The organism is Pseudomonas stagnisoli, from assembly GCF_048595745.1.
In the GTDB taxonomy this organism is placed as follows: Bacteria; Pseudomonadota; Gammaproteobacteria; order Pseudomonadales; family Pseudomonadaceae; genus Aquipseudomonas; species Aquipseudomonas alcaligenes_A.
Window position 1 is genome coordinate 1,836,825 of sequence record NZ_CP184361.1, and the last position, 56,061, is coordinate 1,892,885.

Below are 56,061 nucleotides of genomic sequence, written 5' to 3' on the forward strand. Positions count from 1 at the left end.
GAAGTTGCTGCTGGGGCGTAGCGACTATGTGCTCCACGAACGTTACCCAGGCATGGCGCTGGCCGGCACCCAGGGCATGCTGGAGAGCCTGGAGACACTGGAACCGCCGATTTCCAGCGAGGGTCTGTACCTGACCCTGGCGCACGATTCGGCCTGCAACGACCCCTGGCTGCGCGGACAGCTGGCGAAAAAAATGACAGAATTGACCGCCGCCGGCCTGCCGGAAACCCTTCTACAGCGCAACCTGGAGCGCTGGAAGGCCCAGCAGCTGCAGGCCGCCGACGTACCCCCGCAACCGCAGGAACAGTCCCAGTGAACCGACTTCTACCCCTTGGCTTGGCTGTGCTGGCCCTGGCCGGCTGTGCCAACGACCCGGCGCCGCGCGAGCAGATGCGCCTGACAGCCCAGGCCGTCGAGCAGGCCCGTGCCGTCGGCGCGGATACGCAGATCGAGGAAATGCAGCTGGCCGAGCAGAAGCTCGCCCGTGCCGAGAAAAACATGGGCGAGGAAGACTACAAGCGCGCCCGGGTCTTCGCCGAGCAGGCCGAACTCGACGCACGCCTGGCCGAGGCCAGAGTGCTCAATCAGAAGAGCCAGAAGCAGCTCGACGAACTGAATGCGCGCATTACCCGCCTGCGCAAGCAACTGGGGGAGTTGCCGTAATGTCCAACAACGTTCTGACAATGGGCCTGCTGTTGCCTCTGGCATTGCTCGCCGGTTGTGCCGGTCAGCAGAGCCAGCAAGTGCTGGCCGAGGCAGAGGCCAGTTTCCAGCAGGTCAAGGAGGATCCGGATGTGCTGCGCAGCGCGCCCAAGGACGTGATCCGTGCCGGCGAATCGCTGGCTCGCGCCGAGCGCCTCTCCAGCTACTGGGGCAGCGCCGATGATGTGGCGCACTACGCCTATCTGAGTCAGCGCTACAGCCAGATTGCCCGCCAGCACGCTGATCTCGTGCTCAATCAGGAGCGTCTGGCCAGGCTTGAGCTGGAGCGTGAGCGCCTGCAGCTTGCATTGCGCGAGGCCAAGCTGCTTGGTGCTCAGCAGCAGGGCCAGTGGCTGGAGGAGCAGGTGGTCTATCTGGCCGCCAGCGAGACCGATCGCGGTCTGGTCATGACGCTGGGGGACGTGCTGTTCGATGCTGGCCGTACCGAGCTCAAGGCGTCGGCCAACCGCACCATCCTCAAGCTGGTGCAATTCCTTCAGATCAATCCGCGGCGCAATATCCGCATCGAGGGTTACACCGACAATCGTGGTATCGCGGAGGAGAATCTCGAGCTATCGCGTGCCCGTGCCCAGGCCGTGGCCGACGTGCTGGTCGACCTCGGTATCGATGCCCGGCGCATGCAGGTCAAAGGTTACGGCGAGGCCCACCCGCTGGCGGAGAATGCTTCGGCCAAGGGCCGTGCGCAGAACCGTCGGGTTGAGATCCTCATCTCCGACGAACAGGGCAAGCTCGGCGACTACCGCTGAGAGCCTTCGTGTCCGCACAAACCCCGGTGCCCTAGCCCGGGTTTTTTTGTTCGACCAACGTCTAATGAGGTCTGTGCAGCGCTTCACCTAAGCTGTAACAGCTGCAACTGTACTGCTGGCATAAAATCCGACTGTACCGCCAAGTTTCAGCTGTATTTGGCTACTGTTGCGGTTCAGTAGTGAAAGGAGCCTCCTCATGACCAGTTTGTTGCTTTACCAGCGCATCGCCCAGCAGCTGGCCGAGGATATCCGTCGCGGTGTCTACCAGCCGGGCGAGCGCGTGCCCTCGGTGCGCAAGATGAGCTCGCAGCTCAGTGTCAGCCACGCCACCGTGCTGCAGGCCTATGCCAACCTCGAGGATATGGGCCTGATCCGCGCCCGCCCGCAGTCCGGCTTCTACGTGCACCAGACCGCCGGTCTGACCGCGCCGACCCCGGACATCGCGCGGGTCGAGCGGCCGTCCATGGTTACCCGCAGCAGCATCATCAGCCAGGTCCTCACCGAGTCGCGCCAGGAAGGGGTGTTTCCCCTCGGCGCCGCCGTGCCGCATGTCGACTACCTGCCGGTGCGCTCGCTGCACCAGCAGCTGGCCAAGGTCACCCGCTTCCAGAGCCCGCGCGCCTTCAGCTACATGTTCAGCCCCGGCTACGAGCCGCTGCGGCGCCAGGTGGCGATCCGCATGCGCGATGCCGGCGTGGTGGTCGATCCATCCGAGGTGGTGATCACCCACGGCTGCGTGGACGCCATCCACATGGCCCTGCGGGTCATGACCCAGCCGGGAGACCTGATCGCCGCCGAGTCGCCTACCTACTACGGCCTGCTGCAACTGGCCGAGGTACTCGGGTTGAAAGTCATCGAGATCCCCAGTGACCCGACCACAGGTCTGAGTCTGGAGGCCCTGCAGCTGGCCGCCAACCAGTGGCCGATCCGCGCCCTGGTGCTCACTGCGCGGCTGTCCAACCCGCTCGGCGGCAGCATTCCCGAGGAGCGCCAGAAGCAACTGCTGCGCCTGACTGCCGATCACGGCATCCGGGTGATCGAGGACGACATTTACGGCGAACTGCTGTTCGAGCCGGGGCGCAGCAAGGCGCTCAAGGCTTATGACCGCGACGACCAGGTGGTGTACTGCTCGAGCTTTTCCAAGACCCTGTCGCCGGGCGTGCGTATCGGCTGGATCATCGCCGGACGCTACCAGGAAGAGGTGGAGCGGTTGCAGACCTTCAGCACCCATTCGGCCTGCAGCGTGACCCAGATGGGCGTGGCCGCCTACCTGGAGAATGGTGGCTACGACCGCCACCTGCGCCACATCCGCCAGGAGTACCGCAAGAACATGACCGCCTATCAGCTGGCGGTGCAGCAGCACTTCCCGGAAGGCACGCAGATGACCCGGCCCAATGGCGGCTTCATCCTCTGGGTCAGCCTGCCAGGCAAGGTCAGCGCCCAGGAGCTGCATGTGCGTGCGCTGCAGCAGGGCATCAGCATCGCTCCGGGCTTGATCTTCAGTAACACCGAGCAGTTCAACCACTGCCTGCGGCTGACCTGTGGCGTGCCGTGGAACCGAGAGTCCGAGCGCGCGATCATGACGCTAGGTGCCCTGGCCAAGCAGCTCTGCCAGGAGAGCGCCGGCCAGCAGTAGCGCGGCCGATCAGTTGCCGGTGAGCGCCACCGAGAAGCGCTCGTTGCGCAGCGCCTTCCAGGTCCAGGCCGCGCCGAGCAGGTCGGGCAGACCGAGTACCAACAGCATGGGCGAGACCATGCCGCTGGCGACGAATGCGACGAAGAACGCCAGCACCGAGGCGCGCACCGGCACGGTGGCGGCGATGAAGGGGCGCAGGTCGCGGCGCCCGGCCAGGCTGTAGTAGATGCCCAGGTAGATCACCAGCAGCCCGAGTATGCGTATCCAGACTTCCTCGGTCTGCGGGAAGCCGAACAGCCCCAGCAGCAGGTTCGGCACCAGCAGCAACGTGGCGCCCAGCGCCAGTAGGTAGCAGCCGAAAACGAACACCGTTTTTCCTGACGGGCTCATGACAGTCTCCTTCTGTTGAGGGTAATCACTCGGTGGTCTCGGTCAGCCGATAGGACTCGGCGTCGAAGCGCCGGGTTGCGCGGCGGAACGTCCAGCTGAAGCCCGGCCAGATCACCACATTGCGCCCGGTTTCGGCATGCCGGTACCAGCTGCGGCAGTTACCGACGGTCCACACTGCGCCCTGCATGCGCTCGCGCAGGCCGACGTTGAACTGCTCCTGGACCTGCGGTCGGATGTCCAGGCTGCTGGCCCCGCTGGCTTCCAGGGTGTCGAGCGCGCCGAGGATGTAGGTGATCTGCGACTCGATCATGTAGACGATGGAGTTGTGGCCGAGACCGGTGTTGGGTCCCATCAGCAGGAACAGGTTGGGGAAGCCTGCCACGGTGGTGCCCTTGTAGGCTTCCGGACCTTGGCTCCAGGCGTCGAGGATGTCTCGGTCGGCGACGCCGAAGATCATTCCGCGCGGGAAGGGGGCGCTGGCCTTGAAGCCGGTACCGAGGATCAGCAGGTCCAGCGCGTGACTCTGGCCGTCCTCGGTGATCACTGCGTCTTCCGTGATCTCGCGGATTCCGCTGGTCACCAGGCGCACGTTGGCCTGGGTGATGGCCGGGTAGTAGTTATTGGAAATCAGGATGCGCTTGCAGCCAATGGCATAGCGTGGCGTCAGGCGCCGGCGCAGCTCCCGGTCGCGGACCTGGCGGCGCAGCAGATTGAGTGCCAGGAAACGGTGGAAAGCCATCAGTTTCGGATTGAAGGCGAAGCCCAGAGCGCGGGTCTCGTGGATTGCGTAGGTGAGGCTGCGGACCAGTTTCTGCAGGCGCGGGAAACGCCGCAGTAGGCCGCGCTCGAGGTGCGAGAAACCGCGGTCAGGCTTGGGGATGATCCACGGCGGTGTGCGCTGAAATACCGTGAGCGCGCCGGCTACCGGTTGTATCTCGGGAACGAACTGGATCGCCGAGGCACCGGTGCCGATCACACCGATGCGCTTGCCCGTCAGGTCGTAGTCATGGTCCCAGTGCTGCGAGTGGAAGATGCGTCCGCGGAAGCGCTGCAGGCCGGCGATGTCCGGGTAGTCGGGGGTGGACAGGGCGCCGGTGCCGGCAACCACTGTGCGGGCGAAGACTACTCTTCCCTCGCCATCGGTGACCTGCCATAGCGCCCGGTCCGCCAGCCAGCGCAGCGAGGTCACCTCGCGGTTGAAGCGGATATGTGGCATCAGCTCGTAGCGCTCTGCACAGCGTGCCAGATAGTCGCGGATCTCCGGCTGCGGCGAGAAGCGCCGCGACCAGTCCGGATTGGGGGCGAAGGAGAACGAATAGAGGTGCGAGGGGATATCGCAGGCGCAGCCCGGGTACTGGTTGACCCACCAGGTGCCGCCGACGCCGGCCTCCTTCTCGTACACCACGAAGTCGCATTCGCCGCGTTGTCTGAGGCGCACTGCCATGCCGATGCCTGAGAAACCAGCGCCGATGATCAGGACCCGGTAGACCTTCTCTGCCGTCAGCGGCGCATTGAGCTGTGCAGTCATGTTCTTCTCTTGTGACTTAGAATCGGGTGACTCAGGGCACCTGCTCCAGTGCGGCTTCGGCGCTTGGCTGACGGGCGGCGGGGCGCTCTATTCGCGCGGCGATGGCCTCGGCCTGCACCTGCAGAACAGGCTGGGCGGTGCGCGGACCGAACAGCCCGGTGAAGTGCAGGAACATGCGCCAGCCGAAGCCCAGGCCATCGCCGCGCTTGCGCGGAATCAGGTGCAGGTGTGCATGGGGTATGTGCTGATTGCTGGCCTTGCCATCATTGACGATCAGGTGCGAGCCCTCGATGCCGAAACCGGCACGGCGTTGGGCCGCAAGCAGCTCGTCGAACACCTGGTAGAGGTGGCGGCGAGTGGCGGCCGGTAGCTGATCGAGCTTCTCCACGTGCTGGCGCGGGATCAGCAGTACGTGACCCTGGCCCAGCGGGTGGATGTCCATGAAGGCGAAGCAGTGTTCGTCCTCGTAGACCCGGGCAGAGGACTCGGCGCCGGCGACGATCCTGCAGAACAGACAGTCCATGCCTGTCTCCTCAGTGCGCATCGGCGGCCGGAGCAGCGCCGTGGCGGGGCTCTTGCGGGTGACGTGCGAAGAGGCGGGCGAGCAACCAGCGGTCGCGCAGAAATGACTTGTTGTCCAGCAAAGCGTGGACCTTGTGCAGGTTGAAGAACGGCACGCCGGGGTACACGTGATGCTCGACGTGGTAGTTGATGTTGGCCCAGATCAGACTGAGCACGCGGCTGGGTATGGTGATGGTGTTCTTTGCCAGGTCCAGTCGCTGCTCGTCCTCGCTGTCGAGGGTGGCCATCGGGAAGTGCTCGTAACCGCGCGAGATCGGGTTGATCAGCAGCGCCAGCAACAGAACCGGCGCGATGAAGATCAGCACGAACTGCAGGAGCATGCCCATGCTGGCGAACCAGATGCCGAGCGCCACCATCGTCAGCAGGTTGAACAGCAGCTCGCGCAGTACCAGATTGCGTACCTGGCTGCCGTAGCGCACCAGCGAGAAGTAGGTGAAGCGCGGCACGAAGAAAGCAATGCGCAGGAACATCCACTTGACCCCGCCGGCGTAGTTCCACTCGTCCGGGTCTCGGTCTGCGTCGCCCAGATAGCGGTGATGGTATTTGTGGCACTCGGTGAAGGAGGAGTAGGGGAAGACGATGAACCAGGCGAAGAAGCGGCCCACCCAGAGGTTCCAGGTGGCGGAACGGAAGGCGTTCTGGTGGCCGCAGTCGTGCTGCAGTATGGTGAAGGCGTGCATCTGATTGCCTAGCACCAGCACGGCGAGCAGTTGCGCCAGCCAGTGCTCGGCGAACAGGATGACGGCGGCGCCGGCTACCCATACCGCCACGTGCAGCGCCGACCACAGCAGAAAACGCACCGGGTCTGGCTGCTGCAGGGCCTGCAACTGCGCCTGCTGCTCACGATCTACCTTCAGTTCCGCGCGCTTGGCCAGGCGGATCTCGTCTTGTGCCGCCAGAATCGAATCTCTATCCACTAGGTCACCTTCCTGGATTGTTAGTTACTCGACCTGCAGGCGCACGTCGTCGGTTACCGGATAGCCGATGCACATCAGTGCATGGCCCATCTTCAGTTCGGCTGAGGACAGGCCGTGGTCCTCGCGCATCTCCACCTCGCCGGCGAGCTTGGTGCAGATGCACGCGGTGCAGAAACCGCTGCGGCAGGAAAAGGGCGGCTGCACGCCGCTGGCCAGGGCAGCCTCGAGAATGGTCTGGCCGGCGGGCACGACGAAGCTGAACTCCTGACCCTGCATCAGCAGCTGTACGCGCTTCGGCGTGCCGGTCTGCAATGGTTGCTGGCTGGCTTTGGCCGGCGTGAAGCTCTCCATGTGCACCGCTTCCGGCGCTACGCCCATGGTCTGCAGGGCGTCGGTGACCTCATCCATCATCCCGCTGGGGCCGCAAGCGTAGTATTCGAGGGCATAGCCCGGCGGATTGGCCAGCGCGCCGAGGATCTCGATGACCCGCTCGCGAGTCAGGCGACCGCTGTGCTGGCAGGGCACGTCCGGTTGAGACAGCACGTGGACCAGCTGCAGGCGCTCGCGGAACAGGCGCTGCAGCTGCTCGAGCTTGTCGCGGAAAATCACCGAGTCGTGGTTGCGGTTGCCGTAGATCAGCGTCACTCGAGAGTCCGCTTCGAAGTGCAGGGCCGACTTGAGGATCGAGAAGACCGGCGTGATGCCGCTGCCGGCGGCGAACAGCACGAGGTGTCGGCGCTTGCCCGGCTGCGGGGCGAAGGTGAAGCGGCCATGTGCGCCCAGGGTATGCACTGCGTCGCCAGCGGCGAGCTGCTGCACCAGGCGGTTGGAGACCTTGCCGCCGGCGATGCGCTTGACCGTGATCGACAGGGTTTTGTCCAGGCCCGGCGTGCTGCTGATCGAATAGGCCCGGCAGCCCTTGGCACCGTCGCCATCGACATCCACTTCCAGCGTCAGGTACTGCCCGGCGGTATAGCGGATCTTGCGCAGCAGCGGCTGCTTGAGGTGGATGGTGACCGCGTCCTCGGTTTCCCGTTCGATGTAGGCCACTTTGAGGATCAGTGCTTTGTTCATGGCGCGCTCACGTCCACTGCGGTTGCGGTAGGGAAGTGCAGGGGGCGCCCGACGCTGCTCTGCTGGTAGGCCAGCTCGTGCTCGGCGATCGGGGCGGGAGCGACCCGGCGCTTGAGCAGGGCAATCTTCTCTTCCCGCGACAGCGGCTCCCACCAGTCCAGCTTGTCGGCCATGGCGCCGAAGCGGCGCAGCATCAGCATGAGGAACAGGTCGAGCACGCTGAGATCGCGGAACACCATGGACTGGGCCGCCCGCATCTCCGGCTTGATGCGTTCGAACAGGGCCGGGCTCTCGGACCAGTGCACGTTCTCCCAGTGGTGGTGGCAGACGTGGTAGCCCTCGTTGAGCATGTTCACCGGCTTCTCCAGCAGGGTCACAGTGTTGTACATGAAGTCCTTCGGGTCCTGCTGGCCGCCGTAGAAGGCATGCTGGCTCCAGTGGATGACGCCCATCAGGAAGTTGCTCGCGCACCAGGGCACCAGCATGTACAGCACGGCGATCGGCAGGCTGTAGGTCGCCAACAAAGCGAACAGCGCCAGGTGCAGCAGGTTGCCGATGATCATGCTGTTCATCTGTGCCGTTCTGCGCTTGCTGCGGAAGTACAGGTAGGGCGAGACCAGGAACTGCTGGTACATCACTTCGCGCACCATGTAGACGATGAAGTGCCAGGCGTTGGCATGGTCGTAGCGGGCGGTGGCGTAGATGTCCAGCGGACCGGCATTTTCCCGATGGTGCTGCTGCAGGTGCGCTGCCGCATGCGGGGTCAGGCCCATGGGTATGGCGAAGAACATGTAGAGGAAGGAGTTGCCGGTCCATTTCTCCAGCACACTGGAGCGCTTGAACACGCCGCCGACCTTGTGCCCCTCCTGGTGCATACAGCTGAAGGAGCGTACGAAAGCGCGGATGTTCGGGCCGTAGACGAAGGCGTAGAAGCCCAGTACCAGCGGCCAGTAGATCTCCACCAGTATCAGCTGGGCGATGAAGATCGGCAGGGCGGTCAGGGCCAGGGTGATGGCGCCGGCCAGTATGGGTTCGTCGCGTGGATCCTTCAGCACCCGGTTCGCCAAGCGTTGCACCTGGCGGTGGTAGGCGGCGGTGATGGCGCCGCCGAGGGCGGACATGCCGGGAATCAGCCCGAGGCCCACGCGGCACAGCTGCAGCGTCAGCGCCAGCGCCAGGATTACGCTGATGGCGGCGGTGTTGAACACCAGCAGCAAGGCGAACAACGGAATGGCGAAGAAGTGGAGCAGTGGATGGATGTTCCCCGGCCGTACCGGATAGAGCGTCTCTGTCGTCGTGGTCATGAAGTCAGGCTTCCTGCTGAGTCATGCTGATCGTTGCGCCGCGTCCGTCCGTGCGCCCTAGCCTTGGGCCGCCGGGGCCGCGGTCGATTCCCGCAGGTAGCTCGCCAGCAGTGGCGTGGCGGCGGCACGGGAAATCGGGTGGAAGCAGATCGCGCGGGAGGCGGCGAGCAGGTAGGCAACCTCGTCAGAGGCGATGAAGGCCATGCCGCCCAGCAGCTCCACCGCCAGATTGGTGGAGCGCTCAATCGCGCCCTGGACCAGGAAGCGAGTGCACAGCGCCTTGCTGTAGCTGTCCTCGTCAGCGGCGCGCTGCTCCTCCAGCTCGCGGGCAGCGCCGACCAGAGCCTGCTGCGCGCCCTCCAGCTCGATGGCCAGTTGGGCTAGCTGGGCGTCGTCGGTATGGCGCTTCTTCAGTAGCAGCTCGACCAGCGCCGACGCCACGCCCAGGTAGGTGCCACCGACCATCAGCTGGAACCAACACAAGCCGGACAGCGAGGTTTCCTGGGCCGAGGCGGCCACCGCCTCATCATCCACCGCCTCGGCCAGCAGCATGCGCTCGGCGGGCACGAATACGTCATTGAACACCAGGGTGTTGCTGTCGGCGGCCTGCAGCACCGGTGTCTTCCAGAAGTGCTCGCGGGAGACCTCGCTGCCGTCGTTGAACACCACGGCGAAGCCCTGAGTGAAGCTGCCGTCACTGTTCTCGCGGGCTACGCCGACGACTATCACGTCCATGTTGTGGCTCATGGTGCAGGGCTTCTTGCTGCCACGCAGCAGGTAGCCACCCTCGACCGGAGTGACCTTGACGCTGGTGTTGAAGATCTCCGCGCCGACCTTGCCCTCGGCAAAGGCCGAAGCGATCAGCAGCTGGTTATGGGCGATGCCGTAGAGCAGTTCGTCGGCGGCCGGGATCAGGCCGCCGAGCTGCACGATGGTGGCAATGGTGTGGTGGTGCATGGTCATCATCACCGCCAGCGACGGGCATAGCGCGCCGACGGCTCGGAGAATTTCCACCGTCTCGCGCGGAGAGGCGCCGAGGCCACCGTAGGACTCGGGGATGATCAGGGCGGCTGCCTTGTAGCTGCGGAACAGATCGCACAGCTCACTCGGGTCTGCTTTCTCCAGCGCCATGCGGCCACGAGCCTCGAGGGCGCCGATCAGGCCCGGCAGGCGGGCTTCGGTGACGATTCTTGCGTGTTTCATCGACATGGTAGGTATCTCGTTGTTGTTCGGGGGATTAGCCGGCCATCTCGACCAGCTGCTCGACGGCGGGCGCGAAGCCAAAGTGCAGGGCCAGCTCGAAGATGGCTTCGGCCTCTTCCAGCGGTGGGCGCTTGCCGATGCTGTAATCACGCGTCTTGCCAGCCATGGTGAGCACCATGGTTTCGGCCAGGCAGCTGAAGGTCACGCCGGTGGGGAGGTCAGTGAGGTTCTGGTTGCCGAATCGGTAGTCGCGTTCGGGCAGGTGGATCAGGCCACCCTCGATGACGGTTACGTCCGGGCGCTGAGGCAGCGAGGTGCGGCCGATGTCCGGTGGCTGCGCGCAATCGCAGATGATCGCGTTGTGGTGCAGGGTGGCGGGGTCGATGAAAGCCGAGCCGTTGGAGGTGGCCGAGAGCACGGCTTCCAGCTTCGGCAGCCAGTGGCCGAGGTCGGAGGCGACCACCACCGGTGGCTGCACGGTGTGCTCACGGACCCGCGCATCGACGGCATCGAACAGTTCGCGCAGCTGGGCGTCGTCGCCCAGGTCGCGGTCGAGCAGTTGCTCCACCTGCTGCGCGGTCAACACTGCGGTGAGGGACTTGCCGATGCCACTCGGGTGGCCGCCATGGATACCGCGCAGGGCCGCTGCATACAGTTCGCCGCCGACCAACCGCAGTTCTTGCATGGCGCCCTGGTTGGCGGAGTTGCCGAGCAGCACCAGATGCTCGGAGAACTTGCCCAGACGCAGGCTGGCCAGGCGCCCTACCGAGCCGTAGGCACCGATCACCCCGGTCAGCCGCTTGGCCAATGGCGCGCCCCGGTTGGCGCAGGTGCTGAGCAGTGCGTCGACGCCGACCATGGCGGTCAGACTGTTGCCGGTGGTGGTATGGAAGCTGTCGTTGACTACGTCCAGGCCGGCATTGGAGATCACCGAGGTATAGGCACCCAGGCCGACGAAGTCGACGCCCAGCGGGCGCACCGCATCCAGATAGTTGTCGAGCAGCTTGCGCCGCTTGCTCAGGCTCAGGCGCATCAGGTCGCGCGGCTGCAGCAGGCTGCCGACCAGCCAGCCCTCCACGTAGTCGCCCTGGTCGTTGTAGACCTGACGGGCGTGGAAGGAAATGCCGGCGTCGAGGTCTGGCTTGGCCCAGTCGGAGAACTCTGCCAGCCAGTCCTGCATGAAGGCCTTCTCCTCTCCAGCGACGAGAAGAGCATCGACGACGTTGTCGCCGTTGACGCTCTCCTGGGTGGTGGGATGCAACAGGAAGGCGAAACGGCCCAGGCAGCGGCCGCTGCGCTCTTGGCCGCGGGCCCTGCTCTCCATGGGCGTCCGGGGGACCAGCGGCCAGCGCTGGGCGGGGAAGCCCTGGGCCTCGAGGATCAGACGGTGCTGCTGGTTGTGGGCGATCAGTTCGGCGGCGGCGGTCAGTCCGTCCACCAGCACGTCGATGTCGGTTTCCTCGATGGTCAGTGGCGGCTGGATGCGCAGCACGTTGCCTTCGTTCAGGGTCGGCAGGCAGTACACGCCGTGACGGCTCTTCAGGTAACCGCAGACGATTGGTACGAGGGCGCCGAAGGCGCTGGCCAGCGACAAGGTGTAGAGGCGCTCGCCGGTCCAGCGGCGGAACTTCAGACCGAGCATCAGGCCGCGCCCGTCAAGGCTCTCGAACACCTGTGGGTAGTGTTCCACCAGGCGCTGCAGGTGGCTGCGCAGATAGTTGCCGCGTTCGGCCGCCTGCCGCACCATGGCCTGTTCGTTGGCGGTCAGGTGCTCCAGCGCCGCCAGGCCGATGGCTGCGGTGAAGCCGTTCACGCCGAAGGTGGAACTGTGGTGGCGGTCGAAGTCGCGGCTCCAGCACTGCTCACCGTAGATGCAGGCGCCGATCGGCACCAGGCCGCCGCCCAGTGCCTTGGCCAGCAGTAGCATGTCCGGCTCGAGGCCATCGGCCTCGGCGGCGAACAGCCGGCCGGTGCGGCCCAGGCCGGTCTGGATCTCATCCAGCACGAACAGCGTGCCGTAACGTTTGCACAACTGCTGGGCGGTCAGCAGGTAACCGGCGGGCGCAGTGATCATGCCAGCTTCGCCTTGCACCGCCTCGACGAAGAAGGCGGCGGCCTTGTGCTCGCGCAGCACCGTCTCGAGGGCGGCCAGGTCGCCATAGGCGACGTGGGCGAAGCCGCTGGAGCGGATATGGAAGGGCTCGCGGTAGATCGGCTTGCCGGTCACGCCTACTGCGCCCTGGGTCTTGCCGTGGAAGCCCGTGTTGGTGCCGACGATCAGCTCGCGGTTGGTGGCGGCACGGGCCAGTTTGATGGCGGCCTCCACCGTCTCGGCTCCGCTGGTGGCAAAGCTGACCCTGGCCATCCGGCCGGGAGCAAGTTCGATCAGGCGCGCCGCCAGCCGCTCGGCCACAGGGTTGCCCAGGGGCTGGATGAATGAGGGGAGGCCGGAGTCGAGGAAAGCCACGGCTGCCTCGCGGATCTGCGGGGCACCATAGCCGAAGGGCACAGCACCGAACTGGCCGACGAAATCGATCAGCGTGTGGCCGCTTTCGGTGGTGATACGGGTGCCGCTGGCGCTGACCACCGTCTCGTCGAGCCCCGCGAAGTCGAGCAGTTCCTGGCGCGTTCTGTTGATTAGGGAAAGAGTCATGGCGGCTTACCTCGCACTCGCGGTGATGACGGAATGCAGGTGCTCGCTGATCTTGCGCACACTGTCGTGCTGATAGGCGAACTCAGGGTCCAGCGAGATGCCGAAGAGGTCTTCGAACTCGGCGGAAAGGCCGACGATGAGCACCGAGTCGACGCCCATCTCATGGAACGATCGTTCCAGGTCGAGAGCATTCAAGTCGACTTCCAGCAGGCCGGCCACGGTCGCCGTGACGGAGGCGGTTATTTCGTCGATGTGCACGTGTCCTCCACAAATTCCCTGTCCATATAAAGATCCATATCGCCACGATGTGGAATAAGGTTTCAGGCTTGTTAAGCGCGGCGGAGTAAAAGCCGCGGGGCGATGAATTGTTCTTATGCTGTTGTGCGGACTTACTCTCGAGGACAAGTGCTTCCTTGTGGGATATCACTTGGAGTTGCGATGTTCGGTGGAGGGTGCTTTGCGCTCAATACTCCAGTCGGAGTAATGGCGCTCGGTTAGCGGTGTAGCATTCATCAATTTATAACTACCCTGAAATATCCCGGGCGCACGGCAACATGGGACGGCAGTGCAAAACGGTCGTCCCACTAATTATGAGAAGGAGATATCTGTTAATCGTCGCAGAATAAGGCGGCGATCTGCGCGCGACTTGAGGCGTGCAGTTTGCTGAGGATGTTCTGCATGTGGGTCTTCACCGTCTTGTCGCTGATGCCGAGGATCTGGCCGATCTCCCAGTTGGTCTTGCCGCGTGCCACCCAGCGGGCGATCTCGGTTTCCCGGCTCGACAGCAGGGCGGATGGCTGCGGCGTGACCTTGTCGCTCTGCTTGGCGCCCCGCACCCGGTTCAGGGCAATGTGCAGGTAGGGCGCCAGTACGGTCATGCGTAGCTTGTTCTCGTGGCTGATGTCAGTCGAGGTATTGACGAAGAAGTAGCCGGTGTAGGTGTTGCGTTGCGGTCCGGGCAGCACCATCCAGGCCACATTGGCGATGCCGTGGCGATGGAAGATGTCGGCCCAGACGCATTCGGTCGGGGTTTTCAGCCCGCTGGTGGTGGTGAACTTGGGGCGTCCGTAGTGTTCGGCCAGGTCAATGTCCAGGGGCGGCACCATGCCGTCGTTGCCGACGATCTCGCGCAGGCAGTCCTCCGGCATGGCTTGCGTGTGGATCAGGTTGTGTACGAAAGCCCTGTGCGCCCTGAGCTTGCCACTGGCGAAAACGAAGTGCTGGCACGGCAGGTACTGGGCCAGCGCCTGCTGGGCGCGCAGCTTGAGGTCATCGACCGTGCGCGCCGAGGCGATGGCGGTCAGCATCCGCACTAGGCTCAGGCGTTCCTGGTCGGCTTCCGGCAGCATTGGTAGTAACGGCAGCGCGCGGCGCTCGCCGCCAAACAGTGCCGCCAGAGGCGCCCCCAGCGTGGGTGGGAGCCGGCTGGTAGCTGGGGCTCTTTGCAGGGCGCTGCCCGACAGGAAGCTCATGCTTCCAGGGTCTGGTTGCTGAGGGTGGCGTCGAGCAGCACGCGACCGCCGAGTTCGGCGACCACCACTTTCCTGCTCACCTCGATGTCGTCCGCCGGCAGCTCCTCATGCAGCGTGCGGATCAGTGGTTCGAACAGGCGCCGGCACTCCTGCCGCCTGACCTTGCCGCTGGAGGTGCGCGGCAGGGTGCCGCCGAACACCAGCAGTATCACGGGTTGCGCCACCCGATGTTGATGCCACAGCTCGGCCTTGATGTCGGCCAGGACGCGTGCCACGTCGAGCTGCCTGACAGAGCGCCGCTCCACTTCCTGGGCGACCACCAGTTGCTCGCTGTCGGCCAGCTCGACGCTGAATGCTGCGGAGCCGTCCGGGCGGAAACTCTCGTCGGCGCGGAACACCGAGCTCTCGATGTCGCCGGGATGGTGGTTGACGCCGTTGAGGATGATCAGGTCCTTCAGTCGGCCCGTCACGTACAGCTCGCCGTCGAGTAGGAAACCGAGGTCGCCGCTGTGGAAGAAACTGGCGTGTTGGGTTTGTTCCGGGCGTGCCGGGCAGAAGGCCTCGGCAGTGATGTCCGGGCGCCGCCAGTAGCCGTTGGCGACGCTGTCGCCGACCACGCAGATCTCGCCGACCCTGCCCTCGGGCAGACGTTCACCGGTCCGCGGGTCGCTGATGAAGGGCTCGTGGCCGGGAATACCACGGCCGCTGCTGACCAGGGTGCGTACCCGCACCTCCGGTGACTCCAGGACGAAGGCGCTGGGTACTGGTTCGGCGCGGTTGTCCTCCAGCAGTGGCGCGTGGAAGTGGCGGATCACCGGCTCGCGGGCGGCGCGGTCGCAGGTCACCAGCAGGGTGCCCTCGGCCAGTCCGTAGCAGGGGAACGCGGCACCACTCCTGAAACCGCAGCGGGAGAACTTGTTGTGGAACGACTCCAGTGTCTGCGCGCGCACATGCTCGGCGCCGTTGAAGGCGATTTCCCAGCCGCTCAGGTCGAGATTTTCCAGCTCCTCTTCCTTGATCTTCTTGATGCACAGCTCGTAGGCGAAGTTGGGGCCGCCGCTGATGGTGCCGCGGTACTTGCTGATAGCTTGCAGCCAGCGCAGCGGTCGCTGCAGGAAGTGGATCGGCGCCATCAGTGTGCAGGGATAGCCGACGTAGACCGACTGCAGGATGCCGCCAATCAGGCCCATGTCGTGATAGGGCGGTAGCCAGCTGATGTTGTGGCTGCCCTGATGGGTCGAGAAGTTCTCGTGAATGCTCTGCGAGTTATGGATCAGGTTGCCGTGGGTCACCACCACGCCCTTGGGCGTGCCGGTGGAGCCTGAGGTGTACTGCAGGAAGGCCGCGTCGGCGCGGGCGACCGCGACGGGGCGCCAGTCGCCAGCCGTCGTCTCAAGCTGGGTGATGTCCAGTACCTGCGTCGCCGGTGCCGTCTCGGCAAGCCTTGTGCGGATGGCCTCGGTGTCTTCACGGGTGGTCAGCGCTGCTGCCGGGTTGCAGTCGCCGAGGATGCCGTCCAGGCGATCGAGGGTTTTGGTGGCCCCAGGAGGATAGGCCGGCACCGCGATCAGGCCGGCATAGAGGCAGCTGAGAAAGCCGGTGACGTAGTCCAGGCCCGGCTTGAGCAGGATCAGCACGCGGTCGCCGGGGATGCAGTAGCGCTGCAGCGTGGCCGCTGCGGCACGGGCGGCGAGATCCAGTTCGGCGAAGGTGATGGTGACTTCGCTGTCACGCCCGTCCTGTAGAAAACGGTAGGCGATTCGGTCGGGGATTGTCCGCGCGTGGCGTTGAAGGCTCTCGGCAAAGTTGGCGTAAGAACCTTCCTGTTGATGCTCTTTCTGGATCATTTGCTAACTTTCCTGATCATTTATATCGATCTTCTCTGACCATTATTACGATCTTCCCCAGGCCGTCTGAATAGATGGCTTTGTACATTCATCCTGTTGAAGCGGCTATCCGAAGGGAATACTCCAAACGGCGTATATCTGCCATCTCTCTGCCTGCCGCATATTCGACAGGCGGGCTGATATGTCGACGAGTTCAATTTCCGCAGGACCTTAGCACTTTTAGTGCTCTTATTCTTGAACTGTCAGGTTTTGTATTTCGCGATGTTGCGTCGCAGGTAGCGCTATTTCATTGCGTCGCTTCGCTTAAGCACTGCGCATCAAGTTGTGCGGCTGTGCGATATTTTTAAGTTTCTGTTTAATTTAATTAACAGAAGTCAGGAGAGTGATATGTCCTTTGCCGAATATTCGGAATTCGATGCCCTCGGTCTTGCCGAACTGGTCAGGAAGCGTGAGGTGCAGCCCTCCGAACTGGTAGAGGAATCGATACGCCGCATCGAAGCTTTCAATCCCGCAGTCAACGCGGTGGTCTACAAGGCTTACGACAGCGCCCGGGCGGTGGCGGCCCAGCAGGACAAGAGCGCGCTGAGCGGCCCGCTGCATGGCGTGCCGTTCCTGCTCAAGGACATCCTCGGTGACTGCCAGGGCATGCCCTCGGCACTGTCGTCGCGCATGCTGCGCGGGCGTGTAATGGCGCAGGACTGCGAATTGGTCAGCCGTTGGCGCCAGGCAGGGCTCAACTTCATCGGCAAGTCGAACACCCCGGAGTTCGGCATCCTGCCGACCACCGAAGGTGCGTTCTACGGCCCGGCGCGTAACCCCTGGAACCTCGACCACTCGACCGGAGGCTCCAGCGGTGGCGCCGCGGCCGCGGTGGCCTGCGGTATGGTGCCGGCGGCTCATGGCAATGATGGTGGCGGCTCAATCCGTATTCCTGCCTCCTGCTGCGGCCTGGTAGGACTCAAGCCGACTCGGGCGCGCAACTCGCTGGCCCCGGATTTCGGCGAGCTGCTCAGCGGCCTGCTCGATGAGCATGTGCTGACCCGCACCGTGCGTGACAGCGCGGCTCTGCTGGACGCAACCCATGGCGCAGTGCCGGGCGATCCCTACCGTGCGCCGCCGATGAACGGTGCCTTTCTCGACGAGTTAGGCCGCGCGCCAGGGCGTCTGCGCATCGCTTTCTCCCGCATTGATCCGGCCGGCCGGCCGCTGCACCCTGACTGCATCGAGGCGGTGGAGAGCACTGCCAGGCTGCTCGAGTCGCTCGGTCATACGGTCGAAGAGGCACAGCCGCAGATCGAGGCCGAGAGCTTCGTCGGTGCCTTCACTACTCTGTGGTATTCCGGCATCGCCTTCGCCGTGGAGCTGATGACCCTGCAGCTCGGCCGGCCGCCGCAGGAGGGCGAGCTGGAGGGCCTGACCCGTGCCGTGCAGCAGCGTGGCCGCGCCGTCAGCGCTGTCGAATACCAGCTGTCCGAGTTGGTGCTGCAGCAGATCGGTCGTGAGATGGCGCGCTTCCATCAGACATACGACTGCTGGCTGACCCCGACCCTGGCGACGCCGCCGCTGCGTAACGGCGTGGTCGACGTTCAGGAGGGTGACCTGGACAAGGCCTACGCGCCGCTGCTGGATTACAGCCCCTTCACCGCCATCCACAACGCCTCCGGGCAGCCGGCCATTTCCCTGCCGCTGCACTGGAATGCCGCGGGCCTGCCAATCGGCCTGATGCTCAGCGCCGAGTTCGGTGGCGAGGCGCTGCTGCTGCGTCTGGCCGGCCAGCTCGAACAGGCGCAACCGTGGAAGCAGCGGCGCCCCGAACTGTTCCTGCAGCTGCAGGCCGCCGCGCCGACGCTGGCCTGAGCGAGGAGGGCGCGATGACGGTCCACGAGCCCCTGCGGCAACGCGATTCCGCGGCGGCCGCCGCCGTTCCCTGGCCCACCGACGCGCTGAGCCGCGAGGAGCTGGCGCGCTTCGGCAAGGAGCTGATCCGCCAGACGCTGCCCTTCACGGTCGAGGACCGGCGCCGCAGCTGGTGGCACTTCTGGACCAGCTTCGCGGCGCTCGCTCTGTTCGGCATTGGCGCCGCCACGCCGCTGTGGTGGCCGCTGCGCCTGGTGTTCAGCGTGCTGCTGGGCCTGGCGCTGGTGCGCATGTTCGTGCTGTTCCATGACTACATGCACGGCGCGATCCTGCGCGGCTCGCGCTTCGCCGACCTGTTCTTCAAGGCCTACGGCCTGATGCTGCTGGCGCCGCCCACCCTGTGGAAGCAGTCCCACGAATACCACCACGGCCACAGCTGCCAATACGTCGGCGCTGAGCAGGGGCGCCTGCCGCTGCTGTCCACCCACACCGATCTGGGCACTTTTCCGCTGATCTCCACCGAAGAATATGCCCGCGCCAGCACCTGGAAGCGCCTGCGCTACCGCATCGCGCGTCACCCGTTGATGATCCTGCTCGGCTCGCAGACCATCTTCGTGTTCAGCATCTGCCTGGTTTCGCTGGTCACCCAGCCCCGCCACCGCGGTTGGTCGTTGCTGGCGTTGTCGCTGAACCTGACGACAGTACTGCTGTTGTCCTACTTCGCCCCCGACCTGCTGCTATATCTGCTGCTGATACCCATCCTGGTTGGTTCGGCGCTGGGTGTGTACATGTTCTACTGCCAGCACAACTTCCCCGGCGCGCGTTACCCGCAGGGTGAGGACTGGGACTACGTGGAGACCGCGATCTACTCATCCAGCTACATGCGTACCGGGCCGGTCATGGCCTGGTTCACCGCCAACATCGGCTACCACCACGTGCACCATGCCAACTCGTCGATTCCCTTCTATCGCCTGCCCGAGGCGATGGCGGCGATCCCGGCGTTGCGCGAGCCGACAGTCACCACCTTAAACCCGCGTGATATCTGGCGTTGCCTCAGCCTCAAGCTCTGGGACCCGGTGGCCGGGCGTATGATCAGCTTCCGCGAGTTTCACCGACGCGCCGCAGAAGAAGTTTCGCAAACCGCTTAACCCGTATCGGCATGGCGCAGCGTCTACCCGGGCGAATGGATTTTTCGCCCGAGGAGACCCCAGCATGTCCAGCATCGTCCCCCAACCCCTACTCGCCAGTTTCGGCGCTACCCTGGTGCTGGGCCTGGCGGCCTGCAGCGCCTCCAACGATGAGTCTGCCGGGCCCAAGGTGGCCGAGCAGCCTGCCCGGCAGGAAGTGCTCCGCGAGGAGCTGGATGCCAACGCATCCTACGCTCAACCCTCGGTCGCGGCGGGATCGATGGAAGCCCGCAAGGCTGTGCCACAGCTTATGCCGATGATCGCCCCGGCGGCGCCGCTGGCCGACAATGCTGCCTTCGGCTACCAGGACGTCTACCGCGAGCAGTACCAGAAGATCGAGAGCAGCCCGGTGCAGGCCGTGGCCCAGCAGCCGGTATCGACCTTCAGCATCGACGTCGACACCGGCGCCTACGCCAACGTGCGGCGCTTCCTCAATGACGGCAGCCTGCCGCCCAAGGATGCCGTGCGCCTGGAGGAGCTGGTCAACTACTTCCCCTACGCCTATCCCAAGCCCGAGGGCGACGTGCCGTTCAGCGTCGCCACCGAGCTGGCGACCACGCCGTGGAACCCCGAGACCCGCCTGCTGCGGGTGGCGATCAAGGCCACTGAGCTGAGTGCTGGCGCGCTGCCGCCGGCCAACCTGGTGTTCCTGGTCGATGTATCGGGCTCCATGGACCGCCGCGAGGGCCTGCCGATGGTGCAGAGCACGCTCAAGCTACTGGTCGACCAGTTGCGCCCGCAGGACCGCGTAGCCCTGGTTACCTATGCCGGCAACGCCAGCGTGGTGCTGGAGTCCACCGCCGGTAGCGAGAAGGCCAAGATTCGCACTGCCATCGACCAGCTCAGCGCGGGCGGCTCCACCGCCGGCGAGTCGGGTATCCAACTGGCCTATCAGGAAGCGCAGAAGGGCCTGCTCAAGGGCGGCATCAACCGTATCCTGCTGGCCACCGATGGCGACTTCAATGTCGGCATCAGCGACTTCGAGACGCTCAAGCAGCTGGCGGCCGACAAGCGCAAGACCGGTGTGTCGCTGACCACTCTCGGCTTCGGTACCGACAACTACAACGAGCAGCTGATGGAGCAATTGGCCGACGCCGGCGACGGCAACTACGCCTACATCGACAACCTGCGTGAGGCGCGCAAGGTGCTGGTCGACCAGCTCAGCTCGACCCTGGCCGTGGTGGCCAAGGACGTGAAGATCCAGGTCGAGTTCAACCCGGCCGAGGTCAGCGAATACCGCCTGCTGGGCTACGAGAATCGTGCGCTGAAGCGCGAGGACTTCAGCAACGACAAGGTCGACGCCGGCGAGATCGGTGCCGGGCATACGGTCACGGCCCTCTACGAAGTGGTGCCGGTGGGCGCCAAGGGCTGGCTGGAGCCGCTGCGCTATGCCCAGGCCAATGAAAAACCGGGCAAGGCCGGCGAGATCGCCTGGCTGCGCCTGCGCTACAAGGCGCCAGAGGGCGGCGCCAGCCAGCTGGTCGAGCGGCCGATTGCCAGGGGCGAAGCGACGCCGATCAACCAGGCCAGCGAGGACCTGCGCTTCGCCGCGGCGGTGGCCGCCTTCGCCCAGCAACTCAGGGATGCCAAGTACACCGGCGACTTCTCCCTGGCCGACAGCGCCAGGCTGGCGCGCGGCGCCAAGGGCGAAGACCCGTTCGGCCTGCGTGGCGAATTCGTGCAGCTGGTCGAATTGGCGCAGAGCCTGCAAACTCCGCAAAACGTTCAAGTCAGGGCCGACTAATTGAACTCACCACTGATGGACGATGACGCCGCGCTGCTGCGGCGTTATCGCAACGGCGAGGCGGCCGCGTTCACGCAACTCTATGAGCGCCACCGCCTTGGCTTGTTCCGTTTCCTCCTCGGTTTGTGTGGCGACCATGCGCTGGCCGAGGAGGTGTTCCAGGACACCTGGATGAGCCTGATCCGCAGCGCCAGCGAGCAGCGCGAGGCGGTGCTGTTCAAGACCTGGCTGTACCAGATTGCGCGCAATCGCCTGATCGACCACTGGCGCAAGAGCGGTCGCCACCAGGGAAAGCTCGCTGAATACGATGAGGCGCAGCACGCCAGCGCCGACCCGGGCCCTGGCCCCGAGCAGCAGTTGCTGCTCAGCCGCGACCAGGAGCGTCTGCAGGCGGCGCTGGCCGACCTGCCCGAGGAGCAGCGCGAGGTGTTCCTCCTGCGCGCCCATGGCGACCTGGAGCTGGCGGAGATCGCCGAACTGACCCGAACCCCGGCGGAAACCGTGAAGAGCCGCCTGCGTTATGCGTTGAATAAGTTGCGTCGGCTGCTGGCCGATCCGGCTTCGGCCGAGGAGGTATCCGCATGAGCCAACAACCCCACGATCTGCAGCAGGAGCGCGAGCTGCTGGAGCATTTCCGCCAGCACAGCCAGGGCGAGCCTTCCGCCGCCGTGGATGCGCTGATCCTCGATGCCGCGCGCCAGGCCGTGAGCCCGCCGGCACCCCGGCCGAATCCTGTCCAGCGCCTGCATGCCTGGTTGTTCGGCGTCGGTAGCCGTACCCGCTGGTCGGTGGCCGTGGCGGGTCTGGCCGTCGTCGGTATCGGTCTCAACCTGGCGCTGCATACCCGCGATCAGTTGCCGCAAACCTACGACGCGCCGGCGCCGGCACTGCAGGAAATGGCTCCGGTCATGGAAGCGCGCAAGCAGAGCGCCGAGCCTGAGTATAAGAAGGCCGAGCAGGCGCAGCGCTCGAGCGCAGGCTCGACTTCTTTTGCCGTCTCGCCGGCGGCCAACGCCGCGCCAAGACCGATAGCACCGCCCACGCCGCAGGTCGCAGCGCCTGCTGGGGCGCTGGCTGATTCCGTAGCGCCGGTCGAGACCGATGTGGCTCGTGATCAGGCCCAGCCGACTGCCATGCTCAAGCAGAAGGCCCAGGCCGCAGCCAGAAGCAGTGAGGCTCTAGAAAAGCCCCTGGCAGATGCATCGCCCAAGGTGCTGCAAGAGACACTTAACGAGGACCAGCTGGCCGAAACCCTGGGGCATTCCGCCGTGCCTGAGGCGCCGCCACTGGAGCAGCGCCTACGCACTGTGCTGCAGCTGCGGCGCGAGGGTAAACAGGCCGAGGCGGACAGGCTGCTGGCCGCGCTGAAGCAGGAATTCCCGCAGCTTGACCTGGACTCAGAGCTGACGCGCCTGCAACGCGAAGCAGAAAAGCCGGCGAGTTCCCGCTAGGCATCGGGCAGAGCGGTAGAATGCTGCCCTCAACCGCGCAGGGAGCCGCGCCATGGCCAATATGGAAACCCCGGAAGAAGCCGCAGAGTCGCTGGGCAAGCTTGTGATCAAGCTGCTCTGGGAGCTGGTCAAGCTGGTGCTGCCCATTGTCGCCGTGGCCATGCTCGCGCCCTGGGCGGCGCTGGCTCTGGTGGCCACGTTCGCGCTGCTCACAGGGCTGTGCGCTCGACTGGGCTGGCGCCGCGTGGCTGCGGTCCTGAGCTGGCTGCTGACCGCTGCGGTGATCGGTCTGAGCTTCTCTCTGTTCGCCTGGCTGTCGGCCTGGTGGGCGGTGCCGCTTTGCGCGCTGCTGCTGTTGGTCGGCCTGGCGCTGGTGGCCGGCTACGAGAAGCGTCTCGGCCTGGCCAAGGCCAAGCCGCAAATAGCCGAAATCGCCACCTCGAACGGCTCCAGCGCCTGGGGCGGTGGTGATCTGCAGACGCCGGAAGGCGAGACCATCCGCACCTTCGCCTGGGGCGAGATCGCCATGGGCGGGCCGACCTACGGCAGCTACCTGTTCCCCGATGGCGTGCTGCTGGAGGGCCTCGGTGCCTCGGTACGCTTTTCCGCCAGCGGCCGCTACTTCGCCGCACCGCTGCCAAGCCGCGGGCGCTGGGGCCTGTTGATTCTCGACCGCCAGCAGCGGCGTGTTTATCGCAATGCCGAGATCGACGAATTCTGGGAGATCGACGAGTTCAGCGACGAGGCTATCGGCGGTCGGTACAGCCCGCTGGTGGGTAACCAGGGTTATCGCATGCCGCTGGCCGAGCTGCTGGCGCAGAGCGAGGGCGTCGACCTGGTGGCCGTGCGTGACCTGTGGCTGGAGCCGGGCTGGTTGGTGGAGCTGGGCGGGCGCGATTTCCCCGCGCCGGCCGCTGCGCATCGCCTGCGTGGTGTGCCGTACCTGCCGGAAACCCTGCGCGAGCTGGAGGACCCGCTGCAGCCGCTGCGCTACCCGGCGCTGCGTCTGGAGATCGATGGCGAACCCAGCGACCTGCTGCTGGCGGCTGACGAGCTGCCGCTGTGGCGCGACGACGGCCAGGCCCTGGTCTGCCGTATCGGCCGCGCCTGGCCGAAGACACTCTGGCTCTGGCAGGCCGGGCAGGGTTGGCGCGAGTTGCCCGAGCCCTGGGTGGCCGCCGAGGCGGAACCGGGGCTGCTCTGGGATGAACCCTGCGCGCTGCGCCAGACGGAGCTGCATCTGCAGGGGCGCCTGGCGACGGCGCAGCTCGACCACCTGGGCTTCGGTTACCAGCTGCAGCATTACTATGGTGAAGTAGAAACCCTCATTGGTCATGACCCAGAAGGACGCCTCCTGCTCGGTGAACAGCAGGGCGCCGGGTTGACCCGCGTCCTGCCGCTGGAGGCCAAGGGCGTGCGTGGCGAGGGCGCTGTGCTCGGCGAGGCGATGACGGGCGGCGAGTCGCCGCGCTTCGAGTGGCGCCGCGACAGCCGCGAGGGTCGCCTGGGCGCCTATGTCTGTCGGATCGGCGACTGGCAGCTGGAGGGTGAATGGCTGCTCGATCATCGGGTGTCCGACTGCGGCCGCTACCTGGCCTTGATCGCGTTTGCCGAGGCGCCGGCGGTGCCGCACAGGCTCTGCGTCGCGGATCTGCAGCGGCGTACCCTGCTGGAGTTCGCGCAGCGCCCGCTGATCGCCGGATTGCTGGGTTTCCGTGCGGGCGTGTTGAGCCTGGCCTGCATTGTGGGGCGGCTGGGGCGTGAGGAGCGGGACACGGCCCTGCATCGTTACGACCAGGCAGCGCCGGCAGCCGAACAGGCGGCAGGCTTCGTCGAGCGAGACGAACACTCGCGGCTGTATCTGCGCAGCCTCGCGCTGCGCGTCGCTGCGGACGGTCTGCAGGCGCTACCGGGCTGGCGCCTGGTGGAGTGTCCGCAGGTGGCCAATGCCGACGGCGACTTCATCCTGCCGGCCCCGGGAGGGCGGGATGCCGCCTGGCTGTTCGGGGCGCAGAGCGAGTATCGCGACGGCTATCCGCGTGAGCGCCACCCGCGCGGTGACGGCTGTCTGCTCACTGCTTCGGGGATGGGCCTGGCCGATGTCGGCCCCGCGATGATCTGGTCGGAAGATGGTCGCTACCTGGTGCTGACCCGCCATGTACCCCGCCTGCAGGCAGTCGAGAGTGCCGACAGCGACCGCTGGCACCTGCTGCTGCTCGACCTACAGGCGCGCACGCTGCGCCAGGGTGAGCAACACCTCGGCTGCATGCCGCATTTCCTGCGCTTCGACGCCCACGGTCTCGAATGGCGGGTCCTGCCCACCGACTGGGAGCACGAAGATTCCGCTTCCGAATGGCAGGCTTGTCGCCAACCGCTGGGGGCGCTGCTGGCGCTGCCCGCGGTCGCGCTGCAGCCCTGTGGCGAGCTCTGGCTGCCGGCTGCGGAACTGGCGCGTGGCGAACAGTGGCAGGGCCTGGATCGCCGGCATCTGCAGGCCTGGTGCAACATGAGGTAAAGCCTGCGGCTTGCCAGATCGCGGGTCTGGGGCGAGCATGGAGGCATTCTTCAGGCAAACCTGCTGATCATGAACCTTATTCGCCCGATGGCCCTGGGCCTGGTCGTCACCCTGCTGGCGGCCTGTGACCAGGCGCCGGCGCCGCCCAAGCCGACCCCGGCGCCAGAACCCGCCGCTCCTGCCGTGGAGCAACCCAAGGTGCCCGCTCCGCCAGCCGAGGTGGAGCGCACCGTCGAGGCCAAGCCGGAGCAACCGCCCGAGGCACCCCGACAGGAACCCCGAGTCCGTGCCGCGCCGCCGGACAAGGCGCCGGTCGAAGCCCGCGTGTTGCCCAAGCCTGCCCAGAAGCCCGCACCCAAGGTCGAGCCTCTGTCGCCGGCCGCGCTCGATCTGCGCCTGCCGGACGAGTTGGTGCAGCGCCTGGAACTGGGGGCTCCATTGGAGCTGACCGAGCGCGAGCCTTTGTTGCCGCCGCTGTTCGTGGAGAAACCGGCCGAGCCCAGTCCCTATCAGCTCAATGGCCGGCTGATCACCAACGACCGGGTAGATGACTACTGGGATTCGGTCGAGGGGGCGGAGTTGCAGATCGAGTTCCGCAACTAGGGGAGTATCCCTCGCCAGAGGTTTGGCCACTCCTGCGCCCAGCAGCAGTGGTGGTCGAAGCCCGGGATGACCTCGACCCTTGCGCGGTGCGCCGGCGGGTAACCGGCAACGAAATCCCTGGCCAGTGTTGCAGGTGTCACCCGATCCGCCTCGCCCAGCAGGTGCACCTGTGGCACCCGCGCCAACGAAGCACGCAACTTCGCCGGGTTGAGCGAGCCCTGCAAGGGGGAAACGCGGTGCAGGTGGGTCCATGCAGCATGGTCGAGATTGCCGGCCACGGTGATGACCCGTTCCACATCGTCGCGGCGTGCCGCCAGCAACAGGGCAAGGGTGCCACCACCGGAGTAGCCCACCAGCGTCAGGCGTCGGGCCCCGAAGCGAGCCTTCAGCGTATCGCTGGCCTGGTCAAGGCTGGCGACTACAGCTTCGGCAAATCGTTGCTCTGTCCAGTAGCCTGGCCGGCAAGGCTTCTGCGTTGCACCCAGATACTGGCAGGGGCGCCCGAGATAGGCGACGTTGCCATTCGGTTGTGCCAGCGCCAGGCGCAGCGCCAGCGGGTCCACGGGCGTAGGATCAAGGGAGGGTTGATGGCTGTTGAGCCAGGCCAGGCCATCGCCTTCCAGGTAAAGCGTGAGGGCTTCATTGGCGTTTGTCCGGCGCGGTACATAGGTCTGTAGGCGAAAGATTCCAGCGTGCAGTACCAGTCCCTGCCATTCTGCCTCCCTGGCCAGTGCCTCGGCCTGCGCGCGGCGTTCAGTCGGGGTGGGGGGCGAGACGCAGGCGGTCAGCAAGATGATGCAAGCCAGGGGCACCCATCTGTTCAGCCACATCTGTAATTCTCCCGGCAGGCTGTTTCGGGTTGGACTTCCCGCCCTCTATCGCATCTGCCGCAACGAGGCGGCGCGGGTTGGGCTGAAAGCTCACGAGGCGGGGGCCTCCGCGGAAGGTGAGTATGCCCGGTAAACACAAAGGCCACGGCATGAGCCGTGGCCTTTGGCGCGCCTCAGGGCATATCAGAAGGCCCAGCGAGCCTTCACCGATGCGCCCTGATTGGTGAAGTCGCTGCGCGCTTCGGCGTCGTAGCGCAGGCTGACCTCCGTGCCGCCGGCCAGGGTGTGAATCAGACCCAGTCCAGCACGCGCCAGCCAGGGCTCCAGGTCCATGCCCGGTGTCTTGAAGGCGGCACCGGGCGCTCCGGCATAGGTCGAGGTGATGGCGCTGTCTTCGTCGATCAGGTCGTAGCCGGCGCCCAGGTTGGCACTGAGCACGGTGGCCGCGGTGACACGGTAGTCGAGCTTGCCATCGACACTCAGCAGCAGCTCTTCAGCATCGTTGCTGTCGACGTCCAGGTCGAGGGCGCCGGCGCCTTGCTCGCGGTAGGACTCGCTTTCGATCCAGGTGTAGTCGATACGCGCCGATGGAATGAACGTCAGCTGTTCGTTCAGGCGCAGGCTGTGGCCGATACCTAAGCCGGCGTGGACGTTGTAGCCGTCGTAGTCAGCTCTGGCGCTGGCATCGGCGAAGGGCATGTGGCGCTTGCTGCTGGTGCGGTTCTGGCCGCCGTCGAACTGGACGTTCAGTTCAGTATCGGATGCCAGGGCATAGCTGCCGTAGCCGATCAGCTGGAAGGTGTCGATGTCGGCACTCTGCGGGGCGATGGCGGAGTCGCCGTTGAGGTTGGTCTGCGCATAGGCGAAGGCCAGGCCCAGGCGGGAGTGGGCATCCAGCGCGGCGTCGGCACCAATGGCCAGACCCTGGGTGTTGGCGTCAAAGCCGGAGATGCCGTCGCGCGAGTCCTGATCGGCCCAGGCGCCGAAGGTTTTCAGCCACAGGTTGTCGTCGGCGACCGCATCGCCGGAAGACAGGCCGCTGTTACCGGCCTGACGTGCCTGGACCACCCGGTTGATGCCGCTCAGGGTATTGCCAATGGCGTTGCTGGTGTTGCCGGCGACGGTGGGCAGGGTTTGCGTGACCGCATCGGAGACTTCCTGCTCGGAGGTCAGGCTGACGAAGTGGCCAGCCAGTTCTCCCTCAGGGTCGTCACCGATGGCTTGATCCAGCACCTTGGCGGCGCCCGTGGCCGGACCGTTGCCTGCACTGATCACACTGTCGAGCACGCTGCTGCCCTTGCTCAGGGTCAGGTCGACGGTGTTGCCATCCTTGACCGCCCCGAAGTTGAACAGCTGCGAGTTATCACTGACAGCGAAGGTGCCGTCGCTATTGAGGGTCGTGGCGCTCAGCACATCCTGCAGACTCTGGCTGCTGAAGCTGTAGGAGGGGTTGCTGACGTCCACCACGATCTTGGCGTTGCTGGCCAGGGTGGCGGTGCCGTCGACGGCCAGCTTGCCGTAGCTGCTGTCGCTGGCAACGCCGATCTTCAGGGTGCCGCTGGCAGCCTGGGTGTAATTGCCGTGGAGGTTGCCGGTCACGTTGGCGGCCAGACTCAGGGTGCCGGCGTTGCTGAACCCCTGGCTGACGGTGAAACCATTGTTCAGGTCGGTGCTGCTCGACGTGCCATCGGACATGTTGAGCGTGGCGCCCTCGTCAATGCTGAGACGCTTGATGTCGAAGGCATTCTGCTGGGTGAATGTGCTGCCCCGGACAAGGTCCACCTGGGCGTTGCGGGCCAGCACATCGCCCCGGATGCTGGCGCCTTGGTCAATCTTCAGGTCGGCTTGGCTCACCTCGTCGATTTCCAGACCGTATTCACCGCCTTCGACCCTGCCCGTGATGGTGATGCCTTGATCCAGGCTGCTCTCGCGCAGGCGTACGCCTTTCTCCGCACCCTGGGTCAGACCACCGAGAAGCATGCCGCGAGCGGTCAGATTATCGATTTCGATACCGTTACTGGTGCGGCCAATGATGGTGCCCTGGTTGCGGATCAGCCCGGTGATATCGGTGTCTTCCAGATCCAGGCCATCGTCCTCGGCGCTGATGGTCGCTCCTGCGGAATTGATCAGGTCCATGCCCACAGTGGTTCTGCTACCCCCGAGCTCCTTAGTGCCGATGCCGTCGTCGTTGGCGTCGATGCTGCCACTGTTGACTACATTGCCGGCGATCTGGGCGGCATACAGCGACAAGCCATCGGCATCCGCGTCGCCCATGTCTGCATGGCCGGTGGTGCGGATATCGCCACTGTTGATGAGGTCACCTTGCAGAGTCGAGTTCTCGACCGCGATGCCTTTGAAGGTGGTGTTCAGCGATCCTGTATTTTTCAGGGCTCCGCCAAGCTGGCTGTTGAACAGGCTGATGGCGTTGCTGTAGGCGGCGGTGCTGGTAATGGTGCCGCTGTTGGTGAGCTTGCCAGTGATGGCCGATTGGTAGATTTCGAGGCCATCGCCTCCGGCCAGAATGGTGCCGCTGTTGCGCAGGTCACCGTTGATGCTGGTAGCGTACAGACGGATGCCGTCGTGGTAGTCCTGCGTGCCAGTCCTGATCGTACCGGCATTGCTCAGGCCGCCAAGGACACTTTCGCTGATGTAAATGCCACCTTCACCGCCGTCGATCAGGGCACCCTCGTGATTGGTGAGTATGCCGCTGAGGTTGACCCGGTTCAGCGCTACGGCAGCTTCCGTATCGCTGCCGGCCTTGAGCTGACCAAAGTTGTCGAGGCTGCCGATATTCAGATTGGAAGGAATGTAGTTGCCGCTCGCGCTATCGAATACATAACTGCCCGAGAGTGCCAGCGCACTGTCCTCGCCGCCGTCGATGATGCCAGTGGCCTGGTTGACGATGCTGCCCAGGTTCGAGGAGGCATTGCCATAAACAGACAGGCCGGAGTCACCCATGATCATGCCGGCGTTGTTGATACTGCCAATGGTGACCGAACCTTCGTAGGCATCGATATAGATGGCGGTCGATGATTCACCTGCGATCCCGGCACCTGCATGGTTGGTGATCGTGTCGATGTTCACCGAGCCGCTTCCGGTTCTCACGGCGACTGCGGACGAGGCGCCGATGACGAACTTCTGGTTGACGATGCTATCCACTTCAACATTGGCGCCACTGCCCGCGACGATGCTCAGGGCCTCGCCGTCGTGAGCCTGGATCGTGCCGGCGTTATTGACCGTGATGTTGCTGATGGAGGCGGAGCTGTTACCGATCACCACTGCACTTTGCTGATAGCCGCTGGTACCTAGGCTGCCGTCAGCAGCCACGCTCAGGCTTTTACCGCTCTGGTCGAGCTCGCAGGTATTGCCGTTCACCATGCCGTTGATGGTGGTGCTGGCGCCCGAGCATACCGAGGATGCGGATGCGGTGGCGGCGCTGATTGACAGGGCTCCCGCCAGGGCCATCAGCAAGGCGCCGGAAGCGCCGGACTTGGTGCGTGTTTTGGCGCGCTCATCGGCGACGACGAAGGCCTGGCGGACGTGGGACCAGACGAGTCGGTAGGATCTGTTCAAGGCATGCTCCGTAGCAATTGGCCAGTATGGGCAAATGGCCGAACTCTACCGGGGTTGGCCCCCTGTAAAACTGAGCAAATCTGAGCGTTTGGGCTTTATTGCCCGCTTGCGGACGATCGCGTGCCTCAGTCGGGCAGGGCGCAGACGAATTCCTCGAACTTGCCGCCTGGCCCGCTGGGGATGCGGTCGTTGAAGTAGCGGAAGGTCACGTCGAAGGGATGGGCCAACGCCTGTTGAATGAGTTCGACGAGCGCCGTCTGTTGTGCCGCGGCCAGCGGTTGCGAGACGACCAGGCGCAGTTCGAGTTGCTCCAGGTGGGTCTGGATCATCTGGAACTGCCGGATCGCCGGCGCTATCTGACGGAATGGATCGAATCCGCACGGCCAGCGCCGGCTGCCGTCGGGATAGCGCAGCATGTTGCGGCTGCGTCCCAGCAGACGTCGCAGGGTCGGCAATTGACGGCCGCAGGGGCAGAGGCCACCGACCTCGGCATGGTCGCCCAAGGCGTAGCGCAGCAGCGGTGTTGCGAAGTTATGCAGATCACTGACCACGACTTCGCCGATCTCCCCGTCGGCGCAGGGTTTGCCCTGGGCATCCAGTATCTCGACGATGAGATTCTCCGCCATCAGGTGGTAGAGGCCGCTACTTGGGCACTGGATGGCGATGATGCCCACTTCCTGCGAGCTGTAGGTGTCGGCTATCTCGACTCCCAGCAGCTCACGGGTCTGTTCGCGCAGCTCCGGGCTGAGGGTCTCGCCAATGCAGCGTATCTGCCGGAGTTTGCGCAGCGTGCCGTTCTGTTGTCGCAGCAGGCGCAGCAATTCCTCGAGCACATTGGGGTAGATCAGCAGGTAGTCCGCTGCCACCTCTTGCAGCTGGCGCAACAACATGTCGCTGCCCTGGTTCATGGCAAAGGCGTGGACCGGACCGCTCGGACCCAGCAGGCTGACCGGTGGCCCCCAGTTGTCCTGGCGGATGGTGTGGCTGAGGTTACCGCGCACCACCGCCAGTGTGCCGCTGAGGTCGCGTTGCCACCACAGGTGTTCGCGCATGGTGTAGGCGAGCCAGAACAGCTGGCTGACCTGGGTACGCAGAACCATTACCGGCTCACCGCTGGAGCCCGAAGTGCGGGTCTCGCTGGCGGGTTGATGGCCCTCGGGAATGGTCTCACTGAATAGCCGGCTGGCGGCGCACTGCACATCGCGTCGCGTGAGGAGCGGCAGGTGCCGCAGCTCCTCCAGGCCTAGCGGTCGGCTGGGATCGAGGCCGGCTGCCAGCAGCCGCTGGTGGTGAAAGGGGCAGTGTCGCACCAGGTAATGGTTGAGCTCGCGCAGCTGCCGATCCTGGCCGGTGCGTAAGGTATCGGGGCTGGCCCATTCGAGCTCGCCCAGCTGCCCCAGCAGTCTTTGCAGGGGCCTGTTATCGCCGAGGTCGACGACGGGCCAGTGAAGGCCTGGAATGGTGCGCACGGGTGTCATGTGACTCTCAGGCGTGGGTACGCGCGGTCGCGAAGAAGCAGTAGCCGGCGTTGCGCAGCGTCTTGACCGGCAGGGTCTGACCGCTGGCCAGCTCGACATTGCGCCGCAGGCGGCGCATCTGGGTATCCAGGCGTCGCTGGTCGTAGAGCAGGAAGTCCTCGCCCAGAGCCTCGACTATCTGTTGGCGGCTGACGTCGTGTCCCGCATGGCTCATCAGACAGCGCAGCACCCTCAGGTCCTGCTGGGACAGCGCCACGGGCGGCGCGCCCGGGGGAACCAGGCGGCGCGGTCCCAGCTCCAGCAGCCAGGGCTGTTCTTCATGTTGGTAGCCCAGGCGTCGTTGCAAGGCAGCCAGTGTGGCGGCCAGCTCGTCCAGATCGCAGCCTTTGCTAAGGTAATGGTCGGCGCCCTGATCGAGACCCCGAATGCGTGCGCGAGCGCCTCCCTTGGCGGTCAGCACCACGATGCCCAGGCGATGACCGGACTGGCGCAGGCGGGTGATCAGTTGCAGGCCGTCCCCATCGGGCAGTCCCAGGTCCAGCACGGCCAGTTGGTGGCGTTGCGGGTCGAAGCGCTGGTGGAACTCCTCCAGGTTGGCGACTGCTTCGGTGGCGAAACCGCAGTCTACGAGAAACTCATGCAGTTCCAGACGCAGGATGGCGTCGTCTTCAAGGAGAATTAGGCCAGTCATCAGGATAAGGGGGCAGGGCGCTGAAGGAGGAGGGATGGAGAATTGGCGCCATGATATCGTCTCACGCCATGAGAACTATCCATCTTTTCTGCCTTTTCCTGTCTCTTTTTGTTCATGCCGGTTGGGGGTACGCCAACACCCTAACGCTGTTACCGGAGGCTGACACCACGTCGGCCAATGGCTACCTGCAGCGCCTGGATGATCCGCATGCCCGGCTCAGCCCCGAACAGGTCATGCGTGCTGATGCCTGGCAGGCGCTGCCGTCCAGCCTCAGTGCCGGCTTTACCTCGGCTCATGTATGGGTGCGCGTGCAGGTCCGACCGCAGGGTGATGGCGAGCAGCGCTGGATGCTGCGCCTCAGCAACGCGCTGCTCGACGATGTGCGCCTGTATCGCCGTGATGCCGGGGGCGGCTGGCGGGAACAGCGGGGCGGAGAGGAGTTGCCGCGCGAGCAGTGGCCGGTGGATTACCGCTCACCGTCCTTTGCCCTGGATCTGCAGGGGGGCGAGAGCGAGGTGTTGTTGCTACGCCTGCACACCAAGAATGCGTTGTCGGTCAGCCTGGACTTCTCACCGAGGTCACGCTTCGCGGAGGACACCCGCCGCGAGTTTCTCGGTTATGGGTTGTATTTCGGTGTTTACCTGATGCTCATTGGTTTCCACTCGGTGTTCTGGCGCATGACGCGGGCGCCTGAGAGTGGCTGGTATCTGTTGTATGTAGGGTGCTGCGTGTGGATCGAGGCGCTGACCATCGGTTTGCCTCAGCAACTGCTGGGTATTCCGGTCTGGCTGAGCGATCCGTTGCTGGGGGGGGTGATGGCCCTGAGCTTGCCCATCGGGGTAGTGTTTGCCAGTCGCCAGCTGGCACTGGCGCGAGTCTATGCGCGACTGACGCGTCTTCTAACCGGCGTGGCCTGGCTCGTGGGCGGATGTGCCGCGCTGGCCATCCTGTTGGGTTTTTACCGCGATGCCATGCCGGTGGTGCTGTTGCTGTCTCTGGCGATAATTCCGATTTTCATCGGGTTGGCACTGTGGCTGCTGGTGCGCGGGCATCGCCCGGCGCGTTTCTATCTACTGGCATTCGGCATTTATTACGCCGGGGTGGTGGTCGCTTACCTGCGCAACTTCGGCGTACTGCCAGCCAACTTCTGGACCGATCACGCGGTGGCGATTGGCTCCATGCTGCACATGGGCATCATGAGTCTGCGCATCATCAGCCATTACAACCGCCTCAAGCGCGAAAACGAGCAGTCTCAACGCCAGGCGGCTGAGTTCATGCGCATGCAGAATGCGCGCCTGGAGTCGCTGGTGCAGATGCGTACCCGTGAGCTGCACGAGGAGCTGCACCGTCGGGAGGCGCTCGAACAGGAGCTGCGGGTGTCTCTCAGCCAGGAGCAGCGCATGCGCGAGGAGCAGGGCGATTTTGTTGCCATGGTGTCGCACGAGTTCCGCACGCCGCTGGCGATCATTGCGACCTCGGCGCAGCAGTTGGGCCGCCAGCTGGATGCACCAGTGGAGAAGAGCCTGCGCCGTTGCCAGAACATCCGCGATGCCGCCGGGCGTCTGCTGGGATTGGTGGATGACTACCTGACCCATGACCGTATGGCCGTCAGCCGCCCGGCTGCGCGCTTCGCGACCTGCGATCTGACAGCGTTGCTGCAGGGGCTGGTGGCCGACTTCCCCGTTGGGCGCATTCTGTTCGAGCAACGGCTCAGCACCGATCACTGCTGGTGCGATGCGGGCTTGCTGCACGTGGCCGTGCGCAACCTGCTGGCCAATGCCGATCGTCATGCTCCCCCCGAGACCCAGGTGCGGCTGCTGGTGCGCGAGATGGATGAGCAGGTGCTGATCAGCGTCAGCCATCCAGGCGCACTGATCCCGGAGGATGAGCGTGATCGGTTGTTCCACAAGTACTACCGGGGGCGCCAGGCCCAGTCCAGCGCAGGCGCCGGTTTGGGGCTGTTCATGGTGCAGCGAATCGCTCAGCTGCACGGTGGGGATGTGTTGCTGAGCGGCCATGGTGGCGAGGAGGAGGTCTGTTTCTGTCTCAACCTGCGTCTGGCAATGGGTGAGTCCGAGCCGCCATCGCACACGGGCCTGCAAACCGTGACAGCCTGACCGGGCGCCGGCCGTGGACAACTGGAGCGCCTGTTCGGCCAGCGCCCAGTAGCGGGAGGGCCCGGCCGGGAGCTTTAGTCGCGCGGATTGCCATGCGCCGGGCCGGTGTTACCGACGTGCGAGGAACTCGACCAACTGATGGGCATGCGGGGAGAGCTGTTCCCAGTTGCGGATGCACAGGCGCAACTCGCGGGTGGCCCAGCTGTCTTCAAGGGTGACCAGGCGCACGGGCAGCTCCAGGGCGAAACGCATGGCAGCGGCTTCGGGAAGCAGGGCGATGCCCGCGCGTTGCGCCACCAGCTGGGCGACGGCGTCAAAGCTGGGGGCGCGCACCCGTACCTGCAGTGGCATGGCATAGCGGCTGGCCATGTCTTCGATGAAGCGCTGCATGGCGCGCCCGGCCGGCAGGCAGATGAATGGGAAGCCCAGTGCATCGCGCAGGCGAGTGTGCTGGCGCGCGGCCAACGGATGGCCGGTGTAGACCAGCATCACCAGCTTGTCGTCGCGAAAGGGTAGGGAGACCAGCCCGGTGGTCGGCAGGTTGCCATCGTATACCCCGATCTCGCTCTCGCCGGCCTGTATCGCGCGCAGCACTTCGCTGCTTTTTTCTTCCACCAGCTGCAGGTCCACCTCCGGGTAGTCGGCCAGGAAGGCGCCGAGCGTGGCGGGCAGGAAAGTGCTGTTGGCCACCGTGGTGGCGGAAAGCCGCAGCGTGATGCGGCGTAAACCGGCTAGTTCGCGCAGGCTGTCGCCCAGCTTCTGCGCTTCGACGAGCACGGCGCGGGCCTGTTCCAGAACCAGGCGGCCGTTGGGCGTCAGACTCATGCCGTCAGCCCTGCGGACGAACAACTCCAATCCGCAGCGCTGCTCCAGCTGGCGCAGGCGTGTGCTGGCGGCGGACACCGCAACGGGGAAGGTCGCTGCCGCCTTGCTTAGGCTGCCGGTGGCGGCAATGGCGTCTAGCAAGCGCAGGTCGACCAGATCAAAGTGCACCTTGCGTTCTCCAATTCAGAAGGCTGAGTTCAAAAAATAGCGATTCTAGGATTCTGGTGTTCTCCTCAGAATAACGCCATCTCCGATGGCCGAGTGCACCATGAGTTTTTATCGACGCTTTCTCCAAGACGGCCGCTTGTACGCCGTACTGTCCGCCGCCGGGTTCAGCCTCAAGGCCGTCTTCGTCAAGCTGGCCTATGCGGCCGGCCCCGTCGATGCACTCAGCCTGCTGGCCATGCGCATGGGCCTGGCGTTGCCACTGTTCCTCTGGTTGCTGTGGCTGAGTCGTGGCGAGCGCGGGGAGCCGCTCGGTGCGTGGGGTGTACTGCAGGTTCTGGTGCTGGGCATGCTCGGCTACTACCTTTCCAGCCTGTTCGATTTTTACGGCCTGGAACTGATAAGCGCCGGGCTTGAGCGGCTGATTCTGTTCAGTTATCCGACGCTGGTGCTGTTGTTGCAGGCGCTAGCCCTGCGCGAACGGCCGGGGCGGCACACTTTGTTGGCTCTGGGGCTGTGTTATCTCGGGCTGGCGATTGCATTCCTGCATGACCTGAACTCTGCGGGCGGCAGCGCACAGATCATCCAGGGCGCCATCTGGGTCTTCGCCAGTGCGGTCACCTACGCACTCTACTACGTCGGCACCGGCGTCATGCTGCGGCGCCTTGGCTCCATGCGCCTGGCGGGGCTGGCCGGCGCCACCTCGGCATTGATGGTGCTGGTGCACCAGGGCGTCGACGGAGAGATGGCGAGGTTGCTCGAGCTGCCTCGCGACATCTGGTTCTATGCCCTGCTGATGGCAGTGTTTTCCACGGTACTGCCGATCTACTGGATGGCGCTCGCCATTCAGCGCATGGGGGCGGCCGATGCTGCCGCAGTCGGTAATCTGGGACCTGTGCTGACCCTGTTCGCCGCCTGGCTGCTGCTGGGTGAGACGGTTTCTGCCTACCAGGCGGCCGGATTGGCGCTGGTGCTGTTCGGCGTGTCGCGCCTGCGGCCGAGGTCGCCTGCACCCGCCTCGCCTGGCGGGGGCCGTGCGTCCGCCTAGCGTGGTTCCTGCCGTGCCGAGGGGCTTGCTGCGGAGGCCTTGTCAGTACGGTCGGTGCGATGAGGGAGGCGCGAAGGATGGCGCTCTGGCCAGGGTTCGGTGGCGAATTGGTCAAGGGGATCAGATAGTTAAACGGATGGGCTCAAGTGCGCCCTGCGGTTTTCCCCTGTGCGAACTATTAGAACGGCATGTCGTCACCGCCTTGGGTAAAGTGGCAGCCTGATCGACGAGGGCATGACATGGCGGTTCGCTGGGACATCTTCTGCTGCGTGGTGGACAACTACGGTGATATCGGCGTGACCTGGCGTCTGGCCCGGCAACTGGCGGTCGAGCATGGTCTGGCCGTGCGCCTCTGGGTGGACGAACCCGCGGCATTTCTGCGGTTGTGCCCGCAGGCCGTTGACGACGCGGGAGCCTGGCGGCTGGACGGTGTCGAGGTGCGCCGCTGGTCGTCAGATTTTCCGCTAGTCGATGTCGCCGATGTGGTGATCGAAGCCTTCGCCTGCCATCTGCCGGAGCGCTATATAGCCGCGATGGCAGGGCGACTAGCCCGGCCGCTTTGGCTCAACCTGGAATACCTGAGCGCCGAAGACTGGGTTGCCGGCTGCCATGCTCTGCCGTCGCCGCAGGCGGGGGGGCTGCAGAAGTTCTTTTTCTTCCCCGGCTTCGCCGAAGGCACCGGCGGCCTCCTGCGCGAGGCGGACCTCCTGCAGCGGCGCCGCGCCTTCCAGACCAACGGCGAGGCACGCCGGACATTTCTCGCCGGCCTCGGTATCGCCCCTTGGGCGACGGCCCGAATGATCTCTCTGTTCGCTTACGAGAATGCCGCGCTGGCTGGCTGGCTGGACGCCCTGGCAGCCGCTGCCGAACCGACGCAGCTGCTGGTGCCGCGTGGGCGTATCGAGGGTGACCTGTGCCGCTGGCTAGGCCAGGATGCGCTGGAGGAGGGCGGTGTATGGCGACGTGGCAACCTGCAGGTGCACCTGCTGCCGTTCCTCAGTCAGGCGGATTACGACAAGCTGCTGTGGTGCTGCGATTTCAATGCCGTTCGTGGCGAGGATTCCTTCGTCCGCGCCCAGTGGGCCGGTCGGCCGTTGCTCTGGCATATCTACCAGCAGGAGGAAGGCGCGCACTGGGAAAAGCTGGGAGCCTTTCTCGACAGCTACTGCGCAGCGCTGACCGATCCTGCCGCTGGCGCATTGAGGGCACTGTGGTCCGCCTGGAACGGCAAAGGTGATATGGCGCAGGCCTGGCAGGGGCTGGCCGAGCATGGCGAGCAGTTGGCTGCGCATGCCGAGCACTGGTGCCAGGAACAAGCCTCTCGTCCTGATCTTGCTGAGGCGCTGGTGCAGTTTCACCGAAATTGGCTATCATGCGCGGCTTAGAAATCTGTACCTCCATCCAAATCCGGATATTCGTATGAAAACCGCACAAGAAATGAAGGCCAACAGTGTGGCCCTGATCGACGGCCATCCGTGGCTGATTCAGAAAGCCGAATTCACCAAGTCCGGCCGTAACAGCGCCATCGTCAAGATGAAGCTGAAGAACCTGATCAACGGCTCCAAGACCGAGACCGTCTACAAGGCCGACGACAAGATGGAGCCGGTCATCCTTGAGCGCAAGGAAGTGACCCTGTCCTACATCAATGGCGACGACTACGTCTTCATGGATCCGGAATACAACTCCTACGAGCTGCGCGCCGAAGACCTGGAAAGCGTCCTGCCGTTCATCGAAGAAGGCATGACCGACATCTGCGAAGCCGTATTCTTCGAAGGCAAAGTGATCTCCGTAGACCTGCCGACCACCATCGTTCGCCAGATCACCTACACCGAGAACTCCGCCCGTGGCGACACCTCCGGCAAGGTCATGAAACCGGCCAAGCTGCGCAACGGTACCGAAGTGAAAGTCGCCGACTTCTGCAACATCGACGACTGGATCGAGATCGACACCCGCGACGGTTCCTACAAGAGCCGTACCCAGGCGCCGTCGGCCTAAGCCTTCCGCCTCGTGTAAAAGACCCGGCCATGGCCGGGTTTTTTATTGTTTGAGATAGGTGCCCTGATTCTTGAGGGGCGTCGGACACCCTCGTTCATGCGCAGCGCGCCGGTCAGCAGCGAACTGCACCGTCCCTGGCCCTCGCTGGGCGTGCTGGGTGGGTTATTCGGGGGCGGTGCTGGTATTGACCAACCTGTTCGGCACCAGTCCGCTGGTGGCCCAGGCCCGTCCGTGGTGCTGGCGCTGTCCAGCACTGGCGTAACATGGCTGACACCGCCGCATCGATTGGAGCATTGGTATCCCGCTGGCCCTGGGCAGTGAGCTGGCGCGTGCCCTGCCGAAGAGGGTGCTGCGCGTGTTCTGCGGCTTCCTGATGCTCTGCGTCTTGCTCCTGGCGCTGGAGTAGCGCTACAGACGGAAGCCTTCGACGATGTGCTCGGCGAGGGTGTCGATGACCTGTGACTGCCGTTGCGGATGGCGCAGCAGGACGATGCTGGTCAGCGGCAGAGTAGGCAGGCCTTCAGCTTCGCCGAGGATGCGCATGTCCGGGGTGATCAGGCTCTGCAGCTGCGCGGTGACGGCCAGGCCGGCGCCGACCACGGCGAACAGTGCCGACAGGCTGGGGCTGGTGTAGGCGATGCGGTAGGGGCGCTCGATGGCGTCCAGCGCATTGCAGGCCCAGGCGCGGCAGAAGCAGCCGGAGTTGAACATGGCCAGCGGCATCGGGTTCTGCTCGTGGGGCGTGAAGCCCTGGGCCTCGGCCCAGACGAAACGCTCCTGGCGCAGCAGCTGGCCGATCTCCTTGCCCGGTTCGCGGGTGACGATGGTCAGGTCCAGATCCTGGCGTTGCAGCAACTGGCCGGACGTCTCGCAGTGCACTTCCACCTGCACCAGCGGGTAGGCCTGGGCGAAACGCGAGAGGATGTCCGGCAGAAAGCGCATCACATAGTCGTCCGGCGTGCCGATGCGCACGGCGCCGACCATGTGCGGCTCGCGCAGGGTGTTGAGCACCTCGCCATGCAGCTTGAGGATGCGCCGCGCGTAGCCCAGCAGCACCTGGCCCTCGGGTGTGAGGCGCACCTGGCGCCCATCACGCTCGAACAGCGCGCGCTGCACCACGTCATCCTCCAGGCGCTTCATCTGCATGCTGATGGCCGACTGGGTGCGGTTCACCGCCTCCGCAGCACGGGTGAAGCCACCGGTGTCGGCGATGGCGACGAAGCTGCGCAGCAGTTCGGTGTCGATGCTGGGGTAGTGGGCCAATTCATCAATCTCCAAGATGTGTCGCATAAGAAACATTCGTTGGATTGATCTTAAGCGCGAAGGGAGACTGGCGCCAACCCATAGGGAGGGCGCGATGATGAAACGTCAGAAAGGTTATGCAATGGCTCGCTCGGTCGCTTTCGTGCGGCTGCTGCCGCCCATCGGCATGGAGGCACTCTGGCAGCGGCTCAAGCGCTGGAATCAGTTGGCCAGGCAGCGCCGGCAGCTGGCCATGCTCGACGATGCGGCGCTCAAGGATCTCGGGCTGAATCGTGCCGATATCATGCAGGAGAGCGAGCGCCCGTTCTGGGAAGATCCACTGAAACGCTGAGCCGGGGAGAGTACGCGTGATGGTTGCTGGAGTCTGCGCATGAGTGCGTTGCGCAAGGGCGCTGATCTTTTTCTGTTCCAGCTGATGCTGTTGCTGTGCGCCATCTGGGGCAGTCAGCAGGTGGCGATCAAGCTGGCCGCTGCGGATATGGCGCCGCTGCTGCAGGTGATGCTGCGTTCAGCACTGGCCGCGCTGCTGGTCGGTCTGTTGGTGGTCTGGCAGCGCAGCTGGCAGGGATGGCTGGGCAGTACCTGGCGGGCCGGCCTGCTGGCCGGGGCGCTGTTCGGTCTGGAGTTCTTCTTCATTGCCGAGGGTCTGCGGCATACCTCAGCCTCGCACATGGCGGTGTTCCTCTATACCGCGCCGATCTTCTCCGCCCTGGGGCTGCATCTGTTGCTGCCCAGCGAGCGGTTGCGCAGCCTGCAGTGGCTGGGCATAGGGCTGTGCTTCGTGGGCGTGCTCGTCGCCTTCGGTGCCGGCACGGACTGGACGAGGCTGGATGGGCGCATGCTGCTGGGCGACCTGCTGGGCCTGTGCGCCGGCATGGCCTGGGGCGCGACTACCGTGGTGGTGCGTGGCTCGCGGCTGTCCGAGGCGCCTCCGGCGCTGACCCTGTTCTACCAGCTGGCGGTGTCTCTCTTCGTGCTGCTCGGCCTGGCCTTGGCCAGCGATCAGCTGGGCCCGCCTCGCTGGACGCCGGTGGCCATTGGCAGTATGCTGCTGCAGGCCGTGGTGGTGTCCTTCCTCAGCTACCTGGCCTGGTTCTGGCTGCTGCGTCGCTACCTGGCCTCGAACATGGCGGTGTACTCCTTCATGACGCCCATGTTCGGCGTGACCTTTGGCGTGCTGGTACTGGATGAGCCGCTCAGCCTGAACTTCATGGTTGGTGCGCTGCTGGTGCTGTTGGGCATCGCTCTGGTCAGCGGCGAGGCCTGGTTGCGTCGGCGCTTGCGTGCCGGGCGTGATGTATTCGAACAACGATGACAAGAACGACAAGGAGTTCCGATGTCCCGTTACCACCTGGCCCAGCTCAATATCGCCACCATGCGCGAGCCGCTGGAGTCGCCCGGCATGGCCGATTTCGTCAACAATCTGGAGCGCATCAATGCCCTGGCCGAGGCCTCGCCCGGCTATGTCTGGCGCCTGCAGGACGAGGCCGGCGACGACACCGCCATCCGTCCCTTCGGCGAGGATGTGCTGGTCAACCTGTCCGTCTGGGCCGACGTGCAGTCGCTCAGCGACTATGTCTACAAGTCCGCCCACACCGAGATGCTCAAGCGCCGCCGCGAGTGGTTCGACAAGCTCGAACAGGCCCATATGGTGCTCTGGTGGGTACCGGCCGGCCATCGACCGAGCGCGGAGGAGGCGGCCGAACGCCTGGCGCATTTCCGCGTGCATGGCGCCACTGCCCATGCCTTCAGTTTCCGCCAGGCCTTCGCCGCACCGGACGAGGTGGTCACCCAGCTCTGACGGCCTGCTAGGCTTGGCGGCCATGAGCCTGTCACTTTCCCTTGCCCAAGCCCGCCGCTTGGCCCTGGCCGCCCAGGGCTTCGCCCGCACGCCACGCGGTGCCATCGGCCATCGCCAGCTGCGTGCGCAGATCGAGCGCCTCGGCGTGCTGCAGATCGACTCGGTCAACGCCTTGGTGCGCTCGCACTACCTGCCGTCTTTCTCGCGCCTGGGCCACTACGAACCCACGCTGCTGGATGAGCTGGCCTGGGGCAAGCCGAAGCGCCGTAGCCTGTTCGAGTACTGGGGGCACGAGGCCTCGCTGCTGCCGCTGGAGCTCTATCCGTTGCTGCGCTGGCGCATGCGTCGGTCAGCGGACGGGCAGGGCATCTACCGCCAGCTGGCGGAGTTTGGCGTCCGGCAGCGAGAGCTGATTCAGCGCGTACTGCAGACGGTGCGCGAGCAGGGCGCACTCGGCGCCGGCAGCCTCAGCACCCGCACCGAGCGCGCCGGCCCCTGGTGGGACTGGAGTGCGGAGAAGCATGCGCTGGAGTGGCTGTTCGCCGCCGGTGAGGTGACGGTTGCCGGGCGCCGCGGCTTCGAGCGTCTGTACGACCTGCCGGAACGGGTGATTCCCGCCGAGCTGCTCGACCACCCCGAACTGGACGAGGCCGAGGCCCAGCGCCAGCTGCTGCTGCGTGCGGCCGATGCCCTAGGCGTGGCCACCGAGCGCGACCTGCGCGACTACTTCCGCCTGGACGCCGTCGACAGCAAGGCGCGTATCACCGAGCTGGTGGAGGCCGGCGAACTGCTGCCAGTGGCGGTACAGGGCTGGAAGCAGCCGGCCTACTGTCACGGCGAGCCGAGTATTGCGCGACGGGTGAAGGCCAGTGCGCTGCTGTCGCCCTTCGACTCGCTGATCTGGGAGCGTGAGCGCACCGAACGGCTGTTCGGCTTCCGCTACCGCCTGGAGATCTATACCCCGCCGGCCAAGCGCGTGTACGGTTACTACGTGCTGCCCTTCCTGCACCACGAGCGCCTGCTGGCGCGGGTCGACCTGCGCAGCGAGCGGGCGCAGGGGCGCCTGGCGGTGCATGCCGTGCATCTGGAAGAGGCGGTGTTGAGCGAGGAGGCGTTGCAGGCCCTGGCCGGGGAGTTGCGCGCGCTGGCGCAGTGGCTGGGGCTAGGGGAGGTCGTGTTCAGCCCGCAGGCTCAACGCTGCTTGATGCATTGCTAGGCGCGGAGGGCGGGTGCTGCTTGGCCCGTTACTGCGTTTCGATGGCGGTGTGCTCAACCAATCCGTTTGCATCGAAGCTGACTACTAGCGCGCTGTGTCGCCAGTCCCAATGACACTGGCCGAGGTTGTAGCGAAGCTGCCCTTCGGGTTTCGCGTCGGGCTCTCCCAGTAGACCAAGTGTCTCGGCCCTGCTGCGATTGCTGAGGCTCTTGCTCTGCTGCAGGCTTAGCGCCATGCCGCCACGTACGCAGCCAGGGTCGTTCTGCTGGGCTGCAGCCTGGCGGTCACGCCATTGATGTCGGTCGAATGGCTCAGCCTGGGCGTGAATGGATGTGAAATGGTGGAAACCGCCAAGTGCGACGATGGCTGTCGTTAAGAGCGCGGTGATCGTGATGGCTTTCGACATTGTTTCTGCCGGCTGTGGTTACGCCCGCTCGCGTTGCGCGAGCGGGCACAGGACTTACTGCTCGGCAGCGATACGCTGGCGGATATGCGCGGCGCGGTCGGCGGAGCCCGGGTGGGAGTCGAACATGCTGCTGTCGCCGCCGCCCAGCTGGGCCAGCTTGTCGAAGGCGCTGGCCAGGCCCTGCAGCGGGATGCCGCGCTTCTTCAGCAGGTCGAAGGAGAAGTCGTCGGCATCGCTTTCCTGCGACTGGGAGAACTGCGCGTTGACCAGCGCTTCGCCCAGGTCACCCAGCTGCGAGGCGGACAGAGCGGCGACCGCGCCGTTGCCGGAGGAGGCTGCGGCGCCGCGCGCCACCGAGGTGGCATAGGCGGCCTGCATGGCCTTCTTGGTGTGGCCGAGGGCGACGTGGCCCATCTCGTGGCCGAGCACGCCTTCCACTTCGTTGTCGTTCATCAGGTCCATCAGGCCGCTGTAGACGCGCACGCAGCCGTTGGCCATGGCCCAGGCGTTGACCTCGTCGGTCAGGTAGACCTTGTAGTTGACCGGGGTGCCGTTGACCTGGCTGCCGAGGTTGGCGGCGATCTTGTCCAGGCGCCGGCTGTACTCGCTGTCTGCCGGGGCGATGGGCGCTTCGTAGTCCATCTGCATGCAGGCCTCGTCGGCCATGCTCTTCACTTCGGCATCGCTCAGAGTCGCGGCCTGCATGGCCTGCAGGCCGGTGCTGAGCATCGCGTCCGGGCTCATGTTCTGGCAGCCGCTGAGCAGAGTGGCCAGGGCGAGGGCGGAAAGGGAGAAGTGCAGTTTCATGGTCATCGTCCTTGAAGGTGAAGCGATAGAAGGGGCCGAGCCGCGTTGGCATCCGGCCAGCGCGCTATTGTCGGCGATGCGACCCTGGCGAGAGTGTGACCCGGGTCGCGCTATGGCCGATCGGGCTGCGGCGCTAAGGCGCGAGCCCCAGCCCCTCTTCCTGGCGCAGTTGCACGCTCATGTCGTCGCAGCTGGCCGACCACTCGCGCAGCCAGGCGGGCATGTCTGGCGAGCGTTCGTCCAGCCCCATGCCGCGGGCGAACTCGCCGGGCGGCACGGTACCGCTCGCGGAGCGGAACAGCCCGCGAATGACGATCACCCCCACCGTGCGTCCGCCGCTGACGAAGCGGTGCTCGACGAAGCTCCACTTGTCGTCCCAGCCGAGCATGCGGGTGTGGATTTCGAAGGACTCGAACAGCTTCAGCTCGCGGCGGAACTTACCCCAGGTGTCGCCGACGATGGGCAGCGCGCGGTGGCGCAGGGCGATGCGGAAGGCGCCACTGCGCAGCACGTAGTCCATGCGGCCGACGTCGGCCAGGGTGAAGTAGCGCCCGTTGGTGACGTGGCGATTGAAGTCGAGGTCCAGTGGCCACACGCGCATGCGCACGACGGTGGTCGACAGGGCGTGGGCCGGCTTGCGCCAGGGGCGGCGCAGGAGCATGAGGAGCAGGCGGAACCAGAGATTCATGAGGAAGTCCGTTGGCGGGATGGCCGGAGCACTCTAGGGACTGGCTTTGCGTTAAGGTAGGTGGATAAATGACTTTATCCATGCGAAATCTGCAAAGCCCGCCATGCACGTGACCCTTCTGCTCGCCGACCACTGTTCCGCCGCCAGCGCTACCATGGCCCTGGAAATACTGCGCGCCGCCAACCTGTTCGCCGATGCCGGCGAGCCGCTGTTCGAGGTGGTGGTGGCGTCCCATGACGGCCTGCCCGTGCCTTCGCTGAGCGGCCAGGCGCTGCAGGCCGAGGTGGCGCTTGAGCAGGTGGCGCGTACCGATCTGGTGCTGATTCCCGGTTTCCTCTTCACCCTGCGCGAGGCCTTGCCCGGCTTCCATCGCTACCGCGACTGGCTGCGTCAGCAACATGCCCAGGGCGCGGTGCTGGCGGCGATGTGCACGGCCACCTTCATGCTCGCCGAGGCCGGTCTGCTGGGCGGCACCCGTGCCACCACGCACTGGGCCTTTGCCGAGCTGTTTCGCCGGCGCTACCCGGATGCGCTGCTGGACGAGCGGCAGATCCTCTGCGAGGACAATCGCCTGATCAGCAGTGGCGGCGCCAGCGCGGCGATGGACCTGCTGCTGCACCTGGTGCGGCGTTTCGCTTCACTGGAGCTGGCGCAGCTGTGCAGTCGCTACCTGCTGATCGACAACGTGCGCAGCGAGCAGTCGTCCTATGTGCTGTGGTCGATGCCGAAGAGTCATGGCGATGCCGACATCCTGCGGGTGCAGAACTGGCTGGACGAGCACTTCGGCCAGCCGCTGCTGATCGACGAGCTGGCCGGCCGCTTCGGCTTCGGCGTGCGCAATTTCAAGCGGCGCTTCAAGGAGGCCACCGGCTATACGCCGCTGGCCTATCTGCAGACGCTGCGCCTGGAGAAGGCCAAGCAGCTGCTGGAAACCACGCGCATGAGCCTCGATAGCATCACCTTCGCGGTCGGCTACGAGGACAGCAACTCGTTCCGCCGCCTGTTCCAGCAGCGCGTCGGCCTGCTGCCGGCTGCCTACCGCAAGAAGTTCCAGGCCCGCGCCGGCTAGGCGGCGCCTTGGCTCAAGCCCTGGCCTGCTTGAGGGTCTCGGCGATCATGAAGGCCAGCTCCAGCGACTGGTCGGCGTTCATGCGTGGGTCGCAGTGCGTGTGGTAGCGGTCGGACAGGCCGGCCTCGGTGATCGGCCGCGAGCCGCCGATGCACTCGGTGACGTTCTGCCCGGTCATCTCGATATGGATGCCGCCGGCCACGGTGCCCTCGGCGCGGTGCACCTGGAAGAACTGCTTGACCTCCGAGAGGATCTGCGCGAAGTCGCGCGTCTTGTAGCCGCTGGACGCCTTGATGGTGTTGCCGTGCATGGGGTCGGAACTCCACAGCACCTGGCGGCCTTCTTCCTTGACCTTGCGCAGCAGGCGCGGGAAGTGCGCCTCGACCTTGTCGGCGCCCATGCGCACGATCAGGTTGAGGCGGCCCGGGTCGTTGTCCGGGTTGAGGATGTCGATCAGGCGGATCAGCTCGTCCGGGTCCATGCTCGGGCCGACCTTGACCCCGATGGGGTTCTCGATGCCGCGCATGAACTCGACGTGGGCGCCGTCCAGCTGGCGGGTACGGTCGCCGATCCACAGCATGTGCGCGGAGCAGTCGTACCAGCGCCCGGTGAGGCTGTCCTGGCGCACGAAGGCCTGCTCGTAGCCCAGCAGCAGCGCCTCGTGGGCGGTGAAGAAGCTGACTTCGCGCAACTGCGGCGCGCTGTCCATGCCGACCGCGCGCATGAAGGCGAGGGTCTCGTCGATGCGGGTGGCCAACTGGTGGTACTTCTCGGAGAGCGCCGAGTTGGCGATGAAGTCGAGGTTCCACTGGTGCACCTGGTGCACATCGGCGAAGCCGCCCTGGGCGAAGGCGCGCAGCAGGTTGAGGCTGGCGGTGGCCTGGTGGTAGGCCTGCAGCAGGCGTTCCGGGTCCGGCACGCGGCTGGCAGCGTCGAACTCGATGCCGTTGACGATATCGCCACGGTAGGCCGGCAGGGTGACGCCGCCGAGGGTCTCGTCGTTGGCCGAGCGCGGCTTGGCGAACTGGCCAGCCATGCGTCCGACCTTGACCACCGGGCAGCCGGCGGCGAAGGTCATGACGATGGCCATCTGCAGCAGCACCTTGAAGGTGTCGCGGATCTTCGCCGCGCTGAACTCGGCGAAGCTCTCGGCGCAGTCGCCGCCCTGCAGCAGGAAGGCGCGGCCCTGGGTCACTTCGGCGAACTGGCGGCGCAGCTCGCGCGCCTCGCCGGCGAACACCAGCGGCGGATAGCCGGCCAGGGTCTGCTCCACGCGGGCCAGGTGGGCGGCATCGGGGTATTGCGGCTGCTGCTGGATGGGCTTGCCTCTCCAGCTTTCGGGACTCCAGGCGGACATCGGATTACTCACGGTCGATTCATCGGGCTGGCCGCATGTTAACTCCGCGCAGCGTGGCTGGTCAGCCGATAAGCGCGATAGAGCGGTTGAATCGACAGGAAGGGGCGCCCGCCGCGGCCGGCCAGCCGGCGAATACTCGGCTGCCGGCAGGGCGGCCGCGAGCGGGTGCTGAACCGGTGCGCTGGGCAGCGTTCCGGGAGACGGTGCTCTTGGCGGCACCTGGTGAATGGCGAGGGTTTGGCCCTCTCCCTAGCCCTCTCCCGTAAACGGGAGAGGGGATGGTCCTTGGTTAGTCGTTGGCTTCGTAGCCCGGATGCAATCCGGGAGGCAGGCCGCTCCGCTCCCGGATTGCACCCAGGCTCAATCAGGCGGTGGCGGGCTGCAGCGCGCCTGCGGGCGCCGAGCGCGGCAGTACGTCGCGGGCCGGCAGGAAGCGGCCGTAGCGCTTCGCCTTGCCGAGGTCGTCCGGGTATTCCTGGCCGCGCTGGTAGGCGATGTGTCCGTTGATCAGGGTCAGCTCGACTGCCGCGTCGTTGCGTTTGACCACCCGCACCAGGCCGAGCACTTCCATCGGCTCCTCGGCGATGGCGTCCAGCTCCGCAGTCAGGCCCTCGGGGTTGACGATCACCAGGTCGGCGCGGTCGCCGACGCGGATATAGCCGGCGTCCACGCCGATGAAGTCGGCCAGCTCGCCGCTGCAGCGGCGCACCGCCTGGCCCAGTTCCATGAAGGGCGCGCCGGCCAGCTGCGCATCGCGCACGTACTTGAGGAAGCGCAGCGGGAAGTTGTACTGGGCGATGGAGCGCAGGTGCGCGCCGGAATCGGCGAAGCCGGGGTGGGTCCAGGGGCTGGCCAGCAGCTTGCGCATGATCGGCTCGCGCTGGTTGCCGTAGCAGGTGGTCCACTTCAGCGCCTCGCGGTACTGGCAGGCCAGCTCGAAGTAGGCGTCCACCGCGTCCAGGCCACGGGCCTCGCCCAGTTGCTTGAAGTTCTTGCCGACCAGCGAGGCATCCGGGCACTCGGTCACCCAGCAGTCGGAGAAGTCGCGGTGCCACAGGCCCTTGGTGAGGATGGCCTTGACCTGTTTCTTGAACAGGGCGCGGAACTCCGGTTCCTTGACCTTGGCGTAGAGCTCGTCCGGATCCTTGATGTTGCGCAGGATCTCGCCGGCGCCGAACTCCTCGAAGGCGTTCACGTTGAGCCCTTCCAGGCGCAGGGTGAAGGGCGCCGGCAAGGTCTGCCAGCGGAAGTGGCCGCGCAGCACTTTGTTGGCCAGCCAGCCGGAGAGGCGGGTGAAGCGGTGCAGCAGCGGCTGCGACTTGAGGTCCAGCGCGGTGAGCATGGTGCACTTGAGCGGCTTTCTGAACCAGCCGTGGGCCTGCCAGAGGAAGGCGAACACGTTGACCTTGGTCACCGCGTTCGGCGCGCCCTGCAGCACCGCGCCACGGCGGCGGAGGATGGCGAACAGGCGGGAGAACTCCTTCCAGCTGGCGAAGGTCGAGGGCAGCGGGCTGGACCAGGCGCGGTCGCCGTCCATCTTGTCCAGCCGCGTGGTCATCACCGACAGGCCGATGCAGCCGGCGTCCAGCGCTTCCTCCAGCAATTGCTCCATGCGCGCCAGCTCGGCCTCGCTCGGCGTGATCTTCTGGGTGGCGCGCTCCAGGCCCATCACCGCCACGCGCAGCTCGGAGTGGCCGAGGAAGGAATTGACGTTCGGCCCCAGCGGCAGCTGCTCGTAGAAGGCGCGGTAGCCGGCGGCGTCGCGCCAGCTCTTCTTCTCCTGCAGGATCGGCAGCACGTACTCGCGCGGCACCGCCTCGACGCGGGTGAACAGGTCCGAGCAGTCCTCCGGCTCGGCCAGCACCATGCTGATCGAGCAGGAGCCGATGGTCACGCTGGTCACGCCGTGGCGCACCGACTCCTTCAGCGCCGGTGCGGCGATCACCTCGGCGTCGTAGTGCGAGTGGATTTCCAGGAAGCCCGGGGTGACCCACTTGCCGGCGGCGTCGATCACCTGCGCGCAGCCGCTCTCATCCAGCGGGCTGAGGCTGAGCACGTCGATGCGGCCGTCGCGTATGCCGACATGGCGGACCGCGCCGGGGGCGCCGCTGCCGTCGAAGTACAGGCCGTTCTTGATGATGATGTCGTAGCTCATGCGAGTCTCCAGGGGGCCAGCAGCAGGGTGCCGGTGAGCAGCAGCAGGCAGTAGATGGCGATGCGGAAGTGGCGCTCGTCAAAGCGTCGGTGCAGGCGTTCGCCCAGCCACACGCCGAGCAGCAGCAGCGGGGCGTAGCTCGCCACCTGCGGCAGGGCCGGTAGCAGGCGGCCGTCGAGCAGGAAGGCGAGGGTGAGCAGGCTGTTGAGGCTGAACCAGACGCTGACCAGGGTGGCGCGCAGGCGCGCCTTGTCCAGCGCCGTGCCGGCCAGGCCGTAGACCAGCAGCGGCCCGCCCGAGGCGAACAGGCCGTGGCTGAGGCCGGCGCCCAGGGTGATGATGCGCGTCAGCCAGGCCGGGCGCACCGGCAGCGCCTGGGCATGGCGCAGGCGCCACAGCTCGCGCCCGGCGAACCACAGGATCAGCGCGCCGAAGCCGGCCTTCAGTGCCTGGGTGTCCAGGTGCGGCAGCAGCCAGTAGCCGAGCAGGGTGCCGGCGAGCATGCCGGGCAGGATGGTGCCGAGCAGCAGGCGGCGGTCGATCAGGCGCCAGTGGCGGCTGACCAGGTAGCCGGTCATGCCGATGTTCAGCGGCACCAGCACCGGCAGCAGCTGGTCGATGGGTAGCAGCAGGGCGCCGAGCGACAGGGCGATGACGATGCTGCCGAAGCCGGTGATGGCCTCCAGGGTGTAGGCCAGCAGGATGAAGGCGCCCAGCGCATAGGGTGCATAGGCCATCAACCCATCTCCCCGGCGAAACGCCGGCTCATCTGCCGGTAGTACAGCGCCGGCGCCAGGCGCCAGAGCAGGCTGGCCAGCCAGCTGCCACGGTCGGGGAACAGGCGCTCGCGGCGCTGTTCCAGGCCCTTGAGGATTTCCTCGGCCATCCAGTCGGCGCCGCGAATCCTGCCGATGGTCGAGCGCGCGTGGCCGGCCGGCTTGCCGTCGGCGCCCAGGGCGTTGCGGTCGATCGGGGTGTCGAGGAAGCTTGGGTAGACCATCAGCAGGCCGACGCCGTCGCGCGCAAGCTCCGCGCGCAGCACCTCGAAGGCCTGGCCCAGCGCGCTCTTCGCCGCGCAGTAGCCGGCGCGGCCGAGCACCGGCATCCAGCCGGCCATCGAGCCGATGGCGGCGACCTGGCCACGGCTCTCGCGCAGCAGGCCGGCAGCGGCCAGAGTCAGCTCCAGCGGCGCGTGGTAGTCCACCGCCATGACCTTGCGGAACACGCCGGGGTCGGTACGCAGGGTCGGCGAGCGGTGGGTGATACCGGCGTTGTTGATCAGCAGGTCGAGGCGACCGAAGGCCGTACGGCAGGTCTCGACCAACTGGCCGTGCAGGGCCGCGTCGGTGATGTCGCCGGCCAGCGCCTGTACCCGTGTGCTGCCCAGTTCGGCCACCCGCGCGGCCAGGCCGGCGGCGTCGATATCGGTGAGCAGCAGGTCATCGCCACGGGCGTGGCAGGCCCGGGCCAGCGCCCAGCCGAGGCCACTGGCGGCGCCGGTGATCAGCACCGTGCTCATGGCGTGGCCTCCCCGGCGGGCAGGGCGAGTGGGGCGCGGCGCGACCAGTACAGGGCCAGCAACAGCCCGGCCAGCAGCTGCCAGCAGCCCCAGAAGGCGGCGATCAGCAGCATGCCGCCGGCCTGCGGGAAGAAGGTGAAGATCAGCGCCATACCCAGCGCCGAGTTGTGGATGCCGGTCTCCAGGGTCACCGCGCGCACGTCGGCCTCGGACAGGCGCCACAGCCGGGCACACAGGTAGCCCAGGCCCAGGGCCATGGTGTTGAGGGTGACCACCAGCCAGAAGAACAGGTGGAAGTGCTCGATGAACTGCTCGACGTTCTTCACCAGGGCGCCGCCGACGAAAGCCAGCAGCACCAGCAGGGAGAAGTGCCGCAGCGGCTTCTCCAGCTTGCGCGCGAGGTGCGGGCGACGCTTGCCCAGGGCCATGCCGGCGACCATCGGCAGGATCAGCACCAGCACCACCATGGCTAGCAGCTCCACCGGGTCGACGCTGATGGTGGTGAGCAGGGCGCGGGTCTCGGGGTTGAGCCCGGCGTAGAGGGCGAAGTTGAGTGGGGTGAAGATCCCGGCCGTGAGGCTGGACACCGCGGTGACGCTGGCGGACACGGCGACATTGCCGCGCGCCAGCCAGGTCATGATGTTGGAGAAGGTGCCGCTGGGGCAGGTGGCGACCAGGATCATGCCCAGGGCCAGGTGCGGGTCGATCGGCAGCAGCACGGTCAGGCCGCAGGTGGCTGCCGGCAGCAGCAGGAACTGCACCAGCATGCCGATCGCCGGCGCCTTGGGCGCACGCAGGATGCGCCTGAAGTCATCGGCGCGCAGCTCCAGCGACACGCCGAACATCATCAGGGCGATGATCGCGTTGAGGGCGATCATCGCCACTGGCGAGAACTCAAGATTGACGTTGGGCATCGAACCGCTCCTCGGGTTGGCTGACGGCGGCGAGGTCGCGGCGCAGCTCGGCGATGTGCGCCTTGAGTGCGGCGCGGTAGCTGTCCTTGTGCACGTAGTAGGCCATGCGCGGCAGCTTGAGGTAGGCGTAGCCTCCGTCCAGGCGCTGGCTGGCGCGTTGCGCGATGGTCTGGCGCAGGCGTGCCGCCGAGGCGCTGCGGCGCTGCTGCTGAAGGATCGCCAGGGCCACCAGTTCGGCCTGCTCGGCGCGGCCCTGCCAGCCCAGGCCCGAGGCCTCGATCATGCCGAGCATGAACAGGTCATCGTGCTGCGGGTGGAACACGTTGAGGTAGAGCTGCGGGGCGTCGGCTTGCGGCGGCCAGTTCAGCTCGGCGCGGTCGATGAAGGGGTAGTCGAGCTTGTATCCCGTGGCCTGCAGGATCAGGTCGTACTCGGCGCGCTCGCCATTGGCAAAGGTCACGTGCTGGCCGTCTACCGCTTTGATGTCGCCACGCGGCTGGATATCGCCGTGGCCGATATGGTGCAGCACCAGCGAGTTCATCACCGGGTGCGACTCGTACAGGCGGTAGTCCGGGTCGGGCAGGCCGTACTGCGAAGGCTTGCCGAGCAGGGCGCGCACCAGCAGGCCGTCGACCAGCTGCTTGAGCCGGCGTGGCAGCTTGACCGCGCCGCCGAAGGTATCGGTGGGCTTGCCGAGGATGAACTTGGGCAGGAAGTGGTAGCCACGACGCACCGACAGGTCGACCGAGCTGGCGCGGTGCACGGCATCCACGGCGATATCGCAGGCCGAGTTGCCACAACCGATCACCAGTACGCGCTTGCCGGCGAAGATCTCGGCGCTCTTGTAGGCGCTGGAGTGCAGCAGTTCGCCGGCGAAGCGGCCGGGCAGGGCCGGCTGGTTGGGCGTGTGCAGGGTGCCGTTGGCGATCAGTACGCCGTCGAACTGCCATTCGCGCTGCACGCCCTGGCGTTCGCTGACCAGGCGCCAGCCCTGGTCCAGGCGTTCCAGGCGCACCACGCGGGTGTCGAACTGGTAGTACTGGCGCAGGCCGAAGTGGGTGGCATAGTCGCGGAAGTACTGGCCGATCTGACGGTGATGCGGGTAGGGCGGCACGTCGTCCGCCATGGGGAACTCGTCGAACGCCGTGGTGCCCTTGGACGAGATCAGGTGTGCCGATTCGTACAGCGTGCTGTGCGGGTTGGCGAAATCCCACAGGCCGCCGACATCCGAATGCAGCTCGAAACCGACGAAGGGGATACCATGGCGCTGCAACTGGCGCGCAGCGGCCAGCCCCATGGGGCCGGCTCCAATGATGGCATGCATGCAAGGCTCTCTCTCTATGGGCTGCGCTGCGCAGGCGTGGTACAACGCGCACCTGTCACGCTCAGCCTCGTTATTCGAGCCCAGCATAGGCAGTCATCCTCGTGCCGTAACGGCTCAATCAGGACCTCCTCCGGTTAATTCGGGACCCCATGAGCAACACGCCCTCTGTCACCGTCCATTACGCCCAGGCCATCCTCCAGGCCGCCGAGCGCCTGGCCCTGCCGTTGCCGGCCGAGCTGCGCGAGCCGAGCCGCGAGGCGCGCATTCCGCTCGCGCGCCAGGACGAGCTGTGGGAGGCCTTCTGCGCGGGCGCCGGCGATCCGCTGATCGGCCTGCGCCTGGGCCATGCCCTGCAGGTCGGCCACCTGGACATGGTCGGCGCGCTGCTGATGAGCTGCGAGACCCTGGGTGAGGCGCTGGAGGCACTGCTGGAGTACTACCCCATCGTCGGCGAGGGGGGCGAGTTCACCCTGGAAGCGGAGGGCGATCTGCTGTGCCTGGCCTATCTGCCGCACTATCAGGTGCGCCGCGAGGAGCGCGTGGAGGCGGTGCTGGCCAGCCTGGCGCACATGAGTGGCTGGATCACCGGCGAGCGGGTGCGGCCCCGGCAGGTGCGCTTCGCCCACGCGCCGCGTGCCGAGACGCCACGATACGACGAGCTGCTCGGCTGCCCGCTGGCGTTCGACGCCACGCACAACGCGCTGCTGTACGACCGTGCGGATCTCGCCGTGCCGCTGATCCAGGCCAACGCGCTGATGCGCGAGCACCTGCGCGGCCTGGCCGACAGTCTGCTCGAACGCCTGGGCCAGCAGAGCCTGGCCGCCCGTGTGCAACAGCTGCTGCGCGCCCAGCCGCGCTGGGGCAAGGAGCGTATCGCCGAGCAGCTGGAACTGAGCGGCCGCCATCTGAACCGCAAGCTGGGCGAGGAGGGCACCAGCTTCAAGCTGCTGCGCGACCAGGTGCTGCACCAGATGGCCGAGCAGCGCCTGCGCGAGTCGCCACGGGTGGCGGAAGTGGCGGAGGGGTTGGGTTTCTCTGACGAAAGCGCATTCGCCAAGGCTTTCCGGCGCTGGAGCGGCATCACGCCGGGGCAGTTCCGCCAGGGGCTCGGCCAATGAGCGACCTGCGCGAGGAAATTGTGCTGGAAGAGGTGCGCGACGCCTGGGGCGTGATCCGTGTGCTGGAGGTGGGCGACTACCGCTTCCTCGAGTTCGGCGAAGCCATCGAGCAGAGCTGCACCTATACCCGCGATCCGGCCTGGCTGGAATACGACTACACCCGCGCCATGCTGCTCGGCGCGCTGTGCCACGAGGCGCCGGAGAACGCCCTGTTCCTCGGCCTCGGCGGCGGCACGCTGACCCAGGCTTGCCTGAAGTTCCTCGAGCTGGAGGACGTCGAAGCCATCGAACTGCGTCCGGATGTCCCGCGCCTGGCCATGCAGTACCTGGGGCTGGCCGATGATCCGCGCCTTTACGTGCGCATCGGCGATGCCCTGGAGCTGCTCGATAGCGCCGAGAGTTGCGACCTGCTGTTCGTCGATCTCTATACCGACACCGGCCCGGCACCCGGGCACCTGGCCTGGACATTCCTGGAGAACTGCCAGAAGCGCCTCAGCCCGGGCGGCTGGCTGGTGATCAACCAGTGGGGCAACGACGACGGCAAACCACTGGGCGCGGCGCTACTGCGTGGCCTGTTCCACCGCCATTACTGGGAGATTCCGGTGAAGGAGGGCAACGTCATCCTGCTGGTGCCGGCCGATCTCGACCAGCCGCTGAATTTCGATGCCTTGACGGCGCGTGCCGAGGCCCTGGCGCCGCGCCTGGGCTATTCGTTGCAGCCGCTGCTGGATGTGCTGCGCCCGGCCAGCTGAGTGGCCTTTCCCCTCTCCCCGCAGGAGAGGGGAAAGGGGTGAGGAGCTTTCAGGCCTCAGGCGCCTGCAGCGACATCCGGCGAGGGTGTTACACACCTGAATCCAGGCCTGTCGTCGGTAGTTACACCTGTCTCGGCAAAAATCCTGCCATATCGTCAGCATTTTCCTGTATGATTCGCGCCCGGCCAAAACTGGCCCCGTCAATTTTTCACGAAGCTTGGCTTCGCTGCTGGTTCGCGCTGCGGACTACCCTTGACGTTTCATCCATCACGTTTTCGCAACTACCCGCTGATTGGCTGCCAGGGTGACCCAAAAGGTCCTTCACGGCGCGCGCAGCCTTTTTTGTTCCTGGGTTTTTGCGGATGCACATAGAGGCAGACCCATGACTCAGGAAGTAACCGGCACCTTTGCCGACCTCGGCCTTCATCCCTCCATTCTCGCCGCGCTGACCGCGGTCGGATACGAAGAGCCTTCCCCCATTCAAGCCCAGGCCATCCCGATGATCCTCGCCGGTCACGACATGATCGGCCAGGCCCAGACCGGTACCGGCAAGACCGCCGCCTTCGCCCTGCCGATCCTGTCCAAGATCGACCCGGCCAAGCGCGAGCCGCAGGCCCTGATCCTGGCGCCGACCCGCGAGCTGGCCCTGCAGGTGGCCACCGCCTTCGAGACCTACTCCAAGCAGATGCCGGGCGTGAACGTCGTTGCCGTCTACGGCGGCGCGCCCATGGGCCCGCAGCTCAAGTCCCTGCGCATGGGCGCGCAGATCATCGTCGCCACTCCGGGGCGCCTGGTCGACCACCTGAGCCGCAACGATCAACTGCTGTCGACCATCCGCCACCTGGTGCTGGACGAGGCCGACGAGATGCTCAAGCTCGGCTTCATGGATGACCTGGAAGTGATCTTCCAGGCCATGCCGGCCAGCCGCCAGAGCGTGCTGTTCTCCGCGACCCTGCCGCACTCGATCCGCGAGATCGCCGAGAAGCATCTGCGCGAGCCGAAGCACGTCAAGATCGCGGCCAAGACCCAGACCGTGTCGCGCATCGAGCAGGCGCATCTGATGATCCACGCCGATCAGAAGATCAACGCCGTGACCCGCCTGCTGGAAGTCGAGGACTTCGACGCGCTGATCGCCTTCGTGCGCACCAAGCAGGCCACCCTGGACCTGGCCGCCGCGCTGGAAGCCAAGGGCTACAAGGCCGCCGCGCTGAACGGCGACATCGCCCAGAACCAGCGTGAGCGCGTGATCGAGTCGCTGAAGGACGGTCGTCTGGACATCGTGGTTGCCACCGACGTGGCTGCCCGTGGTATCGACGTGCCGCGCATCACCCACGTGCTCAACGTCGACATGCCGTATGACCCGGAATCCTACGTGCACCGTATCGGCCGTACCGGCCGTGCCGGTCGCGAAGGCCGCGCCCTGCTGCTGGTGACTCCGCGCGAGCGGCGCATGCTGCAGGTGATCGAGCGCGTCACCGGGCAGAAGGTCGGCGAGGTCAAGCTGCCCAACCCGCAGCA

General features: G+C 65.7%; 48 protein-coding genes and 1 pseudogene (2 of these 49 running past the window's edge). 23 read left to right on the top strand and 26 right to left on the bottom strand.

What is annotated here, in order from left to right; translation table 11 throughout:
- The 4 genes from ACOAPY_RS08890 to ACOAPY_RS08905 form a co-directional block, all read left to right on the top strand.
- On the top strand, window positions 1–316 hold the end of the coding sequence (locus tag ACOAPY_RS08890) for a substrate-binding periplasmic protein (protein WP_465156250.1). 527 nt of this gene lie to the left of the window's left edge; 316 of the gene's 843 nt are visible here — the last part of the coding sequence; its start codon lies beyond the left edge, outside the window; its stop codon occupies window positions 314–316.
- A gap of 20 nt (window positions 317–336) precedes the next feature.
- On the top strand, window positions 337–663 hold the full coding sequence (locus ACOAPY_RS08895; protein WP_465156756.1) for a DUF4398 domain-containing protein: 327 nt from the start codon (window positions 337–339) through the stop codon (window positions 661–663).
- Window positions 663–1,469: an OmpA family protein gene (locus tag ACOAPY_RS08900; protein WP_465156251.1), complete on the top strand. Its 807-nt coding sequence runs from the start codon at window positions 663–665 to the stop codon at window positions 1,467–1,469. Before ACOAPY_RS08895 ends, ACOAPY_RS08900 begins: the two co-directional genes overlap by 1 nt.
- Before the next feature lie 196 nt (window positions 1,470–1,665).
- Window positions 1,666–3,105 (top strand): aminotransferase-like domain-containing protein, encoded by a 1,440-nt coding sequence (locus tag ACOAPY_RS08905; RefSeq protein ID WP_465156253.1) that lies wholly within the window; start codon window positions 1,666–1,668, stop codon window positions 3,103–3,105.
- Between the two features lie 9 nt (window positions 3,106–3,114).
- Here ACOAPY_RS08905 and ACOAPY_RS08910 read toward each other — a convergent pair whose 3' ends face one another.
- The 11 genes from ACOAPY_RS08910 to ACOAPY_RS08960 form a co-directional block, all read right to left on the bottom strand.
- On the bottom strand, window positions 3,115–3,495 hold the full coding sequence (locus tag ACOAPY_RS08910) for a hypothetical protein (protein ID WP_465156255.1): 381 nt from the start codon (window positions 3,493–3,495) through the stop codon (window positions 3,115–3,117).
- A 25-nt stretch (window positions 3,496–3,520) separates the two neighbouring features.
- Window positions 3,521–5,023: a flavin-containing monooxygenase gene (locus ACOAPY_RS08915; protein WP_465156257.1), complete on the bottom strand. Its 1,503-nt coding sequence runs from the start codon at window positions 5,021–5,023 to the stop codon at window positions 3,521–3,523.
- Window positions 5,024–5,054: 31 nt separating this feature from the next.
- Window positions 5,055–5,546 carry an HIT family protein gene (locus ACOAPY_RS08920; RefSeq protein WP_465156259.1) on the bottom strand — a complete coding sequence of 164 codons (492 nt, stop codon included), beginning with the start codon at window positions 5,544–5,546 and terminating at the stop codon, window positions 5,055–5,057.
- A gap of 10 nt (window positions 5,547–5,556) precedes the next feature.
- Entirely contained in the window at window positions 5,557–6,522 is a 966-nt protein-coding gene (locus tag ACOAPY_RS08925; protein WP_465156261.1) for a fatty acid desaturase family protein, read from the bottom strand.
- A 24-nt stretch (window positions 6,523–6,546) separates the two neighbouring features.
- Entirely contained in the window at window positions 6,547–7,596 is a 1,050-nt protein-coding gene (locus ACOAPY_RS08930; RefSeq protein ID WP_465156263.1) for a 2Fe-2S iron-sulfur cluster-binding protein, read from the bottom strand.
- The gene (locus tag ACOAPY_RS08935; RefSeq protein ID WP_465156265.1) at window positions 7,593–8,900 is read right to left on the bottom strand and encodes a fatty acid desaturase; all 1,308 of its coding nucleotides are present in this window, start codon (window positions 8,898–8,900) and stop codon (window positions 7,593–7,595) included. Before ACOAPY_RS08935 ends, ACOAPY_RS08930 begins: the two co-directional genes overlap by 4 nt.
- Window positions 8,901–8,957: 57 nt before the next feature.
- Window positions 8,958–10,109: an acyl-CoA dehydrogenase family protein gene (locus tag ACOAPY_RS08940; protein WP_465156267.1), complete on the bottom strand. Its 1,152-nt coding sequence runs from the start codon at window positions 10,107–10,109 to the stop codon at window positions 8,958–8,960.
- Between the two features lie 28 nt (window positions 10,110–10,137).
- Complete coding sequence (locus ACOAPY_RS08945) at window positions 10,138–12,756, bottom strand: aminotransferase class III-fold pyridoxal phosphate-dependent enzyme (RefSeq protein ID WP_465156269.1); 2,619 nt, start codon at window positions 12,754–12,756, stop codon at window positions 10,138–10,140.
- 6 nt (window positions 12,757–12,762) lie between these two features.
- Window positions 12,763–13,014, bottom strand: coding sequence for an acyl carrier protein (locus ACOAPY_RS08950; RefSeq protein ID WP_465156271.1), 252 nt, complete (start codon window positions 13,012–13,014; stop codon window positions 12,763–12,765).
- Window positions 13,015–13,364: 350 nt separating this feature from the next.
- A complete protein-coding gene (locus tag ACOAPY_RS08955; RefSeq protein WP_465156273.1) occupies window positions 13,365–14,228 on the bottom strand; it encodes a LuxR C-terminal-related transcriptional regulator in 864 nt (287 codons plus the stop codon).
- On the bottom strand, window positions 14,225–16,075 hold the full coding sequence (locus ACOAPY_RS08960) for a fatty acyl-AMP ligase (RefSeq protein WP_465156275.1): 1,851 nt from the start codon (window positions 16,073–16,075) through the stop codon (window positions 14,225–14,227). The genes ACOAPY_RS08955 and ACOAPY_RS08960 overlap by 4 nt, the downstream gene beginning before the upstream one ends.
- A gap of 387 nt (window positions 16,076–16,462) precedes the next feature.
- Between ACOAPY_RS08960 and ACOAPY_RS08965 the strand changes: the two genes are divergently transcribed.
- The 7 genes from ACOAPY_RS08965 to ACOAPY_RS08995 all read left to right on the top strand — a co-directional run bounded on the left by ACOAPY_RS08965 (window position 16,463) and on the right by ACOAPY_RS08995 (window position 25,432).
- Window positions 16,463–17,932, top strand: coding sequence for an amidase (locus ACOAPY_RS08965; protein WP_465156277.1), 1,470 nt, complete (start codon window positions 16,463–16,465; stop codon window positions 17,930–17,932).
- A gap of 14 nt (window positions 17,933–17,946) precedes the next feature.
- A complete protein-coding gene (locus ACOAPY_RS08970; protein WP_465156279.1) occupies window positions 17,947–19,080 on the top strand; it encodes a fatty acid desaturase family protein in 1,134 nt (377 codons plus the stop codon).
- A 64-nt stretch (window positions 19,081–19,144) separates the two neighbouring features.
- Window positions 19,145–20,863 carry a vWA domain-containing protein gene (locus ACOAPY_RS08975; RefSeq protein ID WP_465156282.1) on the top strand — a complete coding sequence of 573 codons (1,719 nt, stop codon included), beginning with the start codon at window positions 19,145–19,147 and terminating at the stop codon, window positions 20,861–20,863.
- Window positions 20,864–21,448: an RNA polymerase sigma factor gene (locus ACOAPY_RS08980; RefSeq protein WP_330100440.1), complete on the top strand. Its 585-nt coding sequence runs from the start codon at window positions 20,864–20,866 to the stop codon at window positions 21,446–21,448. It begins immediately after the preceding gene.
- Window positions 21,445–22,314, top strand: a complete 870-nt coding sequence (locus tag ACOAPY_RS08985) for a hypothetical protein (protein ID WP_465156284.1) — start codon at window positions 21,445–21,447, stop codon at window positions 22,312–22,314. Before ACOAPY_RS08980 ends, ACOAPY_RS08985 begins: the two co-directional genes overlap by 4 nt.
- Before the next feature lie 52 nt (window positions 22,315–22,366).
- The gene (locus ACOAPY_RS08990; protein ID WP_465156286.1) at window positions 22,367–24,829 is read left to right on the top strand and encodes a hypothetical protein; all 2,463 of its coding nucleotides are present in this window, start codon (window positions 22,367–22,369) and stop codon (window positions 24,827–24,829) included.
- A gap of 69 nt (window positions 24,830–24,898) precedes the next feature.
- The gene (locus ACOAPY_RS08995; protein WP_465156288.1) at window positions 24,899–25,432 is read left to right on the top strand and encodes a hypothetical protein; all 534 of its coding nucleotides are present in this window, start codon (window positions 24,899–24,901) and stop codon (window positions 25,430–25,432) included.
- Here ACOAPY_RS08995 and ACOAPY_RS09000 read toward each other — a convergent pair.
- From ACOAPY_RS09000 to ACOAPY_RS09015, 4 genes are all read right to left on the bottom strand, one after another.
- Window positions 25,429–26,262, bottom strand: coding sequence for an alpha/beta hydrolase (locus tag ACOAPY_RS09000; protein WP_465156290.1), 834 nt, complete (start codon window positions 26,260–26,262; stop codon window positions 25,429–25,431). The two genes, ACOAPY_RS08995 and ACOAPY_RS09000, sit on opposite strands and share 4 nt — an antisense overlap.
- Before the next feature lie 183 nt (window positions 26,263–26,445).
- The gene (locus tag ACOAPY_RS09005; RefSeq protein WP_465156292.1) at window positions 26,446–29,835 is read right to left on the bottom strand and encodes an autotransporter domain-containing protein; all 3,390 of its coding nucleotides are present in this window, start codon (window positions 29,833–29,835) and stop codon (window positions 26,446–26,448) included.
- A 125-nt stretch (window positions 29,836–29,960) separates the two neighbouring features.
- On the bottom strand, window positions 29,961–31,313 hold the full coding sequence (locus ACOAPY_RS09010; RefSeq protein ID WP_465156294.1) for a phenylacetate--CoA ligase family protein: 1,353 nt from the start codon (window positions 31,311–31,313) through the stop codon (window positions 29,961–29,963).
- Window positions 31,314–31,320: 7 nt separating this feature from the next.
- Complete coding sequence (locus ACOAPY_RS09015) at window positions 31,321–32,004, bottom strand: response regulator transcription factor (RefSeq protein ID WP_465156296.1); 684 nt, start codon at window positions 32,002–32,004, stop codon at window positions 31,321–31,323.
- Between the two features lie 68 nt (window positions 32,005–32,072).
- Here ACOAPY_RS09015 and ACOAPY_RS09020 point away from each other — a divergent pair, with 68 nt between their 5' ends.
- Window positions 32,073–34,121, top strand: a complete 2,049-nt coding sequence (locus ACOAPY_RS09020; protein WP_465156298.1) for a 7TM diverse intracellular signaling domain-containing protein — start codon at window positions 32,073–32,075, stop codon at window positions 34,119–34,121.
- Window positions 34,122–34,229: 108 nt separating this feature from the next.
- Here the strand turns inward: ACOAPY_RS09020 and ACOAPY_RS09025 are convergent, their stop codons facing one another.
- Window positions 34,230–35,114 carry a LysR substrate-binding domain-containing protein gene (locus ACOAPY_RS09025; protein ID WP_465156300.1) on the bottom strand — a complete coding sequence of 295 codons (885 nt, stop codon included), beginning with the start codon at window positions 35,112–35,114 and terminating at the stop codon, window positions 34,230–34,232.
- Between the two features lie 100 nt (window positions 35,115–35,214).
- Here ACOAPY_RS09025 and ACOAPY_RS09030 point away from each other — a divergent pair, with 100 nt between their 5' ends.
- The 3 genes from ACOAPY_RS09030 to efp all read left to right on the top strand — a co-directional run bounded on the left by ACOAPY_RS09030 (window position 35,215) and on the right by efp (window position 38,154).
- A complete protein-coding gene (locus ACOAPY_RS09030) occupies window positions 35,215–36,159 on the top strand; it encodes a DMT family transporter (RefSeq protein WP_465156303.1) in 945 nt (314 codons plus the stop codon).
- Between the two features lie 239 nt (window positions 36,160–36,398).
- The gene (gene earP / locus ACOAPY_RS09035) at window positions 36,399–37,544 is read left to right on the top strand and encodes an elongation factor P maturation arginine rhamnosyltransferase EarP (protein WP_465156304.1); all 1,146 of its coding nucleotides are present in this window, start codon (window positions 36,399–36,401) and stop codon (window positions 37,542–37,544) included.
- Between the two features lie 34 nt (window positions 37,545–37,578).
- Window positions 37,579–38,154: an elongation factor P gene (efp, locus tag ACOAPY_RS09040; protein WP_021701637.1), complete on the top strand. Its 576-nt coding sequence runs from the start codon at window positions 37,579–37,581 to the stop codon at window positions 38,152–38,154.
- 408 nt (window positions 38,155–38,562) lie between these two features.
- On the opposite strand, the gene ACOAPY_RS09045 is transcribed toward efp, so the two are convergent.
- A complete protein-coding gene (locus tag ACOAPY_RS09045) occupies window positions 38,563–39,444 on the bottom strand; it encodes a LysR family transcriptional regulator (protein ID WP_465156305.1) in 882 nt (293 codons plus the stop codon).
- A 67-nt stretch (window positions 39,445–39,511) separates the two neighbouring features.
- Between ACOAPY_RS09045 and ACOAPY_RS09050 the strand changes: the two genes are divergently transcribed.
- Genes ACOAPY_RS09050 through ACOAPY_RS09065 form a run of 4 tightly spaced genes read left to right on the top strand, consistent with a single transcriptional unit; the run spans window position 39,512 to window position 42,434 of the window.
- Window positions 39,512–39,748: a DUF1127 domain-containing protein gene (locus ACOAPY_RS09050; protein ID WP_465156306.1), complete on the top strand. Its 237-nt coding sequence runs from the start codon at window positions 39,512–39,514 to the stop codon at window positions 39,746–39,748.
- A gap of 39 nt (window positions 39,749–39,787) precedes the next feature.
- On the top strand, window positions 39,788–40,732 hold the full coding sequence (locus ACOAPY_RS09055; protein ID WP_465156307.1) for a DMT family transporter: 945 nt from the start codon (window positions 39,788–39,790) through the stop codon (window positions 40,730–40,732).
- 21 nt (window positions 40,733–40,753) lie between these two features.
- Window positions 40,754–41,218 carry a DUF3291 domain-containing protein gene (locus ACOAPY_RS09060; protein ID WP_465156310.1) on the top strand — a complete coding sequence of 155 codons (465 nt, stop codon included), beginning with the start codon at window positions 40,754–40,756 and terminating at the stop codon, window positions 41,216–41,218.
- Between the two features lie 22 nt (window positions 41,219–41,240).
- Window positions 41,241–42,434, top strand: a complete 1,194-nt coding sequence (locus ACOAPY_RS09065) for a winged helix-turn-helix domain-containing protein (protein ID WP_465156312.1) — start codon at window positions 41,241–41,243, stop codon at window positions 42,432–42,434.
- 28 nt (window positions 42,435–42,462) lie between these two features.
- Here ACOAPY_RS09065 and ACOAPY_RS09070 read toward each other — a convergent pair whose 3' ends face one another.
- The 3 genes from ACOAPY_RS09070 to ACOAPY_RS09080 form a co-directional block, all read right to left on the bottom strand.
- A complete protein-coding gene (locus tag ACOAPY_RS09070; protein WP_465156314.1) occupies window positions 42,463–42,840 on the bottom strand; it encodes a hypothetical protein in 378 nt (125 codons plus the stop codon).
- A 54-nt stretch (window positions 42,841–42,894) separates the two neighbouring features.
- Complete coding sequence (gene loiP, locus ACOAPY_RS09075) at window positions 42,895–43,647, bottom strand: metalloprotease LoiP (protein WP_465156316.1); 753 nt, start codon at window positions 43,645–43,647, stop codon at window positions 42,895–42,897.
- A gap of 133 nt (window positions 43,648–43,780) precedes the next feature.
- Window positions 43,781–44,335: a thioesterase family protein gene (locus tag ACOAPY_RS09080; protein ID WP_465156318.1), complete on the bottom strand. Its 555-nt coding sequence runs from the start codon at window positions 44,333–44,335 to the stop codon at window positions 43,781–43,783.
- A gap of 103 nt (window positions 44,336–44,438) precedes the next feature.
- Between ACOAPY_RS09080 and ACOAPY_RS09085 the strand changes: the two genes are divergently transcribed.
- On the top strand, window positions 44,439–45,404 hold the full coding sequence (locus tag ACOAPY_RS09085) for a GlxA family transcriptional regulator (RefSeq protein ID WP_465156320.1): 966 nt from the start codon (window positions 44,439–44,441) through the stop codon (window positions 45,402–45,404).
- A 13-nt stretch (window positions 45,405–45,417) separates the two neighbouring features.
- On the opposite strand, the gene ACOAPY_RS09090 is transcribed toward ACOAPY_RS09085, so the two are convergent.
- From ACOAPY_RS09090 to ACOAPY_RS09115, 6 genes are all read right to left on the bottom strand, one after another.
- Complete coding sequence (locus ACOAPY_RS09090; protein WP_021701625.1) at window positions 45,418–46,761, bottom strand: class II 3-deoxy-7-phosphoheptulonate synthase; 1,344 nt, start codon at window positions 46,759–46,761, stop codon at window positions 45,418–45,420.
- Between the two features lie 364 nt (window positions 46,762–47,125).
- Complete coding sequence (locus tag ACOAPY_RS09095; RefSeq protein ID WP_465156322.1) at window positions 47,126–48,916, bottom strand: N-acyl-D-amino-acid deacylase family protein; 1,791 nt, start codon at window positions 48,914–48,916, stop codon at window positions 47,126–47,128.
- Complete coding sequence (locus tag ACOAPY_RS09100; protein ID WP_465156324.1) at window positions 48,913–49,653, bottom strand: sulfite exporter TauE/SafE family protein; 741 nt, start codon at window positions 49,651–49,653, stop codon at window positions 48,913–48,915. The genes ACOAPY_RS09095 and ACOAPY_RS09100 overlap by 4 nt, the downstream gene beginning before the upstream one ends.
- Entirely contained in the window at window positions 49,653–50,435 is a 783-nt protein-coding gene (locus ACOAPY_RS09105) for an SDR family NAD(P)-dependent oxidoreductase (protein ID WP_465156326.1), read from the bottom strand. Before ACOAPY_RS09105 ends, ACOAPY_RS09100 begins: the two co-directional genes overlap by 1 nt.
- Complete coding sequence (locus ACOAPY_RS09110; RefSeq protein WP_465156328.1) at window positions 50,432–51,349, bottom strand: bile acid:sodium symporter family protein; 918 nt, start codon at window positions 51,347–51,349, stop codon at window positions 50,432–50,434. The genes ACOAPY_RS09105 and ACOAPY_RS09110 overlap by 4 nt, the downstream gene beginning before the upstream one ends.
- Window positions 51,330–52,673, bottom strand: coding sequence for a flavin-containing monooxygenase (locus tag ACOAPY_RS09115; protein WP_465156330.1), 1,344 nt, complete (start codon window positions 52,671–52,673; stop codon window positions 51,330–51,332). The genes ACOAPY_RS09110 and ACOAPY_RS09115 overlap by 20 nt, the downstream gene beginning before the upstream one ends.
- A gap of 149 nt (window positions 52,674–52,822) precedes the next feature.
- Here ACOAPY_RS09115 and ACOAPY_RS09120 point away from each other — a divergent pair, with 149 nt between their 5' ends.
- From ACOAPY_RS09120 to ACOAPY_RS09130, 3 genes and pseudogenes are all read left to right on the top strand, one after another.
- Window positions 52,823–53,791 (top strand): AraC family transcriptional regulator, encoded by a 969-nt coding sequence (locus tag ACOAPY_RS09120; protein ID WP_465156332.1) that lies wholly within the window; start codon window positions 52,823–52,825, stop codon window positions 53,789–53,791.
- Entirely contained in the window at window positions 53,788–54,543 is a 756-nt protein-coding gene (locus tag ACOAPY_RS09125) for a spermidine synthase (protein WP_465156334.1), read from the top strand. Before ACOAPY_RS09120 ends, ACOAPY_RS09125 begins: the two co-directional genes overlap by 4 nt.
- Before the next feature lie 348 nt (window positions 54,544–54,891).
- Window positions 54,892–56,061: pseudogene (locus ACOAPY_RS09130) on the top strand (DEAD/DEAH box helicase) (it continues 565 nt past the right edge of the window).

What these genes read in the sequence shown, in the direction of transcription:
- ACOAPY_RS08975 (WP_465156282.1), top strand. Translation starts at nt 19,145, where the DNA reads ATGTCCAGCATCGTCCCCCAACCCCTACTCGCCAGTTTCGGCGCTACC.
- ACOAPY_RS08955 (WP_465156273.1), bottom strand. Translation starts at nt 14,228, where the DNA reads ATGAGCTTCCTGTCGGGCAGCGCCCTGCAAAGAGCCCCAGCTACCAGC.
- ACOAPY_RS09020 (WP_465156298.1), top strand. Translation starts at nt 32,073, where the DNA reads ATGAGAACTATCCATCTTTTCTGCCTTTTCCTGTCTCTTTTTGTTCAT.
- ACOAPY_RS08970 (WP_465156279.1), top strand. Translation starts at nt 17,947, where the DNA reads ATGACGGTCCACGAGCCCCTGCGGCAACGCGATTCCGCGGCGGCCGCC.
- ACOAPY_RS09060 (WP_465156310.1), top strand. Translation starts at nt 40,754, where the DNA reads ATGTCCCGTTACCACCTGGCCCAGCTCAATATCGCCACCATGCGCGAG.
- ACOAPY_RS09110 (WP_465156328.1), bottom strand. Translation starts at nt 51,349, where the DNA reads ATGCCCAACGTCAATCTTGAGTTCTCGCCAGTGGCGATGATCGCCCTC.
- ACOAPY_RS08920 (WP_465156259.1), bottom strand. Translation starts at nt 5,546, where the DNA reads ATGGACTGTCTGTTCTGCAGGATCGTCGCCGGCGCCGAGTCCTCTGCC.
- ACOAPY_RS09085 (WP_465156320.1), top strand. Translation starts at nt 44,439, where the DNA reads ATGCACGTGACCCTTCTGCTCGCCGACCACTGTTCCGCCGCCAGCGCT.
- ACOAPY_RS09080 (WP_465156318.1), bottom strand. Translation starts at nt 44,335, where the DNA reads ATGAATCTCTGGTTCCGCCTGCTCCTCATGCTCCTGCGCCGCCCCTGG.
- ACOAPY_RS09095 (WP_465156322.1), bottom strand. Translation starts at nt 48,916, where the DNA reads ATGAGCTACGACATCATCATCAAGAACGGCCTGTACTTCGACGGCAGC.
- ACOAPY_RS09055 (WP_465156307.1), top strand. Translation starts at nt 39,788, where the DNA reads ATGAGTGCGTTGCGCAAGGGCGCTGATCTTTTTCTGTTCCAGCTGATG.
- loiP (WP_465156316.1), bottom strand. Translation starts at nt 43,647, where the DNA reads ATGAAACTGCACTTCTCCCTTTCCGCCCTCGCCCTGGCCACTCTGCTC.
- ACOAPY_RS08965 (WP_465156277.1), top strand. Translation starts at nt 16,463, where the DNA reads ATGTCCTTTGCCGAATATTCGGAATTCGATGCCCTCGGTCTTGCCGAA.
- ACOAPY_RS08935 (WP_465156265.1), bottom strand. Translation starts at nt 8,900, where the DNA reads ATGACCACGACGACAGAGACGCTCTATCCGGTACGGCCGGGGAACATC.
- ACOAPY_RS08915 (WP_465156257.1), bottom strand. Translation starts at nt 5,023, where the DNA reads ATGACTGCACAGCTCAATGCGCCGCTGACGGCAGAGAAGGTCTACCGG.
- ACOAPY_RS08930 (WP_465156263.1), bottom strand. Translation starts at nt 7,596, where the DNA reads ATGAACAAAGCACTGATCCTCAAAGTGGCCTACATCGAACGGGAAACC.
- ACOAPY_RS09015 (WP_465156296.1), bottom strand. Translation starts at nt 32,004, where the DNA reads ATGACTGGCCTAATTCTCCTTGAAGACGACGCCATCCTGCGTCTGGAA.
- ACOAPY_RS09115 (WP_465156330.1), bottom strand. Translation starts at nt 52,673, where the DNA reads ATGCATGCCATCATTGGAGCCGGCCCCATGGGGCTGGCCGCTGCGCGC.
- ACOAPY_RS09000 (WP_465156290.1), bottom strand. Translation starts at nt 26,262, where the DNA reads ATGTGGCTGAACAGATGGGTGCCCCTGGCTTGCATCATCTTGCTGACC.
- ACOAPY_RS09050 (WP_465156306.1), top strand. Translation starts at nt 39,512, where the DNA reads ATGATGAAACGTCAGAAAGGTTATGCAATGGCTCGCTCGGTCGCTTTC.
- ACOAPY_RS08985 (WP_465156284.1), top strand. Translation starts at nt 21,445, where the DNA reads ATGAGCCAACAACCCCACGATCTGCAGCAGGAGCGCGAGCTGCTGGAG.
- ACOAPY_RS09120 (WP_465156332.1), top strand. Translation starts at nt 52,823, where the DNA reads ATGAGCAACACGCCCTCTGTCACCGTCCATTACGCCCAGGCCATCCTC.
- ACOAPY_RS08910 (WP_465156255.1), bottom strand. Translation starts at nt 3,495, where the DNA reads ATGAGCCCGTCAGGAAAAACGGTGTTCGTTTTCGGCTGCTACCTACTG.
- ACOAPY_RS08940 (WP_465156267.1), bottom strand. Translation starts at nt 10,109, where the DNA reads ATGTCGATGAAACACGCAAGAATCGTCACCGAAGCCCGCCTGCCGGGC.
- ACOAPY_RS08905 (WP_465156253.1), top strand. Translation starts at nt 1,666, where the DNA reads ATGACCAGTTTGTTGCTTTACCAGCGCATCGCCCAGCAGCTGGCCGAG.
- ACOAPY_RS09010 (WP_465156294.1), bottom strand. Translation starts at nt 31,313, where the DNA reads ATGACACCCGTGCGCACCATTCCAGGCCTTCACTGGCCCGTCGTCGAC.
- ACOAPY_RS08945 (WP_465156269.1), bottom strand. Translation starts at nt 12,756, where the DNA reads ATGACTCTTTCCCTAATCAACAGAACGCGCCAGGAACTGCTCGACTTC.
- ACOAPY_RS08960 (WP_465156275.1), bottom strand. Translation starts at nt 16,075, where the DNA reads ATGATCCAGAAAGAGCATCAACAGGAAGGTTCTTACGCCAACTTTGCC.
- efp (WP_021701637.1), top strand. Translation starts at nt 37,579, where the DNA reads ATGAAAACCGCACAAGAAATGAAGGCCAACAGTGTGGCCCTGATCGAC.
- ACOAPY_RS08995 (WP_465156288.1), top strand. Translation starts at nt 24,899, where the DNA reads ATGAACCTTATTCGCCCGATGGCCCTGGGCCTGGTCGTCACCCTGCTG.
- ACOAPY_RS08990 (WP_465156286.1), top strand. Translation starts at nt 22,367, where the DNA reads ATGGCCAATATGGAAACCCCGGAAGAAGCCGCAGAGTCGCTGGGCAAG.
- ACOAPY_RS09105 (WP_465156326.1), bottom strand. Translation starts at nt 50,435, where the DNA reads ATGAGCACGGTGCTGATCACCGGCGCCGCCAGTGGCCTCGGCTGGGCG.
- ACOAPY_RS08900 (WP_465156251.1), top strand. Translation starts at nt 663, where the DNA reads ATGTCCAACAACGTTCTGACAATGGGCCTGCTGTTGCCTCTGGCATTG.
- ACOAPY_RS09045 (WP_465156305.1), bottom strand. Translation starts at nt 39,444, where the DNA reads ATGCGACACATCTTGGAGATTGATGAATTGGCCCACTACCCCAGCATC.
- ACOAPY_RS09125 (WP_465156334.1), top strand. Translation starts at nt 53,788, where the DNA reads ATGAGCGACCTGCGCGAGGAAATTGTGCTGGAAGAGGTGCGCGACGCC.
- ACOAPY_RS09070 (WP_465156314.1), bottom strand. Translation starts at nt 42,840, where the DNA reads ATGTCGAAAGCCATCACGATCACCGCGCTCTTAACGACAGCCATCGTC.
- ACOAPY_RS09090 (WP_021701625.1), bottom strand. Translation starts at nt 46,761, where the DNA reads ATGTCCGCCTGGAGTCCCGAAAGCTGGAGAGGCAAGCCCATCCAGCAG.
- ACOAPY_RS09030 (WP_465156303.1), top strand. Translation starts at nt 35,215, where the DNA reads ATGAGTTTTTATCGACGCTTTCTCCAAGACGGCCGCTTGTACGCCGTA.
- ACOAPY_RS09100 (WP_465156324.1), bottom strand. Translation starts at nt 49,653, where the DNA reads ATGGCCTATGCACCCTATGCGCTGGGCGCCTTCATCCTGCTGGCCTAC.
- earP (WP_465156304.1), top strand. Translation starts at nt 36,399, where the DNA reads ATGGCGGTTCGCTGGGACATCTTCTGCTGCGTGGTGGACAACTACGGT.
- ACOAPY_RS09065 (WP_465156312.1), top strand. Translation starts at nt 41,241, where the DNA reads ATGAGCCTGTCACTTTCCCTTGCCCAAGCCCGCCGCTTGGCCCTGGCC.